General features: G+C 41.2%; 46 protein-coding genes (1 of these 46 running past the window's edge). 25 read left to right on the plus strand and 21 right to left on the minus strand.

Features of this window, described 5'->3' with window-relative positions; genetic code table 11:
• The 6 genes in view from L4D12_RS03920 to L4D12_RS03945 are tightly spaced (at most 39 nt apart) and all read left to right on the plus strand, a layout consistent with a single transcriptional unit that may run on beyond the window.
• A protein-coding gene (locus tag L4D12_RS03920; RefSeq protein WP_428446511.1) for an ABC transporter permease crosses the window boundary here: on the plus strand, nt 1-647 show its 3' portion. 340 nt of this gene lie to the left of the window's left edge; only the last 647 of its 987 coding nucleotides appear in the window; its start codon lies off the left edge, out of view; the stop codon is at nt 645-647.
• Nucleotide 648: 1 nt separating this feature from the next.
• Nucleotides 649-1,683: an ABC transporter permease gene (locus L4D12_RS03925; protein ID WP_428446512.1), complete on the plus strand. Its 1,035-nt coding sequence runs from the start codon at nt 649-651 to the stop codon at nt 1,681-1,683.
• Nucleotides 1,683-2,669: an ABC transporter ATP-binding protein gene (locus L4D12_RS03930; protein WP_428446513.1), complete on the plus strand. Its 987-nt coding sequence runs from the start codon at nt 1,683-1,685 to the stop codon at nt 2,667-2,669. The genes L4D12_RS03925 and L4D12_RS03930 overlap by 1 nt, the downstream gene beginning before the upstream one ends.
• Complete coding sequence (locus L4D12_RS03935; protein WP_428446514.1) at nt 2,666-3,661, plus strand: ABC transporter ATP-binding protein; 996 nt, start codon at nt 2,666-2,668, stop codon at nt 3,659-3,661. Before L4D12_RS03930 ends, L4D12_RS03935 begins: the two co-directional genes overlap by 4 nt.
• Before the next feature lie 39 nt (nt 3,662-3,700).
• Complete coding sequence (locus tag L4D12_RS03940) at nt 3,701-5,137, plus strand: M17 family metallopeptidase (protein WP_428446515.1); 1,437 nt, start codon at nt 3,701-3,703, stop codon at nt 5,135-5,137.
• Nucleotides 5,138-5,156: 19 nt separating this feature from the next.
• Nucleotides 5,157-6,083 carry a glycosylasparaginase gene (locus tag L4D12_RS03945; protein ID WP_428446516.1) on the plus strand — a complete coding sequence of 309 codons (927 nt, stop codon included), beginning with the start codon at nt 5,157-5,159 and terminating at the stop codon, nt 6,081-6,083.
• 172 nt (nt 6,084-6,255) lie between these two features.
• Here L4D12_RS03945 and bioD read toward each other — a convergent pair whose 3' ends face one another.
• The 4 genes from bioD to bioB are packed head-to-tail and all read right to left on the minus strand — an operon-like array spanning nt 6,256 to nt 9,993.
• Nucleotides 6,256-6,936 carry a dethiobiotin synthase gene (gene bioD / locus L4D12_RS03950; protein WP_428446517.1) on the minus strand — a complete coding sequence of 227 codons (681 nt, stop codon included), beginning with the start codon at nt 6,934-6,936 and terminating at the stop codon, nt 6,256-6,258.
• Entirely contained in the window at nt 6,929-7,783 is an 855-nt protein-coding gene (bioC, locus tag L4D12_RS03955; RefSeq protein WP_428446573.1) for a malonyl-ACP O-methyltransferase BioC, read from the minus strand. The genes bioD and bioC overlap by 8 nt, the downstream gene beginning before the upstream one ends.
• A gap of 13 nt (nt 7,784-7,796) precedes the next feature.
• Nucleotides 7,797-8,954 (minus strand): 8-amino-7-oxononanoate synthase, encoded by a 1,158-nt coding sequence (gene bioF / locus L4D12_RS03960; RefSeq protein ID WP_428446518.1) that lies wholly within the window; start codon nt 8,952-8,954, stop codon nt 7,797-7,799.
• Nucleotides 8,941-9,993, minus strand: coding sequence for a biotin synthase BioB (bioB, locus tag L4D12_RS03965; RefSeq protein ID WP_428446519.1), 1,053 nt, complete (start codon nt 9,991-9,993; stop codon nt 8,941-8,943). The genes bioF and bioB overlap by 14 nt, the downstream gene beginning before the upstream one ends.
• A 145-nt stretch (nt 9,994-10,138) precedes the next feature.
• Here bioB and bioA point away from each other — a divergent pair, with 145 nt between their 5' ends.
• The 4 genes from bioA to L4D12_RS03985 all read left to right on the plus strand — a co-directional run bounded on the left by bioA (nt 10,139) and on the right by L4D12_RS03985 (nt 15,919).
• Nucleotides 10,139-11,419, plus strand: coding sequence for an adenosylmethionine--8-amino-7-oxononanoate transaminase (gene bioA / locus L4D12_RS03970; RefSeq protein ID WP_428446520.1), 1,281 nt, complete (start codon nt 10,139-10,141; stop codon nt 11,417-11,419).
• Nucleotides 11,420-11,533: 114 nt separating this feature from the next.
• A complete protein-coding gene (locus L4D12_RS03975) occupies nt 11,534-12,097 on the plus strand; it encodes an LON peptidase substrate-binding domain-containing protein (RefSeq protein WP_428446521.1) in 564 nt (187 codons plus the stop codon).
• 386 nt (nt 12,098-12,483) lie between these two features.
• Nucleotides 12,484-14,547: an XrtA/PEP-CTERM system histidine kinase PrsK gene (gene prsK / locus L4D12_RS03980; protein WP_428446522.1), complete on the plus strand. Its 2,064-nt coding sequence runs from the start codon at nt 12,484-12,486 to the stop codon at nt 14,545-14,547.
• Nucleotide 14,548: 1 nt separating this feature from the next.
• The gene (locus L4D12_RS03985; protein WP_428446523.1) at nt 14,549-15,919 is read left to right on the plus strand and encodes a sigma 54-interacting transcriptional regulator; all 1,371 of its coding nucleotides are present in this window, start codon (nt 14,549-14,551) and stop codon (nt 15,917-15,919) included.
• 99 nt (nt 15,920-16,018) lie between these two features.
• Here L4D12_RS03985 and L4D12_RS03990 read toward each other — a convergent pair whose 3' ends face one another.
• From L4D12_RS03990 to L4D12_RS04010, 5 genes are read right to left on the minus strand one after another with little or no spacing between them, the layout of a single operon-like run.
• On the minus strand, nt 16,019-17,299 hold the full coding sequence (locus L4D12_RS03990; protein WP_428446524.1) for an ExeA family protein: 1,281 nt from the start codon (nt 17,297-17,299) through the stop codon (nt 16,019-16,021).
• Between the two features lie 3 nt (nt 17,300-17,302).
• Entirely contained in the window at nt 17,303-18,754 is a 1,452-nt protein-coding gene (locus L4D12_RS03995; protein ID WP_428446525.1) for a porin family protein, read from the minus strand.
• Complete coding sequence (locus L4D12_RS04000; RefSeq protein ID WP_428446526.1) at nt 18,738-19,823, minus strand: AAA family ATPase; 1,086 nt, start codon at nt 19,821-19,823, stop codon at nt 18,738-18,740. Before L4D12_RS04000 ends, L4D12_RS03995 begins: the two co-directional genes overlap by 17 nt.
• Nucleotides 19,820-21,364 (minus strand): XrtA system polysaccharide chain length determinant, encoded by a 1,545-nt coding sequence (locus L4D12_RS04005; RefSeq protein ID WP_428446527.1) that lies wholly within the window; start codon nt 21,362-21,364, stop codon nt 19,820-19,822. Before L4D12_RS04005 ends, L4D12_RS04000 begins: the two co-directional genes overlap by 4 nt.
• 38 nt (nt 21,365-21,402) lie before the next feature.
• Entirely contained in the window at nt 21,403-22,050 is a 648-nt protein-coding gene (locus L4D12_RS04010) for an XrtA/PEP-CTERM system exopolysaccharide export protein (RefSeq protein WP_428446528.1), read from the minus strand.
• A gap of 169 nt (nt 22,051-22,219) precedes the next feature.
• Between L4D12_RS04010 and L4D12_RS04015 the strand changes: the two genes are divergently transcribed.
• The 9 genes from L4D12_RS04015 (at nt 22,220) to L4D12_RS04055 (ending at nt 33,716) form a co-directional block, all read left to right on the plus strand.
• Nucleotides 22,220-23,626, plus strand: coding sequence for a TIGR03013 family XrtA/PEP-CTERM system glycosyltransferase (locus L4D12_RS04015; RefSeq protein ID WP_428446529.1), 1,407 nt, complete (start codon nt 22,220-22,222; stop codon nt 23,624-23,626).
• 2 nt (nt 23,627-23,628) lie between these two features.
• Nucleotides 23,629-24,555: an XrtA system polysaccharide deacetylase gene (locus tag L4D12_RS04020; protein WP_428446530.1), complete on the plus strand. Its 927-nt coding sequence runs from the start codon at nt 23,629-23,631 to the stop codon at nt 24,553-24,555.
• Nucleotides 24,500-25,540 carry a FemAB family XrtA/PEP-CTERM system-associated protein gene (locus L4D12_RS04025; RefSeq protein ID WP_428446531.1) on the plus strand — a complete coding sequence of 347 codons (1,041 nt, stop codon included), beginning with the start codon at nt 24,500-24,502 and terminating at the stop codon, nt 25,538-25,540. The genes L4D12_RS04020 and L4D12_RS04025 overlap by 56 nt, the downstream gene beginning before the upstream one ends.
• Nucleotide 25,541: 1 nt before the next feature.
• The gene (locus L4D12_RS04030; protein ID WP_428446532.1) at nt 25,542-26,789 is read left to right on the plus strand and encodes a TIGR03087 family PEP-CTERM/XrtA system glycosyltransferase; all 1,248 of its coding nucleotides are present in this window, start codon (nt 25,542-25,544) and stop codon (nt 26,787-26,789) included.
• The gene (gene xrtA, locus L4D12_RS04035; RefSeq protein ID WP_428446533.1) at nt 26,776-28,194 is read left to right on the plus strand and encodes an exosortase A; all 1,419 of its coding nucleotides are present in this window, start codon (nt 26,776-26,778) and stop codon (nt 28,192-28,194) included. Before L4D12_RS04030 ends, xrtA begins: the two co-directional genes overlap by 14 nt.
• Nucleotides 28,195-28,253: 59 nt before the next feature.
• Nucleotides 28,254-30,134 carry an XrtA/PEP-CTERM system amidotransferase gene (locus L4D12_RS04040; protein ID WP_428446534.1) on the plus strand — a complete coding sequence of 627 codons (1,881 nt, stop codon included), beginning with the start codon at nt 28,254-28,256 and terminating at the stop codon, nt 30,132-30,134.
• A gap of 2 nt (nt 30,135-30,136) precedes the next feature.
• Nucleotides 30,137-31,384: a glycosyltransferase family 4 protein gene (locus L4D12_RS04045; RefSeq protein WP_428446535.1), complete on the plus strand. Its 1,248-nt coding sequence runs from the start codon at nt 30,137-30,139 to the stop codon at nt 31,382-31,384.
• Nucleotides 31,381-32,547, plus strand: a complete 1,167-nt coding sequence (locus tag L4D12_RS04050; RefSeq protein ID WP_428446536.1) for a glycosyltransferase family 4 protein — start codon at nt 31,381-31,383, stop codon at nt 32,545-32,547. Before L4D12_RS04045 ends, L4D12_RS04050 begins: the two co-directional genes overlap by 4 nt.
• A 68-nt stretch (nt 32,548-32,615) precedes the next feature.
• Complete coding sequence (locus L4D12_RS04055; protein ID WP_428446537.1) at nt 32,616-33,716, plus strand: glycosyltransferase; 1,101 nt, start codon at nt 32,616-32,618, stop codon at nt 33,714-33,716.
• Between the two features lie 71 nt (nt 33,717-33,787).
• Here L4D12_RS04055 and L4D12_RS04060 read toward each other — a convergent pair whose 3' ends face one another.
• The 6 genes from L4D12_RS04060 to L4D12_RS04085 form a co-directional block, all read right to left on the minus strand.
• Nucleotides 33,788-34,513 carry a nucleotidyltransferase family protein gene (locus L4D12_RS04060; RefSeq protein ID WP_428446538.1) on the minus strand — a complete coding sequence of 242 codons (726 nt, stop codon included), beginning with the start codon at nt 34,511-34,513 and terminating at the stop codon, nt 33,788-33,790.
• Nucleotides 34,500-35,075, minus strand: coding sequence for a D-sedoheptulose-7-phosphate isomerase (locus L4D12_RS04065; protein WP_428446539.1), 576 nt, complete (start codon nt 35,073-35,075; stop codon nt 34,500-34,502). Before L4D12_RS04065 ends, L4D12_RS04060 begins: the two co-directional genes overlap by 14 nt.
• Nucleotides 35,075-36,010, minus strand: a complete 936-nt coding sequence (locus L4D12_RS04070) for a GHMP family kinase ATP-binding protein (protein ID WP_428446540.1) — start codon at nt 36,008-36,010, stop codon at nt 35,075-35,077. Before L4D12_RS04070 ends, L4D12_RS04065 begins: the two co-directional genes overlap by 1 nt.
• Before the next feature lie 155 nt (nt 36,011-36,165).
• Entirely contained in the window at nt 36,166-37,503 is a 1,338-nt protein-coding gene (locus L4D12_RS04075) for a putative O-glycosylation ligase, exosortase A system-associated (RefSeq protein WP_428446541.1), read from the minus strand.
• Between the two features lie 85 nt (nt 37,504-37,588).
• Nucleotides 37,589-39,067 carry an oligosaccharide flippase family protein gene (locus L4D12_RS04080; protein WP_428446542.1) on the minus strand — a complete coding sequence of 493 codons (1,479 nt, stop codon included), beginning with the start codon at nt 39,065-39,067 and terminating at the stop codon, nt 37,589-37,591.
• 10 nt (nt 39,068-39,077) lie between these two features.
• Complete coding sequence (locus tag L4D12_RS04085) at nt 39,078-39,998, minus strand: glycosyltransferase family protein (protein WP_428446543.1); 921 nt, start codon at nt 39,996-39,998, stop codon at nt 39,078-39,080.
• Nucleotides 39,999-40,211: 213 nt separating this feature from the next.
• Here L4D12_RS04085 and L4D12_RS04090 point away from each other — a divergent pair, with 213 nt between their 5' ends.
• Nucleotides 40,212-41,663 (plus strand): polysaccharide lyase domain-containing protein, encoded by a 1,452-nt coding sequence (locus L4D12_RS04090; protein ID WP_428446544.1) that lies wholly within the window; start codon nt 40,212-40,214, stop codon nt 41,661-41,663.
• Nucleotides 41,664-41,725: 62 nt separating this feature from the next.
• On the opposite strand, the gene L4D12_RS04095 is transcribed toward L4D12_RS04090, so the two are convergent.
• From L4D12_RS04095 to L4D12_RS04115, 5 genes are read right to left on the minus strand one after another with little or no spacing between them, the layout of a single operon-like run.
• Entirely contained in the window at nt 41,726-42,508 is a 783-nt protein-coding gene (locus tag L4D12_RS04095) for a hypothetical protein (RefSeq protein ID WP_428446545.1), read from the minus strand.
• Nucleotide 42,509: 1 nt separating this feature from the next.
• Complete coding sequence (locus L4D12_RS04100; protein ID WP_428446546.1) at nt 42,510-43,532, minus strand: glycosyltransferase family 2 protein; 1,023 nt, start codon at nt 43,530-43,532, stop codon at nt 42,510-42,512.
• A complete protein-coding gene (locus L4D12_RS04105; RefSeq protein WP_428446547.1) occupies nt 43,525-44,508 on the minus strand; it encodes a polysaccharide deacetylase family protein in 984 nt (327 codons plus the stop codon). Before L4D12_RS04105 ends, L4D12_RS04100 begins: the two co-directional genes overlap by 8 nt.
• Nucleotides 44,498-46,237, minus strand: a complete 1,740-nt coding sequence (locus L4D12_RS04110; RefSeq protein ID WP_428446548.1) for an arsenate reductase/protein-tyrosine-phosphatase family protein — start codon at nt 46,235-46,237, stop codon at nt 44,498-44,500. Before L4D12_RS04110 ends, L4D12_RS04105 begins: the two co-directional genes overlap by 11 nt.
• A gap of 39 nt (nt 46,238-46,276) precedes the next feature.
• The gene (locus L4D12_RS04115; RefSeq protein WP_428446549.1) at nt 46,277-47,389 is read right to left on the minus strand and encodes a GNAT family N-acetyltransferase; all 1,113 of its coding nucleotides are present in this window, start codon (nt 47,387-47,389) and stop codon (nt 46,277-46,279) included.
• Nucleotides 47,390-47,555: 166 nt separating this feature from the next.
• Here L4D12_RS04115 and prsT point away from each other — a divergent pair, with 166 nt between their 5' ends.
• Both prsT and L4D12_RS04125 read left to right on the plus strand, forming a co-directional pair.
• On the plus strand, nt 47,556-50,312 hold the full coding sequence (gene prsT / locus L4D12_RS04120; protein WP_428446550.1) for an XrtA/PEP-CTERM system TPR-repeat protein PrsT: 2,757 nt from the start codon (nt 47,556-47,558) through the stop codon (nt 50,310-50,312).
• Between the two features lie 246 nt (nt 50,313-50,558).
• Nucleotides 50,559-50,837, plus strand: a complete 279-nt coding sequence (locus L4D12_RS04125) for a VanZ family protein (RefSeq protein ID WP_428446551.1) — start codon at nt 50,559-50,561, stop codon at nt 50,835-50,837.
• 9 nt (nt 50,838-50,846) lie between these two features.
• Here L4D12_RS04125 and mlc read toward each other — a convergent pair whose 3' ends face one another.
• Nucleotides 50,847-52,061 carry a sugar metabolism global transcriptional regulator Mlc gene (gene mlc / locus L4D12_RS04130; RefSeq protein WP_428446552.1) on the minus strand — a complete coding sequence of 405 codons (1,215 nt, stop codon included), beginning with the start codon at nt 52,059-52,061 and terminating at the stop codon, nt 50,847-50,849.
• Between the two features lie 270 nt (nt 52,062-52,331).
• Here mlc and queE point away from each other — a divergent pair, with 270 nt between their 5' ends.
• From queE to asnS, 3 genes are all read left to right on the plus strand, one after another.
• The gene (gene queE, locus L4D12_RS04135; protein WP_428446553.1) at nt 52,332-53,000 is read left to right on the plus strand and encodes a 7-carboxy-7-deazaguanine synthase QueE; all 669 of its coding nucleotides are present in this window, start codon (nt 52,332-52,334) and stop codon (nt 52,998-53,000) included.
• A 241-nt stretch (nt 53,001-53,241) separates the two neighbouring features.
• Complete coding sequence (locus tag L4D12_RS04140; RefSeq protein ID WP_428446554.1) at nt 53,242-56,034, plus strand: hydrogenase expression protein HypA; 2,793 nt, start codon at nt 53,242-53,244, stop codon at nt 56,032-56,034.
• Nucleotides 56,035-56,230: 196 nt separating this feature from the next.
• Nucleotides 56,231-57,631, plus strand: coding sequence for an asparagine--tRNA ligase (gene asnS, locus L4D12_RS04145; protein WP_428446555.1), 1,401 nt, complete (start codon nt 56,231-56,233; stop codon nt 57,629-57,631).
• The last annotated feature ends 40 nt before the right edge of the window (nt 57,632-57,671 follow it).

Here is a 57,671-nt window from a genome sequence, read left to right on the forward strand (position 1 = left end):
TTTGTATTGGTTCGGTTCTCGGTATTTTTGCGGCATGGCGTCGCGGTAGTACTTATGATGCCTTTATTTCACCAAGTATGTTAGTCATTCAATCTATTCCCTCTGTGGTTGTGGCCATGCTGGTAATGTTTACGTTTGCCATTGGCCTGGAATGGTTCCCAACCGGTAACGCATATACCTCTGGCACAACGCCAGACTGGTCAAGCTGGGCGTTCTACAAAGATGTGCTGTATCACGCGGCGCTACCGCTACTTTGTGCCACTCTGTCACAAATTGGCGGGTTCTTGATCAACATGCGTAACAACATGATCAACCTGCTCAATGAAGACTTCATCACCATGGCCAAGGCCAAAGGGCTAAGTGAGAACCGTGTCGTCTTTAATTACGCGGCACGTAACGCTATGTTGCCGAGCGTCACTGCCCTGTCAATGGCGTTAGGAACCGCGATCAGTGGCCAGCTTATTGTTGAGATGATTTTCAACTACCCCGGCCTTGGTACCGTGTTATTGAATGCGATTCATGCCCGTGACTATCAAGTATTACAAGGTCAGTTGTTGCTGATGACATTATTCATGCTGTTCTTCAACTTTATGGCCGATATCTTAATTGTCTTCTTAGACCCTCGCCTACGTAATGGAGACAAGTAATATGAACGCTTTAATGACCTTATTAACCCGTAACCACAAGGCATTGGCCGGACTGTGTATTCTGCTTGTTTTTGTTGTGATCGCACTTTTCGCCCCATTGTTAACTAAACACGCGCCGGATGTTGGTACTGGCAATCCCCACGAATACCCGGCTTTTGTTGTAAAAGCGGCGCAACAAGATCCTGATGGTTGGATCGCTACCCACTTAGCAACCAATAAACGTACCCTGCTGATGTCTAAAAAAGCCGATCACGTGTTAGGTACCTCGCGAATGGGCCGAGATATATGGTCACAATTAGTTTACGGCACGCGCACTTCGTTAGCAGTTGGCTTTGGCGCTGGCATTATGGTCTGTTTCTTGGCCACCTTTATTGGTGTTTCTGCTGGCTATTTTGGTGGCCGCGTTGATGAGGTACTGACGGCTGCAATGAATATCATGCTGGTTGTGCCTCAGCTTCCCTTACTGTTTATTATCGCCGCATTCATCGGTCAAGCCGGCCCTGCCACCATTGCGGTTGTGATTGCCATAACCTCCTGGGCTTGGGGGGCACGGGTTGTGCGAGCACAAACATTATCACTGCGTGAAAAAGAATTCATTCGTGCCGCCGAGCTACTGGGCGAGTCGCCGTGGCGCATTATCTCAACCGAAATTTTACCTAACCTGATCTCCATTGTCGGGGCCAGTTTCATTGGCTGTGTCCTGTTAGCCATCATGACAGAAGCGAGTCTTTCCTTTCTGGGGCTGGGCGATCCCAACGCAATCAGCTGGGGGGTTATGCTCTATAACGTACAGACATCATCTTCAATGCTAGTCGGCGCATGGTGGGAAATTCTCACTCCGTGTTTTGCGCTGACCTTCATTGCGCTGGGCCTGTCACTACTCAATTTTGCAGTAGATGAAATTGCCAACCCTCAATTGCGATCTCATAAAGGCATGCGCCGCTGGCAACATGCCACTAAACAATCACAGAAACCAGCGGCTATCACCACACCAGCAGCTCAAGCCATTGTGCTACCTCAAGGAGGGGAGAAATAATGCCTAATCCTCAACTATCGATCCGCAATCTTTGCGTCGATTACATCACCGATGCGGGAGACATTCGCGCTGTCAACAATGTCAGCTTTGACATTGGTAAAGGCGAAATATTTGGCCTTGCCGGTGAATCCGGGTGTGGAAAATCAACCGTCGCCTTCTCGCTTATGCGCCTTCATAAGCCGCCAGCCTTCATTACGGGGGGGGAAATCATGTTCGATAATCATGGCGATCTACTCAACAAAAGCGAAGCTGAGATGTCCGCTTTTCGCTGGCATGAAATGTCGATGGTATTTCAAAGTGCGATGAACGCATTGAACCCAGTATTAACACTGGAAGAGCAATTCTGCGACGTCATCATGCGCCATACGTCATTCACCCGTCAGCAAGCCATCCGCCGGGCTGAAGGATTACTGGAAATTGTCGATATTCATCCAAGCCGCTTACATGATTATCCCCACCAGTTTTCGGGGGGCATGCGCCAACGTTTGGTGATCGCCATTGCGCTGGCACTGAACCCAAAGATGATCATCATGGATGAGCCCACAACAGCATTAGATGTGGTGGTTCAGCGTGAAATATTGCAAAAGATCTATGCCTTGAAAGCTGAGTTCGGTTTTTCGATTTTATTTATCACCCATGACTTATCCCTGATGGTCGAGTTCTCCGATCGGATCGGCATCATGTATTCCGGTGAGTTAATTGAAGTGGCCCCTTCTAGGGAAATCTTGACCAAGCCTTTCCATCCTTATACCGAAGGGCTCGGCAGCTCCTTCCCACCGTTAACAGGCCCTAAAACTCGCTTAACGGGCATACCGGGGAATCCATTAAATTTATTAGAGATTCCGCAGGGATGCCGATTTCAGGCCCGATGTAACAAGACACATGATGCCTGTTTTCATCAAACAACGACACTTTGCGAAATTGAACCCGGACGGCTATCAAACTGCCATCTTTACACCCCTCGCACTATTTCGGAGGCGCTATGACACATTCTCTTGGACTTCCGATTGTTGAAGGTAAGCATCTGATCAAAGACTTTGCCGTTAGTAGTAACAGCTTAAAGAAACCTAAAATGCGAGCCATTAACGATGTTTCTTTCAAAATGTACAAAAGCAGGGGCTTGGCGGTTGTCGGCGAATCAGGTTCAGGCAAATCCACTACCGCCAAAATGATTGCCAAAATGTATCCGGCAACGGCGGGAACCATCGAGTATTTTGGACGCGACATCAACACTATCACCAAAGGCGAGGATCTGATGCGCTACCGCCAGGGCGTGCAAATGGTCTGGCAAGACCCTTTTGGCTCACTCAATCCAACCCATACTATTTTCCATCATATTGCCAGACCGCTACTGATCCACAATAAGGTCACAAAAGGCAATACCAAAGAACTGGAAGAAAAGGTTTATTACTTACTGGAGCAAGTGGGACTGATCCCGCCACAGGCAACAGCGGCAAAATACCCCCACCAGCTATCCGGCGGCCAACGTCAGCGGGTGAACTTAGCCCGTAATATCGCGGTCGGAGCAGAAGTGGTACTGGCGGATGAGCCCACCTCAATGCTCGACGTATCAATCCGGGCCGGGGTACTCAATCTGATGGAGCAGATGAAGTTCGAGCGGGGTATGGCGTTGCTTTACATCACGCATGATATCGCTACTGCCCGCTATATTGCCGAAGATCTGGCCGTCATGTACGTCGGCCACATGGTTGAATGGGGAGATACCGAAACCATCATTCATGATCCTCAGCATCCCTATACCCAATTACTGGTTTCTGCCGTACCTGATCCTAAGAAGTCGATTCACGAAAAGCTCAAAGGCAATAAAGGCGAAATCCCCTTGTGGACCCCAGACAGTCTGGGTTGTCCTTTTGCGGGGCGCTGTACCCATACGACGGACAACTGCCGCGAACAATTACCGCCGACCACTCAGCTATCAGACAATCACTTTGTACGTTGCTATTTGTACGAGCGTTAAAGGCAACATGAAAATGACAACAATGAAAAGGACCGCATAATGTTACATCTTGAATTCACTCGCAATCATGTGTCCGATAACCCGGTACAGAAAACCCTTCGGCTGGCAGTTGGGACGGCACAGGTTCTTGAAATAAACCGCGATTGCCTCGATTTTGATGGCGAAATCAACCAGCCAACATATAGCATTGCAGATATTCAGGATATTGGTCATCTCATGGCCACAACCTTCAAAAACGCTGACGGTTTGGCACTGCATATTGATGATGACGTCGCTCATCGCTTCACCACCGAGGTATGGGTTCAGTGGCTGTCGTTTGGTCTCGCGTTATCCCGCTATAAATACCACCACACTCCCAGCGCATTATTGCAACCCGTTGTTGCACAGTTTCAACTGAAATCAGTCGATTCAGCGGCAAGTCACTCAGAACTCCCCCTCCTCCGCGACGCTTTTACTCGGGGGCAAATACTGGCTCACAGCCAACTGATTGCGCGTGAACTCATGAATAAGCCTGGGAATGTTCTTTACCCGGAAACGTTTGTGCATGCAGTTGAAGCGCTTGCCATTAACGGCGTTAGCCTATCCTACCTCTCCGATGAAGCAATGCTTGAACAAGGCTTTGGAGGATTGATGGGTATCGCGCAAGGCAGTGATCGAGAAGCGCGCCTGTTGTGTCTGGATTATTGCCCGGCCAATGCACAGACAACCATCACCCTTGTCGGCAAAGGCGTCACTTTCGATTCAGGTGGTATCAGCATTAAACAACCGCGCTATATGAGCACAATGAAGGTTGACATGAGCGGTGCAGCAGCCGTCGTGGGGGCAGTCAATGCGATTGCTACGCTAAAACTACCTATTCGCGTCATAGGATTGTGCGGGTTAGTTGAAAACATGCCATCAGGCAAAGCCGTTAAGCCTGGTGACGTTGTCACTATGCTATCCAATACCAGTGTGGAAATTATCACTACGGACGCAGAAGGCCGTATGGTGTTAGCGGATGTATTGCATTATGCCCAGCAAACCTATCAACCCGATTACCTAATCGATATCGCCACGTTAACTGGCGGAACTGGCATTGCTCTGGGTAAAGCCTATGCATCGTTAATGGGTAACGATCCATCACTAATGACTATTGCCCAGCAAGCGGGTACCGATTGTGCCGAAGCGGTGTGGCCGATGCCATCTGATAACGCGATGTTTAAGTCGGCCCTAAAAAGTGATTTTGCCGAGCTGCGCCACGGTAGCGAAGAACCCGACGGCAGCCCTTGCGTGGCCGCGACATTTTTACAGCACTTTGTCGCGCCAGAGCAAAAGTGGATTCATATTGATTCCGCAGCCATGTCGCTGGGGATGAACCATCGCCATATTCATCACCACGCCGCCAGTGGCTTTGGGGCACTCCTGCTGACACAAATTTGCCAGCAGATCGCCGACCAAGCATCAATGTCGCATCAAAAAATGACTCATAACGAATAATAACAAGGTAGTAGACACTATGATTTTGCTCGCTAACTCAGAAGCCTATCCAGGTATTGAAGAATCTGCACGTCGCCTCCAAGCGGGAGAAGATAGCCTGCTCTCTCTGATTGAAGGGATTAAATTGGTCGAACTCGATCCTCGTGTTCGTACTGTAGGGTACGGTGGCTGGCCCAATGTGCTGGGCGAGATGGAGCTCGACGCGTCGGTCATGGATGGAGACAGCCTCAGAACTGGTGCCGTAGGCGCATTGCAGGGGTACCTGCATCCTGTCGATGTTGCGTATCAAATCATGAAAAAGCTCAATCATGAGATTCTGGTCGGCGAAGGCGCTGCGATCTTTGCCAATGAAGTCAATGCGCTTGCCGGTAACAACCTGATTGAAGACTCCAAGCAAGTCTGGTGGGACAAATTAGCATTAGCTATGACCCCAGAAGAGCAACTTGCCTTTCCCAATATACCGCTTGCGCCATTATCAAACAATGCCACCGATCCAGAGCGGGTGCGTGATACCACGGTATTCTTAGGCGCAGATACAAACCAAAAAATCAGTGCGGCGACCTCTACGTCCGGCTGGGCATGGAAATATCCAGGCCGATTAGGTGATAGTCCAATCATTGGCGCAGGATCGTATGCCGACAGCCGTTATGGTGCCTGTGCCTGTACCCATACTGGCGAGATGAGTATTCGCTGTGCGACGGCTCATTCGGTGGTGCTTTACATGAAAATGGGTATGTCGTTAGATGAAGCGGTTTATGAAGCCATTAATGACCTTACCTATCTCAAAGACGGCTACACCGAAGGCGTAACAATTCATGCGATTGATGCCAAAGGCAATCATAAAGTGGTTAGCCTTAACTGCCCGGGAAACATTACCTATTGGCTGTGGCAGCCTGGCATGGATAAGCCAGAAGAACGTCAGGCTGAAGTGATCATGACGAAATAATTGTCTAATTGCTGGCAACCACAAATAAAAATCCCCCACTATTGCTTAGCATAATGGGGGATGTTTCAATCTACATACAATGTATCCGATCTGTACTGTGTTATACCAATCGAGATAAGTCAGTGGTCAGATAATTGCACAAGAATGTTTAAAGACACATTTAGATTGGCGCTTATAATCCAAGCGCAGACAAATCAATAAACGCCGACAAATCCCGCTTTTTAATACCCGGCATGTAAGGGATTTCACCCAATTTTTTTCCTGGTAGATTTGCTTCTAACATCCGGATAATTTCTGCATAGTTTTCGGTCCCCGGATTAATACGGTTCGCTACCCAACCAACAAGTTCCAGACCATCATGCTGAATCGCTTCGGCCGTTAAAATCGCATGGCTTAAACAACCCAGCTTGACACCAACAACCAGAATCACGGGTAGCTTTTCACGTTTTACCCAGCTAGACAAAAAATCAGTACGCGTTACTGGCACCCGCCAGCCACCCGCACCTTCAACCAGTACCATTTCTGATTTCTGCTTAAGGTGATCAAGGCCCTGTGACAATACATCGAACTCTATCACTCGATTTTCTTGCTCAGCGGCTAAGTGGGGTGACACAGGCGCTTCAAACGCATAAGGATTGACTTCATCGTAAGCAAGCTCAACCACTGAAGCGTCCTGAATATACAGCGCATCAGAATTGCGCATACCCTCTGCCGTCATTGCGCTGCCAGACGCAACTGGCTTATAACCCGCCATCTTGATATTCGCGCTGGCTGCAGCATGAAGAATGGCGCGAGTGGCAACAGTTTTGCCGACTTCAGTATCGGTTCCTGCTACAAAGAAAGCGTTAGTCATTAATTATTACTCCAAAACAAACTTGGTATGTCGCTGGCAGTTGATTGTTGTTATCGCGAAACGTATTGTAAGCGTCCTCTAAGGCCAGAATGGTTTTTCGGCCAGCCAAGCCTGCTTTTCGCCCCTGCTGTCCTTGTACTTGCGGTCCTTGCACTGGTTGTAGGTGGGTTGCCCCTATTCCTTTAAGATCCTTCATGAGTTCAACTGCCGAGTTGTAAAACATGGTGATAGGCTTGAATTCTAGGTTAACAGCTGTGCAACCTGATTGCGCCAGCGCAAGTTTTATCGCCTTTGGCGATAAAAACGTATTCACATGTTGATATTGATCAATCTGCTGCCAAGCTTGCGCTAGCTCACGCAATGAGCCTTCGACTAAGGTACTAAAAACAATATACCCCCCCGGCTTTACCACTCGACGAAGCTCACGCAAAGGGACAGAAAGATCATCACACCATTGCAATGCCAAGCTGCTAAAAGCGATATCAAATTGGTTATCAGACAACGGTAGATTTTCCGCATCTGCTTCCAAATAGCGGATATTCTCACCACAACGTACGTAAGCTTGTTGTAACATTTCGGGAGATAAGTCAGCAGCACATACTCTTAATCCTTGGTGGAACAGTAATTCACTGAAATAGCCAGTCCCGCACCCCAGATCTAAGACTTGGCAATTATCCTCTCGCACCATCGGTAACTTTGCTAACAGCTGATGCCCGACATCCCGTTGAAATGCTGCCGCCTTATCATAATGCTTTGCTGCTTTACCAAAAGCATCGGCTATCGCTTGCTTATCTTGCCTCGTTATCGGATGAGTATTCTGCTGAGGATCGGCTCTGTGCCGCTGTATTGCCGTATTAACTTCATTCACGATAAAACACCTCGTTAATTGCCTCTGCTAACTGCTTAATCTCATCCTGCTGATGTGATGCCGTCAGGGTAATACGCAGACGGGCCGAATGAACCGGCACAGTCGGTGGTCTGATAGCACTGACCCATAGACCTTTCTCTCGTAACGCCGCTGAGATCTGAAGCGCTCGATCACTCTCTCCGACCAACAACGGTTTTATTGGCGTTGACGTTGCCATTAAACGAATAGCAGGATCAAGTCGGTCTATCAGTAACTCATCCAGTTCGGCTAATTTATCCCGTCGCCACTGCTGTTGCTGGATCAGCTGACACGCTTTACTCAAGGCATAAGCCTGCGCAGGAGGAATTGATGTTGAATATATATAGTGGCGGGCAAACTGGACCAGATATTCCGCTACATCGTGATCACATAGAATCGCTGCCCCCTGTAAGCCGAAGGCTTTACCAAAAGTGACGACAATAATATCAGGGACAATACCGGCATTCGCACTACTGCCTCGCCCCGCTTCGCCAAGCACACCGCAACCATGCGCATCATCGACAACCAGCATGCTGCCTGAGCGCTGACACAATGATTGAAGATCCTCTAGCGGCGCGAGATCGCCATCCATACTGAAGACTCCTTCCGTCACCACCAGCTTATGGGCATCCGATGGGAGCTTATCGAGCAACGCAGAAAGGGAATGGGAATCATTGTGGGCAAACCGACGCATGGTCGCCCCGGATAACATACCCGCTTCCATCAGCGAGGCATGGTTAAGCTTATCCTGCAGTAAATAGTCCCCTTTTTGTAACAGACTAAACAGCAGCGCCTGATTCGCACTAAAACCGCTACTGAACAACAATGCGCGTTCATAGCCCAGCCATTGGGCCAGCATGGTCTCAAATTCACGATGCACAGCATGATAACCCGTGACTAAAGGCGAAGCACCACTGCCTGTTCCAAATCTGGCAAGGCCTTGTTGCCAAGCTTCAATCAATTCCGGCGATTGAGCTAGCCCCAGATAGTCGTTACTGGAAAAATTCAGATAGGCGTTGTTATCACTAACAATATGCCTCTGCTCACGCTCGAGACAAGTACGCTGACGATAAAGCCCTTGCGATAAACGCTCATCAAGGGCGTCAGTGATCCGTTGCTTAAAGGGAGGCATCGTAGAACAAATCATCTTTTGTTGGACGAGCGGCAACTCGTTCAGCCACTTGGCCCAAAAGTTCCTCAGCCTGGATCTCATCAGGCTTAGCCGCTTGTTCCGTTCGGTTAATACCCAGTTTCACAAACAACTGCATATCTTTATCTTCGCCCGGATTCGGCGTTGTCAGCAATTTACAGCCATAAAAAACTGAATTTGCTCCAGCCATAAAACAAAGCGTCTGCATTTGCTCGTTCATGTCTTCTCGTCCTGCTGAAAGACGAACGGCAGAATTTGGCATAATAATACGCGCAACGGCAATAATGCGGACAAAGTCAAAGGGGTCAACATCTTCTGCCGTTTCAAGCGGGGTCCCTTTCACTTTCACCAGCATATTGATTGGGACACTTTCCGGGTGTGTGGGTAAGTTCGCGAGTTCGACCAGCAATCCGGCACGATCACGGCTACTTTCACCCATGCCGATGATCCCACCCGAACAAATCTTCATCCCCGCGTCACGCACATGGCTCAAGGTATCTAAGCGATCCTGATAAGTCCGCGTGGTAATAATATTGCCGTAGAACTCTGGTGAGGTATCGAGATTATGGTTGTAATAGTCCAGTCCGGCACTCGCCAGTTCGGTTGCTTGATCGCCCGTGATCATCCCGAGGGTCATACAGGTTTCCAATCCCATCGACTTCACGCCACGTACCATCTCAAGTAAGTAAGGCATGTCGCGGGTTTTCGGGTTTTTCCAAGCGGCTCCCATACAAAAGCGGGTCGCTCCGGATGTTTTAGCTTTCTCTGCCGCATCGAGTACCCGTTCCACTTCCAGCAAACGTTCACGATCCACATCAGTACGATAGTGAGCACTCTGCGGACAGTATTTACAGTCTTCAGGACAAGCACCTGTTTTAATCGACAATAAGGTACTTACCTGTACCTTATTCGGCTCATGATGATGGCGGTGAACTTGCTGCGCCTCAAAGATCAAATCCATAAATGGCTTGTCAAATAAGGCGTGAACCTCTTCGACGGTCCAGTCGTGACGTACTTCCACGTGTAATAACCTCTTATTATTGTTATCAGCTCGCAGGTTTTACCCCCCCTCCAAGCCTAAATACATTATATGCTTCTTGTGACTTGGCTAGTCTACGTAGAGTGAGTAAACTGTCAACCTCCAACAATAGCAACGGTTTACATTTGTGCAAAATACATACGATAGAGTAGATCTAGAATATGACCAGCAACATGTCTGGCATCCTTACACATCAACGTTAAATCCGCTCCCTTGCTACCCCGTTGACAGTGCCAGCGGCGTATATCTTCACTTAGAAGACGGCAGAAAAATCATTGATGGCATGTCATCTTGGTGGTCTACAGTGCATGGCTACAATCACCCTGCGCTCAATGAAGCAGCAAAAACACAGATAGATAAAATGTCACACGTAATGTTTGGCGGTATCACTCACCAGCCCGCCGTAGAACTCTCCAGGAAGCTGGTTAATATCACCCCCGAACCATTACAACATGTCTTTCTTGCCGATTCAGGTTCCGTGGCGGTTGAGGTTGCTCTCAAAATGGCTCTGCAATACTGGCATGCCAAGGGGGAGCCTCGTTCAAAATTCCTAACCGTAAAGCATGGCTATCATGGCGATACATTCGCGGCAATGTCAGTCACTGATCCCAACAACTCCATGCATAGTCTGTATAAAGGTTTCTTGCCTGAGCATATTTTTGCCGATTCTCCGCAATGTGGCTTTTTCGACCAATGGCAAGAGTCAGATCTCGATGACTTTCGTCAACAACTAGACACTCACACTAACGATATAGCGGCAGTGATTATTGAGCCCATCGTTCAAGGCGCGGGGGGAATGCGGATTTACCATCCTATGTACCTAAAGCGAGTTCGTGAGTTATGTGATCAACACGAAATACTATTAATTGCGGATGAAATTGCGACCGGGTTTGGTCGCACTGGAAAATTATTTGCCTGCGAGCACGCAGGTATCAGTCCTGATATTTTATGTGTCGGAAAAGCGCTGACTGGTGGATATATGACACTCTCAGCCACATTAGCGACAACCCATGTCGCAAATACAGTATGTAGCGGCACTGCGGGGTGCTTCATGCATGGGCCGACATTTATGGGTAATCCATTAGCTTGTGCTGTTGCCAATGCCAGCCTTGATCTATTGGCTAGCGGTAACTGGCAACATCAAGTAAATAGCATTGAAAAACAACTGGCTGCATCCCTTCCTGAGATTGAAAAATTAGAAAAAGTGAAACATGTCCGCTGGCTGGGTGCCATTGGCGTCGTAGAATTGCATGAGCCCGTTAACATGATAGAGATACAGAAGTCTTTTGTTGACAGCGGTGTCTGGATTCGCCCTTTTGGCACACTTGTCTATATAATGCCTCCTTTTATTATTAATCAACAAGAACTTAGCCAACTTATATCAGCTATCAAGCTTGCACTTAACTAGTATCGAAAAGCAGACAACGTCTAGAAATTGTCTGCTTATACTTTTCCTGAACGTTAACAAACCCATCATGCAGTTGGGCCATATATAATGAATAACGTCAGTAAGGCTAGTACTATGCAACTACCATTATTTCCATTAGATATATACCTACTTCCCGGTGGGATCAGTAAACTAAAGATATTCGAACCACGCTATACCCGATTGGTAAAACTCGCAATGGCCGCGGGAGATGGCTTTGGGATCTGTATGAAAGATGAAAAAACACTTTGCCATTTTGGCACTCGTGTCATCATTACTGATTTTGAACAGCTCCCCGATGGCCTGTTGGGCATAACTATCAAAGGCGTCGAAAAATTTCTTATCAACAAACATTGGAAAGAAGACGACGGTTTACGCTTTGGTGATGTGACACCAATGTCCAACTGGTCTCCCACCTGCATCAAGTTTGCTGACCGAGATATTTCAAACAGCCTCAGGGCCTTGTTTGATGAATACCCAGAGCATGCATCCCAATACGCGATGCCTGATTATAATGACATGACATGGGTCTGTCAGCGCTGGCTTGAATTATTACCACTCGAAATCAATCAAAAACAATGGTTTATGAGTCGCAATGACCACCGCGCTGCGCTGTCTTTCCTGCATAATGTCATTGATGAGCAGCTTAGACATGACTAATTTTTATAATCAATAATTGTGCCTGTGGACGTTTCTTTTAACAAAGGCATACCATAGCGTTTCGTAAATTTGTTCATAGCTCATATAACATGGAAGGGATATTGCTATGGGGAATTTTAAGGGGTAATAATGGCAAGATTATGTCTAATTTTTATGCTTAACCTTTGTATAATTCTGATCCTCTCTTGCATAATGTCAGTCAATACATCCAGCCTCTTACACGATCACTTTACTGATGACTCGACCTGTATCCATAACGAAAAAGTGCAATAGGCATAATGGCAACCTCAATGCAGAGCGGCTAAATTCCCATTTATAATCGCTTTCTTATAGCCATATGGTTTGATATTCAACTACGCTCTATATAGATAAATATAGGGGGTGACATGCTAGAACAGCTCAGTTCTATTGGCTATTGGATTGCCACAGCTGGTTTTGCTTGTCTATTCCTTTTATTAATACCCACTTACAACTCAAATAGCTCTCGAAAGAAACTGTTACTTTTAACCTGCTTAAGTGGTTGTATTTGGGCCGTAATCAGTAGCTCAAAAATATTTTACAACTATTCGGTACTTCCTTCTTTAATGGCTGAAAGCCTGTTCAACTTTGTGATAACACTCCTTCTCATCACTATGATTACGGGTAGTGCTGGTCTAGCAAATCTATTCAAACACCGTTTGTATTGGCTATCAGGGGTTATCTCTATAATCGGCGCTCTTGAACTTTCACATTTTTTATATCCTCTTCTGGATCAAACAACCTTTTTCTTTCTCCACCTAATACAGGCAACCATTGGTTTATGGCTGATTGAAAGCCTTTACCGTCATAATCATCCAGAAAATACATATGAAGCCATTAGACCTCTCTGTCTCGGCCTCGGCCTAATTTTTGGTTATAATTTCGCTTTTTATGCTGATGCCTTTTTGACTAATACGCTAGCCTCTCCATACTGGCAAGCACGCGGATGGTTAATTACAATATCTATTCCTTTTATTGCTCTCGCAACACGTCGAATTCAAAGCGGGGGAAGCAACGTCTATATATCCAGAGATGTGGTATTTCATAGTACCCTATCTCTCGCTGCAGGGTTTTATCTGCTCATCATGGCGATGACGAGCTATTACATTAAATCCATCGGTTCTGAGTGGGCAGACATTGCCCAAATGCTCTTTTTCTCGTTCAGTGGTCTCATACTCGTCGGGTTATTTTTTTCTGAACCGCTACGAAAACAACTTAAGGTTTTTATTACAAAGCATTTTTATGCCAATAAATATGAATACCGAAAAGAATGGATGAGCTTTTATTCCACGATGGAAAATAACAAGTGCTCCCCCTATGAGCGAGCCTTAACCGCGATGCTCGAGCCTTTTGGTTGTAATCACGGCGTACTTATTCTTCGGCAACATGGCGTGCTGGTTACTGTAGCTAACATTAATTGTCCTGCTGAACATGCACATATCACAGTACTGATCGATTTACTGGCTGAACCCTCAATGGATAAATTATGGATTTCAGAAATAAATAAATTAGCGACCGGAGAAGAATCCCCGCCTTATTTAATCAATCATAAGAAAATACCGAATCCCTGTCATTTTTCATTAATGGTTCCTCTCACATCCAGTGATGATTTGCAGGGGCTTTTTCTCCTCGCTAAACCGACCTCTACTGATCAAGTTAACTGGGAAGATCGAGATTTAATGAAAGCGATCAGTAGCCAAATTAGCGTTTATCTCGCAATGCATGAAACAAATAAGAAACTGGCGATCACTCAACAGTTCGACACCTTTAATAAAATGTCATCGTTTCTCGTCCATGATCTGAAAAATGTACTGACACAATTACAATTGCTCAATCAAAATGCTCTTCAACACAAACATAACCCTGAGTTTATTGACGATGCCTTTGAAACCGTCGACTTTGCCTCTCAACGTCTTGAGTCAGTATTAAGCCAACTGAAAAATAAACGCATTGAACACGAAAATATCCACTGGTTTGAACTAACATCTGTCATCACAGAAGCCTGTACCTTAAGGGCTGCACAGCAACCAAAACCAAATTTTACCCCAAATGACTTACTCTACCTAAAAGCCAATAAAGAGCGCGTAAAAAACGTTTTCAACCATTTACTACAAAATGCACAAGATGCAACCCCACCTGATGGTAAAGTCCATATTTCGCTGCAAATTGAAGGAAAACATTGTTCAATAACTATCTCAGATACAGGTCACGGCATGAGTAACGCGTTTATTAATACCCGATTATTTCAACCATTCGATAGTACTAAAGGCAATGCCGGAATGGGGCTCGGTGCTTACGATGCAAAGCTCTTATTTGAACAACTTAATGGTTCCATCCAGGTTCAGTCTACGATAAACAAAGGAACTCGCTTTATCATTTCATTCCCCCTTAGCCAACTGAATATTCAGAATTGTTCAGCAAATGAGTACTAACATGACAATATCCAAAGAAGAGGAATCCATGGATACATTACTAGTGATCGAAGATGATCTTGGAATACAAAAACAATTGAAGTGGCATTTAGCCGGATATAACCTGATTTTTGCCGAAAACCGCCAAGATGCCATTGCGGCAGTTCGACGCTATGAGCCAAAAGTCGTCACCTTAGACTTAGGGCTCCCCCCCGATCAAACCAATGCTGCTGAAGGATTAAAAACTCTTCAAGAGATCATTGCACTTACCCCCCATACAAAAGTCATTGTAATAACAGGCAATGATGAGAAAAAACACGCATTAAACGCTATCGAAATTGGGGCTCATGATTTTTATCATAAGCCGATTGATGCCAACATACTCAAAGTGATCATTGAAAGGGCCTATAATGTCATCAATCTAGAAATGGAAAGTCTGAAAAAACAGCAATCAAATTACAGTGAATACTTTCTAATAGGATCTCAAATACACGATATTACTCCGACGATAAAACGCATCGCACAAGCAGATATATCAACATTAATCACTGGAGAACCAGGTACAGGAAAAAAAACAGTTGCCCGCGAAATTCACCGCCAAAGTGAACGCTCGAACAATCCTCTTGTAGAATTAAACTGCAGCCTAATATCAGAAGATTCAATAGAATCTGAGTTGTTTGGCTATAACTTCAATGTACAAGATTCTCATCAAGTAACAAAAGCTGGACTACTAGAAAAGGCGCATGGCGGAATATTATTTATAAAAGAAATCAGCCTATTACCATTAACTGCTCAAGTTCGATTATTAGAATATCTTCGTACAAAAAAAATCATTCATCACAAGGATGAAAGAGTTGTTAATGTTAATGTAATTTGTACCAGCAGTTATCCACTTCAATCTAAAGTAAAAGAGTGTACTTTTCTTGCAGAACTCTATGTACGGCTCAGTTGCAACCAAATTAATATTGCGCCCCTACGCGATCGAGCGAGTGACATTCTATTGTTTGCTAATCATTTTTTACAACGAGAAAAATTAACAAATAAATATAAAATTAATGGTTTCACTAATGATGCAATAACGTCGATGTACAACTATGATTGGCCCGGAAATCTATCCGAGCTTGATGCGACCATTAAGTCAGCAATCTTAAAAGCTCGCGGTAAATTCATTAAAAAAGAAGATTTATCATGTGTTTGTAATATATTCAGTGATAATTTAACACTCGAATTGAATCTACGTACGGCTCGAGAAAGTGTTGAGAAAAAAGCAATACTACAAGCAATAAGCATTAGCGCTGGAAATATATCAAAAGCTGCCGCACTACTGGGTATTACACGACCAACACTCTACGCACTATTAGAAAAGTATGATTTAAACGCAAACAATGCATAAGGAGGTTATATACGTAACCTCCTATGCATCATATATTATAAACCTCAAAAAACAAATAATTTCAAATGATGTTAATACTAAAGTGATTAGAATAAAAGCTTATACCTTTCTAACTTTATCTTCATTAAGAATACTTTCATCTGATTTATCTGCAGTGTATGACATGGAAGATTGGCGGCGTTTTTTTATTATCATCTTATCGAAGTACTGAATTGTTGCTAACTTTCTCACTATCATCTTATCCAGCGCATCACTGACTAGTTCAAGGATTTTAATGACTTTCTCAACTTCAGCATTACTATTCTTTTCAACAATAATTTTAGGATCGGCTTGCAACTCAAGATCGATATTTTCTTGATGCGTTTCCTCATAATCCGTCTGAGATTCGACTACAATTTTTGGAGAAGGTTGATCACATTTGTCAAATTCAGCATATGTATCAACTCTATGCTGAGAGGTTGAACCCACTGTCAGGGTTACATCTGCATCATCATCGAATACATTTATTGATTCTTCGTTTTGCGTTATCTCTGTCATATGTTGATTCACTATTGGCTCTTCAATAGAAAATGAGAGATCATCTGACATATCGACCAGCACTTCTTTAAGAATATTCACATTGATGAACTTTACTTCACTCAAATATGCAAAAAGAAATACCCTATCCATCAATAAATTAATTTTTCGTGGTATACCTAATGTTTGTTGTTTAATAAGAGAATAGACACTGCGATCTAGCATCGGTGTTCCCTCCCACCCACTAGTCCTCAAGCGGTCTTCAATATAGGCATGTGTATCTTTTAAATCAAAAGCATTAAGCTGGCATGATGCTATAATTCTCTGTCGAAACTGTTCCATTCCAGGGGCTCGAATCATTTTTTCAAGTTCAATTGAACCAAATAAGAATGTCTGAACGGGTGGTCTATTATCAAATTGAAAATTAGATAACATACGCAACTCTTCAAGTTGCTCAGGCAATAAATGATGAGCCTCATCAATAACAATAAGAACTCGTTTATCTTTTTGATGAACAAGATGAAAATATTGCTCCAATTCCATTAATATCTCTGCTTTAGATAACCCACTTACAGGTAAATCACAATTCAATGCTATCATTTTAATAATATCATAGGAGGATAGTGATGCAGTGTTAATTTTTATAATAATGGTTCTACTATCCAATGAATTCGTCAAATTACATGCAACTGTTGTTTTTCCCATACCAGATGTTCCGGTAATCACAACAAAACCATCACCGCGTTCAAAACCATAATGTAAATATGACATTGCTTTATTATGATTCTCACTCGCATAGAAAAAACGTGGATCTGGAGTGAGTTTAAACGGTTTATCATTAAAACCAAAATATGATTCGTACATAGGTTACCACTCCATCTTAAAGTCTAGATATATTCTATTTTCAGAATATTTTCGATTGAAAATATTAGAACTACGTTTATTAAAATCATATGCTATTTTAGTTGAGACATTACGATATACTTTATAATTACCGTTGAGTGTAAAATCAAAATACGCATCTTTTTGAATTAATGAAGATGACCGATCAAATTTATACCGAGTATATGTTATTTCTGATTTTATTTCTACTCGTCGCGATAAAATGTATGTTCCTATAAGTGATATTCCAACACCTTCTTCCTCTTCAATTGAGGAGTTATCATTAATGGGATCTTTTTCATGATAAAATATTTTTAATGCATGGCGATTTAATCGTCCAGATAATTCTGTTAACCATTCCAATCGACGATTTAATGTAAACACCTCAATATCATCATCAGTACTGTAAAAATCCCTATCAAAATTATTCGTATCTTCCGTATAACTAACTGTATTAATTAATCTACGAGACTTATTCCTCAACATAAAGTAATAAGCATCACCAAAATAACGCTTATCATAATTAAAATTCAAAAGTAACCTCGGTGATGGTGCAAGGTTAAATCCTCCACCAAAGAAATTAGAAACGCTTTCTTTTTCAGAAAAATTATAACTTAGCTCAAAATATGAATACTTAGTTATAAAATAGCGTATACCAGGACCCCAGCTAAACATTTCCTCACTATCTAAATCACTAACTCCATCATAATTCTCGTAGTTAACTCGAACCAGTGGTGATACTCTATACTGATTTTGATAGCCTAATGTTCCGGTAAAGTAGCTACGATTAGTTGTTGAACTATCATTGCGATCTCTTTTTTCGTCATAGAAGCCACTACTTTTCCAGAAAAAAGTTTTTTGATTTAATCCATTATTAAAATCAACCGTTGCACCATATCCATCGTAATTTCCCACATTATCTTCATTATCAGTGACAATGCCGTAAGCTCTAACATTGAAATCAATATTAGATCTTGGATTGGTTAAAAAACTCACCCCAATCTCAGCGTTTTTACTTTCTATTGTATTTTTAGAGTAAATATCAGCATTGGGATTATTATTGATTGATTCTGAAATATTATAAATTGTCGCAATTGTATCTATCTTTAAACCAGACTGATGAATTTTTTTATCCGCAGTAAAAAATAATTTTTGATATGTGTCTTTTTCTTCTGAGTCATGACTATAAAATAATTGTTTTACATTATACTTAAGAATAAAATTTTGCTCATCACTGAGTACTCTACTGTATAATCCAGCTTCAATTGACGTGATAAAACTTGACTGTTCATCGTTTGCTGACTGATACACATTGTTGCTGTATATAATCCCTGGTTCAATATAAGGGGTAAACTCACGTATTTCTGCTAGACATTGCGTTGATAATAAAGTCGTAAAAACAAAAAATTTATTAACTATCTTAAATCTTTTTTTCATAGCCATATCCATATCGACTATATGAACCGCCTATTGCTTTATTAACAATAAACCCAATTTTTAATTCATCACTAAGCTCTGCTATACCTTTTTCTATATCTGATAACTTAGTATAAGAATGTTCCGCAACAACAATAACCTGCCCAACAATTCTTGACATCGTTACCGTCTCAACAATGCCAAGTAAAGATGGGCAGTCAAAGATAACAACCCTATCCGGATAGCGATGAGAGAGTTCTTTGGCTAACTCTTGCATCTTAATACTGGATAGCAATTCATTACTTGAGTGATGAGCAATTCCTACAGGTAGGATATTGAAATTTTTAATGGTCGTGTTATATATCACTTTTCCAATATCATCTATATCGCCCAACAAATAATCAATTAATCCTTGATGCTCTTTTATATCTAATGTCTTACAAATACTCGGATTATGAGTATTGGCATCAACTAATAAGATTGTATTATCTTTTTCAGAAGCAATTGACAGGGCTAAATTAATAGCAGAAAATGTTTTTCCTTCAGAAGGGTTAATGCTTGTTACCATTAACATATTAAAATTAGGTGATTCAGCTAATGACAATTGCTTAATATTATGTAGCACCTTATGTTTTATTAAACGATATTCATTTGTTATTTCAGGGTTAGCAAGATCATTGCCATGAGATACCATCCCCTTTTCTTTTATCAAATTGTCATCAATAATAAGGGTATCACTCGATAACTGTTTTTTTCCTTTAATACTATCAATCGCTGGAACATAACAAGTGCTACCACGACCTTGATCTTTAAAGGCTGCATCTCTATTTGTAATTTTCTTTTTTTTGAAAAAAAAATTAAAAAACTTAATAACTGTAGATAATTGGCTTGTTTTTTTTTGATGTACTTCAGTTTTGATATTCCGTTTTGTCTCATCATTACCACTGTTTAAGACATCTTGATCATCGACTCCACATTCTGAATATAACTCAATATCTTTCTCACTACGACTAGCATCATCGTTTTTCAAATTAGCCTTGGATTTTGAGTAAGATATGTTTTTGCTGACTGCATTCTCAATTATACTCATAATAATCCTTGCATTTTTAATGTTGCTAGCTGTACAAGAGATAGACTGTTAATAATGAAAAACATAATGAAACCGACTAATATTAAAAAAAGATGAAAAGTACTATTCATGACTTGGTTTCGAATATAATTATCCTTACTATCAATCCCACCAGATGATACTTCTCCGTATACTGAAATTTGAGTTTGTTGATATAGCTGATTTGATGAATAAACAACCGGTAACGACTGGCTAATAGCGAAAACAATCGATAATGCAGCCCCTGCAGATAATATTAATACTGCTGATAGAAGCAGAGGTCGATTAGGGCCAGATGGAATTCTTGGTAACAATGGTGGATCAATAATCTTAAATGATATTTGATCAGATTTTGCGTCAACGTCTTGTGAAATCATTGCTGATTCACGTCTTTCAAGTAACTGATGATATTGATCTTTTGTCACTTTATAATTACGCATTAAACTTGTCAGCTGAGCTTCTATTTTGGGTAAATTTAAAAGTTTACCCTCTACCTCATTCAATTTTTCAATCAGTACTGATTCTCTTGCTGTCAGAGAAGCAATTGAATTTTCTATATTGCTAATATTTAGTTTCATCTCTTGGAGCATCGGCGTATCAGGTCTGATTACCTGCCCGCCACGAATTAGCGTCGAACGCTGTTGATGCAACGTATCGATTTGTCTTCGTGTTTCTTTTACATCCGGATGCTTTTCTGTGTATCTAAATAACAGCTGATCCAACCTAGCCTGCAATGTCTCTAGCCTGATATCAAACTCTGTTTTTATTGTTGACTGCTGGCTATAAGTACCAACGGTTTCATTTTTAACTTGCCTACGCGCAGATGCTAGGGCTGAAAGTGCTTCCTTTCGTTTCAATCGTGTTTCTTCTATCTCGTATTTCAGACTTTCTGATCTCAGAGCATAGCCATTATCAGATCCAATGACATATGCTGAGTTCAGTCGTTTGAATTCAGCAAGTTCTCGCTCTGATTCTAAAAGGCGATCTTCATACAAGGCTAATTGTGAGACTAAAAATTCATTTGCTTGTTTAGAATCTTGCTTCTTATGCCCTACCGCATTTTCTACAAATACATCAAGTGCAGCTTGTACAACATCTTTAACATATTTTGGATCCGTACCAAAATAACTAATTGTGAATAAATTTTCTTTCCCTGCTGAACGAATTTTAATGTTGTTTTTTAAATCATCTAATAGTTCATCATAATCATTCGTCGTATCAACCATTAAATCAGCTTCTGTATATCTTGCTATCGTCTCAAGATTTCTCCTACTCAATAGCGTTTTAACCATTAACTGTAATTCTTTCGTTGGATCATTATCGATGGCAATACCTCTTAATAATGGCTTCAATATTGTTCGTGTATCAGCGTATACGCGTGCTTCCGATGTATACTCGTTGGGTAATATCGTAATCACCGTCCAACCACTCAAACATAGTGTCCAAATAATTATTATTGCCAACCGTCTTTTGAGCCATACCCCATAAAAATATTGCTGCAATAATTCAAGTTGTTCTTTCATAATACACCTATGTTAGAACCTAAAATTAAATATTAGGGTTAGAACCAAGATTCAGGAATTATAATTATATCACCGGGGAGAATATCGACATTAGCTCTAATATCACCATCTTTTACTAAATCACCCATTCTCAATGAATATTGCTTCTGTTGGTTATTTACAACTCTAATCAGCCTTGCATCATTCCCATCTGCGTATTCTGTTAATCCCCCAACTTCAACCATTACATCTAATAATGTCATATTTTCTCGATAGTTTATTGCCTTTGGTTGCGATGCTTCGCCGATAATCCTCACCTGCTCACTATATGGACCGACGAAATCAGCTACCATAACCGTCACAATGGGATCTCGTATATACTCAGCCAAATGAGCCTCAATGCTTCGAGCTAAATCTGTTGGTGTCCGCCCTGATGCTTGAATATCTTCAACAAGGGAAGTTGAAATCATTCCATCCGGACGCACAATATAACTACCTGTTATTTCAGCGCTTCCCCAAACAAAAACTGTAAGATTATCACCTGGCCCTATTAAATAGTTATAATCATTAATATTTTTGGTTAATGACGCATGTGGTGTTGCGGGAGGTAATGCAAAAATATTGCTTGATGAGCATCCACTCATACTTCCTGCGAGTAATGTTCCAATAACTAAATAATATGATGTCACCAATCCACATTTAATCATAGCCAGTATCCTTTCCGCTCTTACCAATTGATGCCTCTGATGCACCACATAACTTGTACTTACTTAACTATATACCATTTTTTTGTTTAGCATTTTTTTTTCATATTAAAATTTTCAGCTACAATCAAATGATAAAAATCAACATAACCGCTGTGGAAGATAACGTGTAATGATTATAAAAAAATCAGGGTTCCATGATCTCAATATCAGCAATGCAATATTAATATTTTTAGATTTTATAACATTAAGTTTTGTTTTTTATTTTTCAATTAAAAACAACGAGTTAGGACAAGAAGTAGTTCAGATATCGGTTGAATCTCTGATTGTCACTGTCCATTTTTTGTTATTTACACTGCCTATACAATTAGCCATCCTTGCTGTTGGTTTATACAATGAGAAAATAAGAGAAAATTTTAATGGTATTATTATTCGTTTGGTTGTAGCAATCCTCTTAGCTTATTTATTCATGGTAACACTGTCACTTATCTCTCCTCATTATTATTTATCATCTCATACACATGAATTAATCTACATTTCCGCACTATCAGCCCTGGTTTTCAGTCGTTTTATCGCTATTAATTGTCATTATGAACGTCTTGGAAAACGTCGTGTACTGTTAATTGGATACGGACAAAGAGCACAATTAATCCATAGCACAATGCGACGTAAGACTGATCGTGTGAATTTTGATATTATTGGCTATGTCAAAATTAATGGTGATAAAACTTATGATGATAATTATATCAAACCTATTGAATTAACTATGCCTCTTGAAAAATTTATTATTGATAATAATATTAATGAAGTTGTAGTTGCATTAGATGAGCGTCGAAACAATTTACCCTATAATAGCCTTTTCCATTGCAAACTGCATGATATACAAGTTCTAGATATAATAGACTTTGTTGAACGTGAAACTGGGCAAATAGCAATCAACCACATACATCCTTCTTTTGTTCTATTCAACAGCAAAAGCGATGTAAATCAATTATTTGAAATTTTTAATTGGATTTTCAACACATTTGTCACTTTACTTGTTATATCTATTACATGGCCATTAATCTTTTTAACTATAATTTTAATTAAAATAGAAGATGGGATATTTTCACCTATTTTTTACACACAAAAAAGAGTGGGCATAAAAGGGAAAGTTTTCACCATCTATAAATTCAGAAGTATGATTGAAGATGCTGAATTAAATGGTGAAATGATGTCATCAAAAAGTGATAATAGAATTACCAATGTGGGCTATTTTATTCGAAAATATCGCATCGATGAGCTACCTCAATTATTCAACATTCTTATTGGAGACATGTGTTTTGTTGGTCCACGTCCTGAAAGGCCTCAGTTTTCGAAACAATTTGAACATGACATACCCTTCTATACCCACCGCTATTTAGTAAAACCAGGCCTAACTGGATGGGCTCAGCTGAAATATCCCTATGGTGACAACATTAACGACGCCAAAGAAAAGCTTAAATTCGACCTGTATTACATTAAACATCGTAGTTTTATTTTAGATCTATTGATTCTTATAAGGACATCAGAAATTGTAATCTTTGGGAAAGGACGATAATTATGAATATTTTGTCAGATATTCCAGACAATCGCATTACCAATGCCATGACCATTGATCTCGAAGATTATTTTCATGCTGCAGCACTCTCATCGGTAATTACACCGAATGACTGGGGCAATAAATACCCTGTTCGTGTCGAGGCCTGTACACATCGCATCCTACAACTTCTTGATAATAATGATGTAAAAGCGACTTTCTTTGTTTTAGGTTGGGTAGCTCAAGCATGCCCTAAACTCATTGAGCTTATTGCAGCCGAAGGTCATGAAATTGCAAGTCATGGTTTTGCACATCTGCATGTCAATCAACACTCACAAGCTAAGTTTTATGCTGATCTTGCTCGCTCTAAGCACACTATCGAATCACTGATTAATAAACCAATCTACGGCTACCGTGCCCCCAGCTTTTCTATTGACCATTCAACTCCATGGGCATTTGAGGTATTGCAAAAATTAGGGTTTACGTATTCAAGTAGTACCTATCCCATCAAGCATGATCTATATGGGGTGCCTGACTGGCCAAGATTCAAGTATCAGCGTCCAGAAGGGATCATCGAAGTGCCTATTCCGACCCTCACCAAATTTGGCCGAAATATTCCTATCGGTGGAGGAGGATATTTCCGATTTTATCCCTATCGCTTAAGCCATTATTTAATACGTTCATTTCATCAACAAACGGGCCAGCCATACAGTTTCTATTTTCACCCTTGGGAAATAGACCCTGCACAACCTCATGTTAACGATATTTCACTAAAATCGCAGTTTCGGCATTACCTTAATCTCAGTCGAATGGAGCAACGGCTTAATCGTTTATTGATCGATTTTAAATGGGACACAATGAAGACTGTTTATCAACTACATAGGCTAGAGCACAATGCAAAACCTCTCTATACGGAAATTAGCCCCAAGCGAACACCCACAATGGGATAAGTACGTTGATCAGCACCCAGAGGGGAGTTTCTTTCATCTTTCTGGCTGGCTAAACGTAATTCATTCTGTTTTTGGTCATAAACATCATTACCTTCTGGCAGAGCAAAATACAGAACTGGTTGGAGTACTGCCATTATTTGAACAAAAAAGCTGGCTGTTTGGCCATGCTCTTATCTCCACCCCTTTTTGTGTCTACGGCGGTGTGTTATCCGATAATCAATCAGTGAGAGAAAAATTGGAGAGTGCCGCCTATGAGCTGGGCTGTCAACTCAACGTCGACTATATTGAACTGAGAGATAAGCACCCAGTTGAAACTCAGCCCCCTTGGATGAAACATAATCATCATACTTCGTTTCAATGCCCTATCCCTAAAGATCCTGATTTGATTCTTGCAACGATTAAACGCAAGCAACGTGCTGTCATACGTCATTCACAGAAAAATCAGCTGCAATGGGATAACAGTGCTCAACCCCAGCAATGTTTTAACCTTTATGCAGAAAGTGTCCGCAACTTGGGTACACCGGTTTTTCCTGCTCGATTATTTACGGCACTGCAACAAACATTCAATGAGCGCTGCGAAACATTAATCATACAAGACAAACAACAGCAACCCGTTTCAGGAGTATTAAGTTTTTACTACAAAAATCAAGTATTACCCTACTATGGAGGCGGAAAATATGAAGCAAGAGAACTGAAGAGTAATGATTTCATGTATTTTCAACTGATGCATATTGCGCATAATAAAGGAATGACGCATTTTGATTTTGGCCGGAGCAAACTGCATTCAGGATCCTATAAATATAAAAAACATTGGGGTATGAATGAAGTGCCACTGCACTATCGTATTGCTTTAGTGAGATCTACATCGCCTCCGAACCTTTCTCCCAATAATCCTAAATACAATTTTTTTATCAAAATATGGCAAAAACTCCCGTTGGGTATCAGTCAACAATTAGGTCCTTATCTTTCAAAATATTTAGGATGACATGATGAAAGCACCACTATTATTCTTATGCCACAGAATCCCATTCCCTCCGAATAAAGGGGATAAGATAACGACATTCAATATTTTGAAATTTCTCAGCCAGCATTATGAGATTCACCTTGGCTGCTTTATTGATGATACATTCGACACGCAATATGAGCAGCAAGTCGCCCATTTTTGTACGCGATCTATATTCATACCAATCTCTCTTACCTACAGTAAACTCAAAGGGTTAACCTCGTTATTAAACGGTAATCCTATTACGCTACCCTTCTATCATCGTCAGTCGATGCAGCAATGGGTAGACTCAACAATCCACCGCTATCACATTGATAAAGCCTTCGTTTATTCAGGATGTATGGCGCAATATGTAATTAACCCACCGCGAAAGTTACACACCGTGATGCATTTTGCTGACATCGACTCTGATAAATGGCGACAATATGCAGATAAAACACACGGGATCATGAAATTTATTTATTCCCGTGAATATAAGAAGCTCAGTGAATATGAAAAAACAGTCGCTGACCTGTTGTCTATTAGTTGTTTTGTCACCGAAACGGAAACGAATGCCTTTAAAGCAATGTTACCGCTATCGTTACAAGATAAAATTCATCCTCTCGAAAATGGATTAAACTATAGTTATTTTTCTCCTGATGCCCACTTTATGCTCAATGAAGCATATTCACTAGCTTCCGAGAACTACATTGTTTTTTCCGGCGCGATGGATTACTGGGCTAACGAGGATGCTGTTCTTTGGTTCAGTGAACATGTATGGCCGGCGATCCACCGTTCTCAGCCCGATGCGAAACTGTATCTTGTCGGCAGCTCACCCAGCTCAACCGTTCAAGCGCTTTCTCTTTACCCTGGCATTACAGTCACCGGACGGGTGAAGGATATTCGCCCCTATTTACACTATGCAAAAGCGGCCATTGCCCCAATGCAAATTGCGCGTGGTGTTCAAAATAAAATGCTAGAGGCAATGGCGATGGCTACGCCCATTATCGTTTCATCATTGACCATTGAGGGCATGGACCCGTGTCCTTCTGAAAACCTTATTGTTTCAGATGAGCCCAGTGATATTGCCGATTGGCTTATCGATAAATTAATACAGCAACCGATCAAGGCAATAGAATTGCGTCAATGGATTGAGCAACACTTTTGCTGGGAAGCCAAACTTAACCCACTACTCGCTTACCTTGAACCCTCTGATGTTGACACACAAAGGATCGATAATGGGACAATATAGAAACGCACTTATCTTACTACCGATCATTTGCTGGCTCTTGCTCTATCAATACGCCTTACTAGATATAATATCAGTTTGGCGTTCATCAAAAACCTATGCACATGGTTTTCTTATCATTCCGATCTGCCTGTGGATTGCTTGGCAGCAACGGCAACTTTTTTTACAACAACCGCGCGCCATTGCATGGCAACCTGTCTGCCTGCTACCACTCGTTAACCTATTCTGGCTCATTGGCTATGTGGCTAATATAGCTTTATTTGAACATCTCGCAGCGATTATCAGTTTGCAACTGCTGTTATGGGCATTATTAGGGGCACCTCGTGCTAAAGTGATGTGGTTCCCAATCTGCTATCTCGTTTTTTGTGTACCATTCGGTGAGCAGCTCATCGCCCCCTTGCAAACCGTCACGGCAACATTGGCTATCTTCTTTTTGCATCTATTCAATATTCCTGTTTTTCATGATGGCTTATCTATCACAATTCCTAATGGGCACTTTTTTGTAGCAGAAGCTTGTTCAGGGATCCGGTTTCTCATTTCTAGTATTGCATTAGGTTGCTTATTTGCTTATCTGCAATTTTCTATACCGTGGAAGCGTGTTGCCTTTATTGGCTTTTCGTTTGTATTCCCAATCATTGCAAATGGTATTCGCGTAGCTGGTATTATTCTAACCGGACACCTAACAGACATGACGCATGCAACGGGGGCTGACCATCTCATTTATGGCTGGGCTTTCTTTAGTATGATTATTGTTTGTATTTTTTGGGTGGCAAACTATTTTGCCGATCCTTTATCGCGCCAAGCGGATCTCTCAGTAGCCCGTTCCTCAAGGAATGTTCCGATTACCAAAGCGATTAGCCTGATCTGCATTATTCTACTTAGCTTTGCGGTATGGGGGGGAAATATCACTCGGTACGTTGAGGTGATCCATCATACATCACCGATGGTCAGTGACAGTCACCCCGCAGATAATACTGCGTGGGGAATCACTTTCCCTTACGCATCAAAAACACAATTGGCCATAGAGCCAGAAAGTAACACCTATTTCTATACTGCACGTTATGCATTATGGCAAAAAAACGGCGAACTCATCAGCAGCGAAAACACTCTGTTCGATAAAGAGACTTGGTCAATAAAGCACAATAACTCTCTGGCATTAGATGCAACAACCCAAGCCAGTAGCCTTTCATTAGCCAGTAAAAACGGAACAACAATCCAGCTTTTATACTGGTACTGCATTAATTCATTTTGCAGTAATGATCCTGTGGCGATCAAATTGTTCAAAGCGGGGGTACTGATCCGAGGGGGGCAAGGCTATGCCGATGTCTTCGCCATTACAAGCCCCAGCCCAAAACTCGCCGAGCAAAATGCACGAAAATGGCTGGCTGAAAATACAGCAGGCCAATAGATCATGGTGCCTTATTCTCATCAAATACCATAAAAACCGCTAAAACAGGGAGTTGCAAAATGTGTGGAATATCTGGCGTGTTTAACCTAGACCGGCCTCATACTATTGAGCCTGCGTTGATTCGGAGAATAAACCGCCGACAAAGCCATCGCGGGCCCGATGATGAAGGTTATTACTTCGATACCTATGCAGCTCTTGCTCACCGCCGATTATCAATTATCGATTTATCCGGTGGCCACCAGCCATTGTTCAACGAGGACAAGAGCATTGTCGTGGTATTTAATGGAGAGATCTATAACTACCGAGAAATTGCGGCAGAGCTAACCGCATTGGGTCACCAGTTTCGTACTCTTAGTGATACCGAAGTCATTGTTCATGCTTGGGAGTCATGGGGGGAAGAGTGCGTTAAACGCTTTCGGGGGATGTTCGCTTTTGCTCTTTGGGATACTAATACCCGGACGATGTTTATCTGTCGTGACCGACTGGGTAAAAAACCGTTGTTTTACACCGTGACCCATCACGGGCAGTTCTTATTTGCATCAGAGCTCAAAGTGTTACTCGAGCATCCTGATGTTAACAAGCAACTACGTCCGGAGATGGCTGAAGAATTCTTTATGTACGGTTATATCCCTGATCCCTACAGCGCCTATCAGCACATCTTCAAACTTCAACCAGGGTTCTCTCTCACACTCAAGCCAGGCAGTTGCGTTAACCCTCGTCAGTACTGGGACTTGCAGGTACCAGAACAAGCGCTGAACTGGGAGCAGACGCAACAAACCTTGGTCGAGAAACTCAAAGAAGCGGTGGATATCCGACTGATCGCTGATGTACCACTTGGAGCATTTCTCTCTGGAGGCGTCGATTCCAGTGCCATCGTCTCTCTCATGGCAGAACTGCAAAACGGGCCGGTTAATACCTGTGCTATTGGATTTGATGAGCAAGACTTTGATGAAAGTAGCTATGCTAGGCAAATTGCTGAACGCTACCATACTCAACATTCCCAACATATTGTTAGCCCCAATGACATCAGTTTGATTGATCAGCTTGCTGATATTTACGATGAACCCTTCGCGGACAGCTCTGCTCTTCCCACCTTTAAAGTTTGCCAATTAGCCAGCCAACAAGTGAAAGTCGCGCTTTCTGGCGATGGCGGTGATGAAATTTTTGGCGGATACCGGCGCCATCGTATGCACCTTGCCGAGCAAAAATTACGAGATGCGATTCCTCGCCAAATTCGCAGACCACTGTTTGGTTCACTTGGCCGACTCTACCCGAAGGCTGACTGGGCTCCCCGCCCCTTCAGGGCAAAAACAACCTTTCAGTCATTAGCATTGGATATGGTTGAAGGCTACGCCAATTCAATCTCAAAACTGCGTCAAGATGAACGAAAGCAGTTATTCAGCACCCAATACAGCCAACAGCTTAATGGCTATAACGCTATTGAAATACTTCATCAACATGCCAACCATTTACCCTCAGAGGATCCACTTAAGCAAATCCAGTATCTGGATATCAAGACATGGTTATCTGGTGACATTCTCACCAAAGTAGACCGCGCGAGTATGGCTAACTCACTCGAGGTAAGATCTCCATTGCTTGATCATGAATTTGTTGAATGGGCGTTTCGTATTGATAGCAGGGATAATATCAAGCGAAATGAAGGGAAATACGCCTTTAAAAAGTCTCTCGAATTCCACGTCAGCAATGACATTCTATACCGCCCCAAAATGGGGTTTAGCATGCCTATTTCACACTGGTTTCGCACCAGCTTACAGCCAAGTCTGCACAAACATATTCTGTCTGAATCAATGTGTGATAGCGGTTTTTTCAATGTCGATTGGCTAAAACGCATGGTGCACGATCATCAGCACGGCTACCGTGATCATGGCGCATCTCTCTGGTGTCTATTGATGTTTTCCCAATTTATGGTGAGGCAATAAGCATGAAACTACTAACCATCACCACCCTGTATCCCAATACCACAGATCTCAAGCATGGGGTCTTTATCGAGAACAGATTGCGCCAACTGCAACTACACTACCCAGACGTTGAGTGTACAGTTATTGCCCCTGTACCTTGGTTTCCATTTAACCATTCCATCTTTGGCCACTACAGCCAATACGCATCGGTACCAAGAGTAGAACAACGATACGGGATCACGGCTTACCACCCGCGCTACATTGTCATACCCAAAATCGGGATGCAATTGACCCCTTATACTTTACAACATTGCCTGTACCGCCAAATTCAGACACTGCAACAAGATGGGCTCGAATTTGATTTAATTGATGGCCATTATTTTTTCCCCGATGGTATCGCTATCGCCAAAGTGGCCAAGCAACTAGGGAAACCATTTACAGTAACCGCACGGGGAACAGACATTAATCTGATCCCGCAATATACTCACCCATTGCGCCAAATTCAGCACGTTTTCCAACACAGCAACCATAATCTGGCGGTCTGTGAAGCCCTGCGCCAAGCAATGATCATGCACGGAGCCAACCCAAGCAAGACCACCACGGCGCGTAACGGGGTGGATTTGGACTTATTCCATTTTACCGATGAGGCACGTAAGCTGACTCTCAGAAAGCAGCTAGGCCTACCCAGCCAGGGGCCTATTTTTCTTTCTGTCGGCCTGCTGGTAGAACGTAAAGGCCATCATCTGGTAATAGAAGCCATGAAACACCACCCGGATGCCCACTTACTCATTGCCGGGACCGGACCGGAAGACCACCATCTCAAGCAGCTTGCACATACATTGCACCTCAGCAGACAGATAACGTTTCTTGGCGGACTCAGCCAGCCAGAACTAGCTGATTATTTCGGCGCGAGCGATCTCTCAATTTTAGCCTCTAACCGTGAAGGCTGGGCAAACGTACTGCTTGAATCGATGGCCTGTGGCACTCCGGTTATTGCCACTAATATCTGGGGAACGCCGGAAGTGGTTAGAACCCCAGAAGCAGGTCAATTAGTAGAAAGGAATAGTCAAAGCATTGCTGATGGTATTACCCAACTCCTTGGCAATTTACCCAGCCGACAGGCAACTCGACACTACGCTGAGCAATTTTCATGGGAGGACACATCACATTTGCTCTATCGCCTCTTCTCCCAATTAATTTCCCCACCGAATCATAATGCAAACATGCAGCAGTCGGTCACCGGTAACGACCACAAGGAAAAGCAGCTATGAAAATCCTCTATCATCATCGTGTTGCTTCGCGGGACGGCCAGTACGTCCATATTGAGGCCATCATCAATGCGTTGAAGGCGCAAGGGCACGAGATCATCGTGGTCGCACCAGAAATCAGTAAACAACCTGAATTTGGGGATAATGGCGGGTGGGTATCGACATTACGCCGTTGCTTGCCTGGGGCTATTACCGAATTGATGGAGTTTGGCTACAGCTTTTATGATTTTATCTTGCTGTGTCGAGCAATCAAGAAACACCGTCCAGATGTCATTTACGAGCGCTACAACCTTTTTTTACCGTCCGGGATCTGGGTAAAAATGCTTTACGATTTACCATTAATTCTTGAGGTTAATTCGCCTCTTTACCAAGAGCGCCACGACTACACTGGTATCCACTTCCCCATGTTGGCACGCTGGTCAGAATATTACACGTGGCGTAACGCCGATCATGTGTTGCCTGTCAGCCATGTTTTGGCTGGGTATATTTACGATGCTGGCGTTAACATAGAGCAAGTCACCATTATCCCTAATGGTATCGACACTGGCCATTTCAATCCCCACCAAGACACTAAACGCATGGTGCAATTTCAGGATAAAATAGTGGTCGGTTTCGTGGGTTTTTGCCGAGAATGGCACCGCCTAGATGCCGTTATGGCGAGAATCGCCAACCTGAACAACCCCAATATTCATTTGCTGATCATTGGTGATGGTCCCGTGCTTGATGATCTGAGAGCGACAGCCAAATTACTCCACATAGAAGCACAAACACATATCACCGGGCTGATCCCTCGCGATCAAATGCCAAATTGGCTAGCGCAAATTGATATCGCTCTACAACCCGCCGTTACCCCTTGGTGCTCGCCACTTAAATTAATTGAATACTTAGCCTCGGGGAAAGCCATTGTGGCCCCCGACGCACCAAACGTTAAAGAACTGATCAGCGATAATCACAATGCTTTGCTGTTCAAAAATGGGGATATGGACAGCATGCTCAATACCATTGAACGGCTTATTCATAACGAGGCACTACGAGAACAACTTCAGCATGCCGCCAGTGAAACCATCCATGAGAAACAGTTAACCTGGGAAAGTAATGGCCTAAAAATCATTCAACTCTTCGAGCAGATAAATGGAGATAAACAACTGACTGTAGAACAGAGGTAAGTCATCGTCATGCGTTACTTATATCTCTCACCATACACAACATTTTCGTAATCAGTGCGGAGCAAAGAATGACCCAGTCAATTGTTCATATTGTTCATGGTTTCCACATTGGTGGTTTAGAAAATCTGATTGTTAATTGTATAAACCAAATGGGGAATGGTTATCACCACACCATTATCAGTCTCACCACTGTCGGGGACATCATTGAGCAAATCATCCCCGAAATTACAACGATTTCTCTCAATAAACCACCAGGTAACAGCCTGCGCCTCTACTTCAGCCTGTTTAAGCAACTGCGCCGGTTAAAACCTGACGTGGTTCAAACCTACAACCTCGCCACTATCGAATACCAATGTGTCGCGGCACTGGCTCGCGTCCCTGTCCGTATTCATGCTGAACATGGCCGAGATAGCTACGATCCTGCTGGCACAGTCAAAAAATACCGTTACTTACGTAAGATCAGCGCTATCTGGATACATCAGGTAATAGCAGTATCTGACGATCTATATCAGTGGCTTGCCCAAAATGTAGGGATCCCTCAAGATAAACTTAAATTAATCCGTAATGGGATCAACACCCAGCATTTTCATCCTATAAATAAAACTCTCACATCTGCTGTCTTTACATTTGGCCATGTCGCTCGGCTGCAGAGTATTAAGAATCAGCAACTGCTAATCACTGCCTATCAAGAAGCATGCACCCGCAGTCCATCATTTTTAGAAAACACGCAATTAATACTTGTGGGTGATGGGGATCAACGACCAACATTGGAAAAACTGGCTGCAAAATCTGCTACGTCGAACCATATTCATTTTGCAGGATGTCAGGAAAATATGCGCCAGCAATATGCAACTTTCGATGCTTTTGTGCTGTCATCCATTGCGGAAGGTATCCCTCTCACCTTACTCGAATCGATGTCAATGGGCATTCCCCACATCGTGACCACAGTGGGAGGAGTTAACGAAGTGATCATAGAAGGCCATACTGGCGTAGGGATCCCATCTCAAGATCACCAGGCACTGGCAGATGCCTTACTGCGTTTTTATCAACAAAGAAGTGAATTACCGACCATGGGACAAGCAGCCCGTTCACGCATTGAGCAACACTTTAGTGAAAGTGTAATGGTTAATGAGTATAAAAAAGTCTATGCATATGAGTTGAATACATAAATGTATATCCTCAAAAAAGCCGACTTCATGTCGGCTTTCTTACGTTATTCTTATCACGTTATAATCACAGATTAATGCTCAATAATGTCATGCTGTTTAAAGTATTCGTTGGCCAACATGTAGTCATCAACAATTCCAATATCAATAAAATAGCTGTCTGATATTTGCGCAATAATTTGAATCTGTCGATTTACCGCCTCTTCAAGAAACGCCATTTCAAATGAAAACTTCTCTAAGCTACATGCAGCAAGCATTGTTGCGTCAAGGAGGTAAATGCCAGCATTGATGTACCCCGACTGATTACTGGTTTTTTCTACAAACCCAGTAATATATCCCTCTTTATCAATATGGGCGTTACCATAGCGGCCAGTATCATGAAGATACTTTGTTACCATTACAATATCGGCATCTGGTAGCTGTCTCAGCATGCCATTCAAGTCAAATTCACAATAACTGTCACCATTTACAACCAGTAACGTGCTTTGTTCTAGACCCAGCTGCCTGACTGCATTAACAATCGCTCCCCCCGTCCCCAACGGCATATCTTCAACACTGTACTCAATGGGTATACCGCGATAAGACGAACCAAAATAGCGTTGGATCACCTCTCGCAAATAAGAAACTGCCAATACAATCTTAGAGACCTTTTGCTCTACCAAATTATCCAATACACGCTCTATAAATGGTCGTCCCGCAACATCCATCATAGGTTTAGGCTGATCCTGAGTCATTGCACCAAGCCGGCTACCCAATCCACCACAAAGTACAATAGCTACGACCTCATCATCGGTGATCATGAAAATACTCCTTCTCAACATAACCACAAATCATGTGGCCAATCAGAATATGAGATTCTTGAATTCGAGGGGTATCCGTTGACGGTACGGCAATACAGAGATCACTACAGGTTTGTATATCGCCGCCTTCGCCAGCTAAGCCCACAGCGGTAATACCGTTCTCGCGGGCATAGGCCATTGCATTGATAATATTGGCCGAATTACCTGAGGTCGTAATACCAATGAAAATATCCCCAGGGTTGCCATTAGCCTGCAATTGGCGCTCAAACAGCTTATCAAATCCATAATCATTCCCGATAGCAGTGAGGATTGAGGTATCAGTAGTCAGCGCTATCGACGGCAGGCCCGGCCGATCAAAATGAAAACGGCTAACAAACTCGGCTGCGATATGTTGTGCATCCGCAGCACTACCCCCATTACCCGCTAAAATGATCTTATGCCCGCGCTTGTAAGCAGCTAAACATAGATCAGCGACTTCCGTAATCGTTGCCATGACGTCAGGTGAATCAAGTAAACGCTGCTTCACCGCTATCGATTGAGTAACGCTATTATTAAAATACATTACACCTTCCATGATTGCGTGCCTTCTTGAGTGAATTTGAATGGGTGAATTTCTCCATCGAGATCATCGAGTGCCGCTTCCACAGCAAGGCGTTTAAGAGGATCAACGAATAACATCATGAAGCCACCGCCACCGGCGCCCGAAATCTTGAGTGATTTTGCACCAGCACTCATTGCGCGATCTTCAATTTGTTCAATCAACGGTGTCGAAATTGACGGTGACGTTGCTTTTTTGGCTATCCACGAATCATGAAACAACTGCGACATACCCGGAATATCAGAGTGAAGTAACCGCTCTTTCATCTCAAAAGCCAGCTGCTTAACGTCATGCATCGCCTGAAGGGGTTTCTCAGTATTACCACTGGTGGTTTTAACCTGATCATCAATTATCTTGGCAGATGATCGTGACACCCCCGTAAAATAAAGAAGAAGTTGAGACTCTAATTCATTAAGGATTGAGCGACGTATACGCAGCGGATTAACCAAAACCCTATTCTCATCATAAAACTCCATGAAATTGAAACCGCCAAATGTCGTCGCGTATTGATCCTGTTTACCTCCGGATAACTGACAATCCACCCTCTCTATGTCATAAGCTAGACGTGCGATGTCATATTCACCCAATGGTAGATTCAATAATTTTTGATAAGCACTTATCATCGTCACAACCATCGTTGAAGATGAACCTAACCCACTTCCAGGTGGTGCATCACAATGGGTATAGACTTTCACTGATAATGGTTCACCATTGTTATATTCAGCTATCACTCGGTTATAGACTGCTTTATGAAGACATAAGCTTCCTTCCAACGGCAGCAAGCCAGTCAAGCTTGAATGATACTCTTCATCTAAATCCTGAGCATAAAAAGTAACACCGGATGTTGAGGGCGTCATTTCAATTGTACAGTGTGCATACATATCAATAGTAGCATTCAATATACACCCGCCATATCTATCGCAATATGGTGAAATATCTGTTCCCCCACCTGCTAATCCTAATCGAAGTGGTGATCGCGCTCTCACTATCATCGTAAGTCCCTAATCAACATAATGATTTACCATAAAAAAATCTGTCAGATAAATATACCCTTCTAGACTAACCCTTTATTAATAAATTCCCGTTTGCGTCTCAACGTTCGTCCTCTTTTAATCTCTGCAATATTTTCTCTTACTGATAAATCTAGTGATATAATAATAGCAATTAGAGCCCAAAATATTTCCGCATAAGGTAATGAAAGCGCCGCACCGGCCACAGAAAATACGATCAATGATAGCTTCAACATTCTCGCCAATTGGTATTGCCAATCAAGGCGTTCTATATCTTTTACCTTTCGCATTATATTCATCAACATTAAATATGATGAAACAAGAATTAATAGAAATATCGAAAAACCTATAAATCCATGGTCTCCCAACACTTGAAAATAAATACTATGTGCAGCCCAGCCTTTTTCTCCAGGCTCAGGCGAATCAATAAACGATAGCTTATAAAAATTTTGAGAAACAGAACGCCAAACATACCCAACTTCAACCATCCTAAATCCAGCACCAACAATAGGATGTTCCATTGCCATTAATGTATACATTTTCCAGGATTTAACCCTTATCATAAATGAACTATCTTTATTCGCTGAATCAATGGTTTCCATCCTTTTATACCATTTATCAGTCAAAAATAATGATGAGATCGCTGTGATAATGAGAACACTAATAATAACAATAGTTTTCCGTTTACTCGATATGAAAAAGAAAAATGCAACACAAACCAAACCAATAAATCCACCACGAGAAGCTGTACCCAATATAGCTAAAATACTTAATATAAAAGTAATTATCAGTAATGGTTTGAATTTCGAATTTCGATATTGACATAATAGATATATTATCAAAGGAAGAATCATATCCAAAGCCAAAGCAAAATGATTATTGTCTGATAAAATATTATCATCTGGACCTTTAATATGATGAGAGCCTGCAGATGCAATAAACTTTAACCCCTCAATTGCGCCCATTGCACCTAGAGAGAGTACAAATGTCATCAGAATATAATTAAAATGATTTTTCTTCCTAACTATCAATACAATAAACAACATCAGTAACATTGTTTTAGAAAATTTAAACCATTCAAGCCAAACAACTTCATCAATACCTATTGTATAAATTGACGTGATAGTAAAATGTATATATAAAAGCATTACCATAATGAGAAGAAAATTAACATGAACTTTATTTTTCTTATATATTAAATATGAGAAAAAAGTCACAATCGCAAGGATAGTCTGAAAACTAATGCTGCTTGCAAAACCATACAACCAAGATGCAGGAACAAATAATCCAACCCACAACCACAATGAAACAGAGACATAAGGTCGTTTAAATGCGTAAACAATTAATATTGCAAATGATATAACAAAGACAATATCTCTCATTGAGAATCCTTGTTATCCTCATTTACGGATATTTTTGTATATATAACCAAAGCCACAAGAACGAATAAGAACAATAATGACTCCATCAACCTCTTCCTTCTTTTATTAGTTTTAAGCGATATTTGTCAAAGACAAATACACAACAACTCCAATGATATGGGTAACGTTTCCTACATTGATAAGAAATTAATACAAATGAAAATATGTAGCTAACAGCGCCAATAACTACACCTATAACTAATTGAGCCGTTGTCAAATAAAATAAAGATATTGAATATTCAACAATGTGGTACATAACAAAGCTAGATAATAAAGGTGGTATAAAGATCATAACAATATCATTGTATTTTATTCTAACAACCCATAGCAATAGAGCTATTAACCAAAAAAAATAAATTAACCCTATCCATACTCGGCCATGAGCCAAAAAAAACATATTACTATCATGGTAAGAAATAAAAAACACAATGATGCCAAATAAAAAAATCAAATCCGATAATATTAATAATTTCATTTTTTTCTGTATTGTCATAATCGTATTCAGTAGACCATATACTGACATAACTATCATTAGAGGTGATAATACATAAATCAATTCACTCGCATCATGCCATTCATCACCTAATATCACGTCCGTAAACGGTATTGCGATACTCATCATCCCCAACGAACAAGGAAAAACTATCAACATATTGATACTGAATTGCTGAACGACCTTCTGATAATACTCCGCACTATCATTTTTCACTCTTGATAAAACTGAAAAAAAACCTCGATTAATTGGAATAATTAATTCATTAAACGGTAACCACGAAAACTCAGTTGATACACTATATAAGCCGACATCCCGAGTGTTGACTATATTTCCAAGTAACAGAACATCAATTCGTGATCGTAAATAACCAAAAACAGAACTTACATATAACCATTTCGAAAAACACCATTGTTTATGCCAGTATTGATATGATAATCTTGGACGTCTAGGAAACAAAATATAACCGACAATAGTTTCAACGAAAACAGAGACTATCACTCCAATGATCAATGCCCAATAAGATACTAACATTATAGCAAGTACAATAGATACAACTGCACCTGCGGTTCTTGCTACCATTGTTGTGGCGATAACGCGCTTAAATTTATAATCTTTCTCTGCTTTATCTAAAGCTACATTTCTTAACCCAGATAAAAATGGAATAATAGCAACAGCCTGAATAATATAAACCATCGACATATTATTCACATATATCGCTATCCACTCAGCAGAGAAGTATAAACAAAAAGTCGTCACTGTTTTTATCACTAAACCAAGAGTCCAAATGCTATCAAGCTCGTCTTCAGACATATCATCAGAAGAAATAACAAAATGTGCCACGCCAACATGTGAAAAAGCGACAAACATTGAAACAAAGAATGTTGATAATGCAGCTAAACCAAAATCATCAGGAGAAAGTAATTTGAGCAAGACCAGAGTATTCACAATGCCAATCAGGCGTGAATACCAATTAGCAATAAACGCCCATTTTGCACTATGAAATAAACCTTCATTATTGGTAACAGGCATAACCAAGCACCTACATCATATTCGATATAACTAAGTGAGCAATTTTTTTATACTTCTGATTGTGATACCGATATGTACCCATAAAATGAATCAATGATGCCTCTTCTACAGGTAATTTTGAATGCGGGAAAAGGTATGTCTGATACTTTGGCCACGATAGCATCGTCATACCAGGTGAGAGAGAACACATTACATTCGATGAAACTTGTTCACTCCCCCAAAGATGCCACTTATTACCAATTGCCTTCTCCATCTGCATAGAAAACTGTCGCAATATCGGTAAATAACTTTCAGATGCAGGGAGACCAATAAAAGCCGCACAACCGCGAAAATAATGACTATTCATATCTTTAAATAAAGGCAGACGATCAAAATGCTGCTCTGAAAAACCTTGTATATGGCATGATTTCCATTCCTTCGCTATCTCTGCCATTTCCTGCATTGTAACTGGATTACGCCATTTATCATTACCAAGAATAAAACCATGCTCTTCGACTATAGCTTGTGACACCTCAGACATCTCACCATTAATAACAATATCAGCATCAAGTTGAATGACATAACTCTCTTTTGCTAAACTAAGTAACATCACTAACCGTTCCCAACAGTTACCTTTTGGGAGGTTAGTCATATCTAATTCATCTTTGTAGTGAATAATAATATCAGGTACATGCTGACGTATAATAGCTTCATCTTTATCATCCAAACTACCATCGCTCAGCACATGAACTTCTTTAACATCAACATATAATAAAAATGACTTCACAGCGACAAGATAATCATAAACCACCCGTTTACCGACCATAGATAAAACGACTACATTATGATTTGATGAATAGACAACAGGAGCAGTAAAAGCTACTTTTCTTAAGGTTTTAACACAAGAAAATTGATTAAACTTTGTTATGATCCGCTGCGAAAAAGCATTCATTCTATCTTCCTCAGTCAACACCCTTACCATGGTAATAATAAGACAAATAATTACAATAAAATAATCATGGCACATAATATTAAAATCATCCACCAAGATGTGAAAAAATCACAAGTAATGCCTATACTACTATTTTCTACTTCTTCATAGAAAACACTTCTTATTCATAATTTTGCATCTCTATGAATTAGAAAGAAAAGGATGATGACTTCAATGAAAAAGATACTCTCGTTATACTTACTTATATGTGGATTGGTTGTTAATATATTAATAATGGTAGTGTTTTATTTATTTAATGACCAACTAACTCTACAATCAACTAAAGTAAACCATGCAGTATCAATCATTACTGATAAATTGAACTCCTCTTCAAGAGCATCTCTAGACGAGCTTGACGTATACAGCAAACAACATCACCATGACGAATTCTATAATGGTATATTCCACCCTAAAAACTGGCCGACGGTAGGACCAAGAAAACACTATCAAGCTTTTAATACTGATCGGTATATTTTTGTCGATAATGAAAGCAGCCTTATTCACGCTATAAAAAATGCACAGTCAGGTGATGAAATCATCATTAAAGATGGCTATTATTTACTTGACGGTAAGCGCTTCATAATAAGCGATGCTAAAACGTCATCACTACAGCCTATCGTTATCCGAGCTGAAAACATAGGCGGCGTGAATATCTATCTAGATGCTGTTGAAGGTTTTCTTATTGATCAACCAAACTGGCGAATTGAAGGTATTAACTTTATTGGTCAATGTGATCACCACTCTAGATGTGAGCACGCATTACACATTGTTGGTTATGCCAATAACACAGTAATCCGCAATAATACATTCTATGATTTCAATGCCGCTATAAAAATCAATAAGTTAAAAATGAAATATCCTGATAATGGTATCATTGAGAATAATATCTTTGGTATGAATGCCCCTCGCGATACTAACCATTCAGTCACTCCAATTAACTTAGACCATGGTAGCAATTGGAAGATCCGTAAAAATATAATTCACGATTTCATCAAATTAGGTGGCAATAAAGTCAGTTATGGTGCCTTTATGAAAGGTGGTACTCATGGTGGGATAATGGAACAAAACCTCATTATCTGTAACACTAATCGCGAACGATATCCAGGTAGCCAAGTTGGATTATCATTTGGTGGCGGTGGAATAGATAAAAATCAAAGGCGAGGAAGATCAGACTTTGAAGTTAAAAACTCTGTCATCAGAAATAATATTATTCTACATTGTAATGATGTCGGCATTTATAGTCAGCGTTCATCAAATATAACCATAAACAATAATATAATTTATAATACCCTTGGTGTTGATGTTAGATTTAAAAATTCCACTGCCAATATTTTTAATAATATCATCAATGGCAGAATAAAAGACAGGGATAACGCTAAATCCATAAAATATAATAACTATGTGTCTAATGAGTCATTATTTTCCACTGAATTACCATTATATGAGATTTTTGAAAAACCCAATATTGGTGTATTTCGGATAAAAAAACCAGAAGCTCTGATCAATGTCACACAAGATGCGTCTGTTGTTACTGAACTCATTATCGATTTCTGCAATAACACTGTAAAACCAGGTCAATCATATATCGGAGCTATTTATAATGACAGAGGATGCTTCCACCAATAGTATTGAAACATCCATACAAGAATCTAAATTGGCTTGAACGATATAATGTAACGAGAATATTATTATGCACTTTTACTTATACGAAGATTGCAGGTGTACTTCCGTAAATAATTGCGGCATTCTCTATAAGCTTTCTCACATTCTTCCAACAGTGAAAAATCAATATCGATAGCAAGTGTTTCGCTCTGTTTTTTCACAATAACACCTGAATGTATAAATTCAGAAGAGTCACCATAATAGCGCTCACCTGTTTTATCAAACTTTCTATATGTAGTTGAAAATGGTGTCTGCAAACCGATAAATGATTGAATTTCCGCTAATACTGAATGAGGTTCATCAATGATATCCCTTGCATCATAGTAATAGTAACTTTGTTTATTGCTAACCAAATCTTTTACTATCTCAAAGATGCTATTAACCCGTTCAATATAGTATTTTGCCGCAATTTCTGGTTGCGTAAAATCATCACCTGGATGTTTCAGTTGATATAGTTTTACTATGCTATTAATTGTTTGAAGAGGCTCTCGTAAGCACACCAACGGGATAACATTGTCACGGGCTAGTACGTCAATACTAGTATAATGTTCACTGTGTAGAATTTTATCAAAGTAATACTTAGTTACAGGCTCATCAGGATCACCTTCATGAAAATGTAACTTTTGATTAATCAGACTCTTCCAGCTGTAATAACCAATATGCATTTCATAATAACCAGATATATCGTTATGTGAACCGATTAGGTGGCCGATTAATGTACTATTTGCACGCATATGGCTAAGCAGTAAAATATGTTGACTTGGTGCGATAAGTCGAGTCTTTAAAATAACGTCCTTAACAGATTCCACACTATACTCCTTCTTTTCTTACTATCAATTTTGCTCTTCGGACAAATAGACAACGAAAGCTCAGATACAGCGAGTAAAGTAACCATTTTATGTTAAACCTCACCACTAATCCTTGCCAGGCATATGATGCTGCCTCATAGTATTTACCACGCATGGCAAAATCTTCTGCTATAAATTTCAATTGGTTACTTTTGCCATACCTGCATACTTTCGCTAGCTCTTCATGCTGGCTATAAAGTATCCCCTTTTCATAGAGTCTGAGCTGGTACACTCTTTTCTGCAAAGGATCAGACATCGTTGACAAGTTATTACACTCATTCTGAATTGGAATATTATGATGTGACATCACAATAGGATCATAAAGTATATATTGAGCGCGATCGATTGAACGATAATAAACATCTCGGTCATCCTCATAACGTAGATTTTCATCCATACCATCGATAGTTATAAAATACTCTTTTCTAAATACAAGACAATTTAAATGCGCAAAACCATCACTTCTCAGCAACTGTGACAAACTAATCGGGTAAGCTCTTTGTGAGAGTCTTGGCATAAAATCTAATTTATCAACCAAATCTTCGACCCAGATAACGTCAGAGCATTTTGTCCCATCAGAATAGTAAGCATTTTGGTTAGAAATATAGAGATCTACTGGGTTTTCTTCTTGTCGAATATTTTCATACAAGCGACTTAAATATCCCATGTCTATCCAATAGTCGTCATCATCTAAAAAACAGAGATATTGTCCTTTCGCTATCGATGCACCATGATTCATCGCGTAGCTATGGCCATGTCCTCGGCTTCGCTGGATCAAAGCACTATAACAAACCCTGTTACTGTAATTAGCCATTAGATCTTGATATGCTTGTTGATACTCTGATGTACTACCATCATTAACAACAATGACTTCAAATGCGTTAAAGTCTTGGCCTAGTACCGATTCTAACGCTTTTTTAAATAAAACAGGACGATTACGAGTCGTAATAATAATACTAAAAAAAACCTCAGATAAATTAGACATGCTTATCTCCTAGACTCACAGTATAGGAACTTGATAGCCGCCCTGGTGTATACATTTCCACACTAGGTTGACGCATAAACCATGCTATAAAATCGAGTGTAACGGAATCAAACTGCTGTTTTTGTTCATCAGTCTGTACATAGGGGGTCTTACCTTGTTTTGCTGACGGTGAATGGAAGGACAGAATCATATGCTCATGCCCCACCGCCATCTGATGGCTAGCAGCACAAATCAGCTCATTGAGGTTTGCCCCTTCCGGGGACAAACGATATGTAACGATACCGAATAGCTTCCTGAGAACACGGCTTGCAATATCACAGCCTGAAAAATATGAGGGATTATCTTGTAACCAACGGCTTAACCAGCCCAATCGCGCTATACGACAGCATGTATGCGGTAGGTAAGTGATCCCATCCTCTAAAAATAACGCATTATTATACTGACTAAAATTTGGTCCATCTTGATGAGTAAAATCACTAAATGCACTAATACTGAGATCAACCTTATACCCCAAGACACTCAACACATCACGGGTATTCTCACCAATTCCATATCGCCCCGCTAAATACGTGACAGGCCGGCAACCCGTTACGGCTTCAATTTTATCTGTCAGTACCTTCAATTTTTTGTATTCAAGCGCAGAAGAAAGATTACCAGGATAGGAATATTGGTCAGCAACTTGGTTAAGCAATGCTGGTTCCTCAAAAGGTGGGTTTACCCAAGGATGAAGATGTGCAGCAAACTCTATTTTATCTTTTGCCTGTTTCTTGCAATACCTGATAACCTCTTCCCCACCTTTACTGGTAACAAAAGGGTAATCCATCGCCAGCGTAACATGCGCACCCAAAGCAAGCATGGAGTCAATAAGGCTTATTAATTCCCGATGGTGAGTTACATCTGTATTACTACGAAAAAATCCACCATCCCAATCAAATTCCTCTTCTGCATGTATAACAACCGCAAGTTTACCGCCCATACAGACTGTCCTCACAATAATGAATTAACTGTTGAACTGACATTTCTATTTCTTCGTAACAGAGCTTTACACCTTCAACATCTAAACCATAAGGATCAGTAACCTCATATTTCATTGCCTTATTGACAGGAAGTAAATCGTTAATAAAAAATGCATTTTTTGCATTATAATAAGAAGCTAAACCGGATTTATTTCGTTTATCAAAGAAGAATAGAATATCACTATTACACAGATCGCTCTGTCGAAGGCACCGCGACCTATGCTGCTCAAGACTGTAATTTAATTGTTGTGCCGCTTCGCGTGCAGATGCTGGACTTTCACGATTTTCTGGCGCATGAAAACCATATGACTCTGTTATCATTTTTTGTGATTTATCGTACAGCTGGTTCCTAAGTACCTGCTCTGCAAATGGACTTCTCATAATATTGCCATAGCAAATAAAGATAAAACGCCGGTTTGGATTATCCTTCATCAACGTCTTAAGACGATACCGGGTTATCAAGCTACGTACACGAAACAATACGGGAATTTTTTTGCTGATCGCAACGACAAACTGCCCCATAATCAGCATAACTTCATGCAGAAAGGGCTTAAAATCTGAACGGGAAAAACTATCAATCACTTCCCTTCCACTGATTATACGTCTGTATTGTATAAGCCTCCGTATTATTCTTCGCCATCCACCAGAAACTAGGCGCTCACGACGAATATCATATAAATCAGCGGTTAAGGCACGGGCATAATGATTAACCGGATAATGATGATATATCTCTTTGGGGCATTCTTGAGTTACTAAGTAATCGACATAATATTTGGGGAAATCTATCCCACAGAACAAAGCCAATGGCAACGATCCCCATAAACGGGCATTCACCTCCACCAAAATCCAAGCATTGGATTGCAAATTACGGCGAAATTCAAACATAGCAATACCGGTATATCGCACTTTCTTACATATTCGTTTCACGGCTGCCAATTGTTCTGGATCGGTGGTAATACTATATCGGTAAGAACTTCCCCCACCATTAGACTCGTTATCTCTGCGATGTGAAAATACAGCTTTAATCTCACCGTCTACCGCAAATATAGAGACGCCTTCTCCAACACCTGAAAAATAACGCTCCACCATAATAATACCATCCCCAAACTTACCGTCATCAAAATCAGCGGACTGACGTACGATGGTGACATTCTGACGGCTGTTGAGCTGCTTATGATCAAATGACTGTAGTGGTTTAATTACAAAAATTGCCCCAAACTGGCTCGCGATTTCATCATATGTAACCGTTTTCAAGTTAATTAAGCGCCCTTCAGCGACAGGGATATCACATGATATTGCTAACGTTTTCGTTTTCCACTTATCAAACAAGATGTCCAATGCTTCGTCATTTGCAACGGCAAGCCTCGTATGCTCTGGCAAACGTTGTTTCTCCACCCAAAGCGGATAGATCGCTCGCTCATCACATGGAATAATAACGTCAAACTGATAGCGTTCTATTAATTTAAAAACGGCGTCTTGCCAGCCATCTTGCGTGTAAGCTTGATAATTGTAGAACTTTGCCGTTTTGATATAGCGGCTATACCTCGCTGGACTGTTCCTGTCGTAACAAATAACATGCACTTCGTAGCCAGCACCACCTAAAGAACGAATTGTAGTTAGAAAACTGCGTGTATCCTCACCAATGATTAGTACTCTGGGTTGCGCTCTATTTATGCCCTTGTTCTTCATCAACTTCCCTTGTACATTTCCTCTGCAACATGCATTCTCTTACCAATAACTAAAAAATTGCTGTTTTACATATCGCAATTTATTTTTTAATGCCAGTAATTCTTTTGACTTACGCATTTCATAAACACTAAGTGATGATTTTAAGTTTGCGAAGGTTTCTTTATAACGGGCAATCCCCCCCATAAAATCATAGCTATTAAAACCTTCTTCCATCGCCCTATTGATGAGCAGGAAATGTGAAACCATACCCGGTTTTAAGTGATCACCTGATATCTCGTAATTTAGAGCACTCAGATAAAATGTAATATTACCTTGCCAATGAAAGTTATACATAATGGCAATCAGCTCATTACCAGCCATAACTTTATGCAAATGGATATGCCCCTGTGGTACTCCAGTGCGAATCAGTGCCTCATGAAATTGAATGAAATGGGGATTTCTAAAGCCGCTCTGCCCAAGTTGATCACCCCATCGCTTAACATGCAATGGCGCTGCCAGCGCAAAATAAACCAAAGCTTCCTCTACAGACTCCGCAGTTGAAATTGTCACTTCACCGTACTCCTCATACCGGCGAATACTCCGATTAATTTGATATCTAGCACTCCGAGAGATCATCTGGCACAACATTTTATCTTGGTTTCTTAATTGCTCTAAATCAACCTGATAGGTTAATGTTTCCCATGTTGATTCAACAGCATACTGGTCTGCTGATAGTTGAAGAATATCACTGTGACTTGCACCAATGACAAACTTTCCGTTACCCACAATTTCCGTCATTACCATTGATATCATTTCGTGGCGAATCTCTTGCTCTTGTCCCTCAACCATAAGAAAGTCGTTAAATTCAATCCACGCTTGATCGAGCAATTCATCTCCTACCCGGTGCAGATAGCAAGGTGTCCCTTTCAGATACTGATAATAAGTATCTGTTCTAGGGACAATAATTCCCAAACCGATCACTTCATTTTCTCGTCGCGCTTCAATAACATAAAACTCATCCACAAAGCACTCAAACCAACTTCCTATCCATAGCCATGAGAGAAAAAAATTGGGTTCTGAACGCGCTTCCAATTCAATCCAAGCTCGTTGCAACCAACCAGAGTCTGGGCATAAATACAACTCACATTCTATTGCATTCTTTTGTCTATTCACTAGCACACCAACGAATGTTTCAGATAGGCCACATCAGCACTAACAATAAGCATAGCTGCTATCATATTAAGGTGACAAAGAATAGATAAATTTATACAAAAATCATGAATTATGACTATGCTTTTTATGATGTGTTTTTTGACTCATGCGGAAGGTCTCATACTATATGTTCAACAAAATAATACTTGTAAAAGCAGCTGCAGTGTTTCTCTCTTTTACGTTGCTAGCTTGCAATAGCGAATCGCCTGAGTTTCATATTACTAATGCCAAAAATCACATCGAGAATAAAGACTATAATACTGCCGTTATTGAATTGAAAAATGCGATTAAAAAAGATAAAACAGATCCGGAACCTAGAACTATTTTGGGTGAAATTTATCTCATGCGTGGCGAATATTCTGCTGCAAGAAAAGAACTTTCAATGGCATTAAAATATAGCTCAAACAACATCCAAACAGAGCTCTATTTAGCAAGAGCCCTTTTAGGTGATAATGATATTAAAGCGATTGAAGAATTAGTACATCACTCAGAGACTAAAAGCTTAAATGTTAAATCAGAGCTTTTATCAATTAATGCACTAGCGTTGATAAGGAATAACAAGTTAAATAGAGCGAGATCTATTTTACACGATGCAGAAATGATGGGGTTTAGTGGTGTATATTTTAATTTAGCCCAAGCCCAATTACTTGCGCAAAATAGTAAGTACGATAACGCAGTAGCAATACTAAAAAAAACGCTTACCGTCCACCCGAATAATATTGAAACCTTGCTACTCACTGCACATGTACTTTCAGCACAGTCAGAGCATGAAGAAACAGCAGAAATATACCGTAAAATTCTAGCATCAGCACCTGACAACCCAAACTATCAGCTCTATTTTGCTCAGTCATTAGTTAAGAGCGAAAAATATTCAGAAGCTGAACCGTATGTTAATGATATTCTAAAATTAGTCCCATCACATCTTGTTGCTAACAATCTTAAAGCTTCAATAGAATACTCAAAATCGAATTTTAAAGATGCCAGAAGGCATGCTAATGCAGCAATACGTGAAGGCTCTAATAACATCGGCACATACGTCATAGCTGGAATATGTGCTTATCTCCAGAATGACTATGAGGATGCCTATCTTCATCTTAAAGAAATTGCCCCGTATCTAAAAGAAGATCATTTTCTACAACAGCTTTTTGTTGCATCTCAATTTAAAATCGGAAAAATCAATGAAGCGATAGAAAGTATTAATGATTTTGATTTATCTAACAAAGAATACAATAATTTTGCCACTAGAATGAGTTTAGAGTTTTCATCTATCGGAAGAAGTAGCGATGCTCTAGCGATTGCAAAGAAAGCTGAGCAATTTTCTACACAATCAGGTCAATTACGTATCGGATTATTACGTGCGGCAAATAATGAACAAGATGGCATTAAGCAACTAGAATCTATTTTAAAAGTAAAACCTGATCAGCTAGAGGCAAATATTGGATTGGCTTATTACCACCTATCAAATGGTAATATTAAAAAAGGTGAAGATGTCATAGACAAATGGTTAGAAAGTAACAATAAAGATATTACAGCATTATTACTTAAAGGATACCTATCTCTAAAAAAAGAAAAGTATAACATTGCAGAGTCAATGTTTAATAGAGCATTATCCCTAGATAAGGATAATATCAAAGCAAAGTTATCTTTATTGCAGTTACAATCATTGAATGGTGATACAAAAACCGCATTTGATGAAACATTTCTTCTTGCCAAACAGTATCCTGACAATTTCACTGTCGCGATGTTTCTATATCGATTTGCAGCTCAAACGGATAGAATTGATGATATCATCAGCTTCTATACGACGTTAATAGACGCAGATACAAATAGTATCAAGTACCGTCTGCTCTTAGCTCGAATCTATGCCAGCATTCAACAATCAGATAAAGGTATTGCACTGCTGGAAGAATTACCAAGTATTCAACATTCTGCTGATGTTTGGAGCATTAAAACCTTGCTGTACTTTCAAGCTCTTGACTATCGTAAAGCATTTCAAGCAGCAGAAGAATGGGTTAAATTAGACCGGAGTAATCCAGAAGCTTACTTAAGAGTTATTCAACTAAGCGAATCAACAAAGAATTATAATAAAGGTATTCAATATGCGCTAGATGCAGAGAAATTATTCATCGAACACCCTCACTTTACATTAATGCGCGCGACGTTATTACAGCTAGATCAACAACCAACTCGCAGCCAAGCAGTTCTCGATGCACTACCTGAAAAAGTAAAGCAATCCAGTTACTTCTTAAAGCTGCAGAGTGAAGTCTATCGCGATAGAAAAGACTATAATAAAAGTGTCTTATTCGCTCATCAACGCTATGAAAAATACCCGACATCTATAACTGCGAAAGATCTTGCTTTGGCCTATATTGCAGACGATCAATATCGAAAAGCAACTAATTTATTGAAACAGAGGATAAGTAAAAATCCTGAATCAGAAGGTGCATTACATCTACTTCTCGCTCAAATTCAATATAATGTCGAACCTAATGCTGCAATTGAAACCTATATATCCATTTTAGAAAGAGAACCCCAAAATGTTATCGTTTTAAATAACGTTGCATGGCTGTATATCAATAGCAATGATTTGAGAAATGCCTGCCAATATGCAACAAAAGCTTATAATAACGCACCTAACAATCCAGAAATTCAAGATACGTATGGTTACTGTTTATTAAAATCAGGAAAACATAAAGAGTCAATGATCCCGCTAAAAATGGCTTATGATGGTAGAAATAACAATATCGAAATCAGTTTTCATTATGCAGAAAGCCTTATTCTTAATAATCATTTAGAAAAAGCAAGACGGATTCTAGATAGAGTAAAACCAGAAAATAATGAACATTATAAGCAACACAGACAACTGTACAAACAAACTAAATAAAAGTGAACGAGGTTATTTAGTTCCATTTATTGTTACATTCAGCCTTCGACTACTACGGCTTAACACACAATTACATATATGTGTGCTAATTTTTGTATATAACTACATTTTATCCAACTAATGAATAACTTAATACATCGTATATTCGACAGTCTTTCATTCTATCGAATATTATTTATTTGCTATTTTATCTTAATCTCAATTCTATCACTAAAAACAGGGGCAGAAAAAAACAGTCCATTAGACATGAACAGCTATGGTATTTTATTCCTAGATAAAATGGCTCATACGCTTGCCTATGCTATTTTTGCAGTTCAAGGCTTTATTCAATTGAAAAATAGAAGGCGATACATGATGTTATGTATCGCCATTGCGCTATATGGCATGCTATTGGAACTCATTCAACATGTATTCATACCACAAAGAATGGGGGCAATAGACGATGCTCTTGCCAATATAATCGGTGTCTTTATCGGATATACAGTCTGTATGCACTGGATAAAAAAACACACTAATCAAGATTAACCGTTGAAACTACCCTTCTATCAACTTCATTAACAAATGGCCATCATACATAGCCTGTTTAATCATCGCAGCCCCAGGCATAGTCGCTTGAGTGTAGAAACAACTTTCATCAATAACCAAATCTTGATTATAAACGGGTAGTGATTGTGTGCGGATACAATCCATAATCGCTGGATATAAGATATCTTTTGCGCGATTAAATTCACCACCTATCAGTATTTTTTCTGGATTAAATAAATTAACCATAATGGCAATAGCCTGGCCTAAATTATGACCTAACTCCACAATCACCTGTTTAGCGAGTGTGTCACTGGCCACCGCAGCATCACAAATTTTCTCAATAGTGAGTTCTTGGCCTGTGAGTACCGATGGATGACCCTCTTGTAAACGCTGTTCAACCTGCTCAATGATCGACTTAAGGCTTGCCACTGTTTCTAAACAGCCATGGTTGCCACAAAAGCAGCGCTTACCATAAGGCTTAATTTGAATATGCCCCAACTCACCCACATTGCCGATCCGCCCCTGCAAAACAACATTATCAAGTACGATACCAGCCCCAACCCCATGATGTATTGACACCAAAATAGAATTGGAAACATCTTGAGAGTTACCAAAAAGCTTCTCTGCCAGTGCCCATGAACGCGTATCATTACCTACAAAAACAGACAACCCCGTTGCCTCACTGATCGCAGGGCCTAACTCAAGATGATGCACATCATAATGTGGCATTTGTAGTACCACTCCCGTTTTGGCATTAACCAGTCCCGGCAGCGACACGGCAATCGCGGTAATACGATCTAATTCACCAACATGATTAGCAAAAAAGGTCTGAATCTCCCCAATCAGTTTTCGTAACACCTCTTCTTGCTGTAACACATCAATATCTTGTCGCTCTTCAACAACGATATCTCCCCCTAGCTCATGCAATGCAATTGTCATGTAACCACGACCTAATCGGATAGACATAAACTGCCACCCTTCATTGGCGGGGACTAAGCCAACAGCGGGTCTTCCACGGCTAGATGTCTCTTGGATATCCGTTTCTTTTATGATGTGTGCGTCGATGAGTTCTCGGGTGATTTTAGTGATACTGGCAGGGGCCAGTTGGCTACGCCTAGATAATTCAATACGTGATATTGGGCCATATAAATCAATTAGCTTGTAGACGCTGCCGGCATTGTTTCTTTTGATATGGTCGATATGACCAGGCTGAGCGACATACATGCCTATACTCCCGTTAATTTAGCCAATAAAAATTGCATTTTTAATTTTTTTACTTTGCGAAGTAATTGTGAAGTTGATTATTCGTAGGACGTGACAGGCATCACGAGGTTTCATGTAATTTTGAAGAAAAGCAGCTCCAACTCTCATTTTTCGGTTTCTTTTCTGGCCGTTTTTTTATTCATAAAATTTATCGTTTGCAAGACACCATGATGCATTTTTGCGATAATGTTTGGCTGCAAAAATCATGTTCAACTCACCACGAGGTTAGCGGTGTACAAAATCAATGAAGTCTTTGAAACAATCCAAGGGGAAGGTACTTTCACAGGAGTACCGGCTATTTTTGTCCGGCTTCAAGTATGCCCGGTGGGCTGTTCATGGTGTGATACCAAGCAAACCTGGAATGCTGAGCCACAAGATCACGTGTCGATTAACGACGTGATGGCAAAAACAGCCGACTCTCCGCAATGGGCTGAGCTTGACAGTCAAGGCGTTGTCGATCTACTGATTACCCAGCAATATACCGCCAAACACGTCGTTATCACAGGCGGTGAGCCTTGTATCTATGATTTACGCCCACTCACATCAGCCTTAGAAATTGCAGGTTTTCAGTGTCAAATAGAGACCAGTGGTACCTCTGAGGTTCTTGCAACAGAGCAAACATGGGTTACCGTGTCACCAAAAATCAACATGAAAGCGAAATTACCCGTACTGGCTAGTGCGTTAGAAAGAGCTGATGAAATTAAACACCCAGTGGGTACCCAGAAAGACATTGAGCAATTGGATGCCTTGCTAGCGGGTAAACACCTCAAACCCAATGTATGTATTGCACTTCAGCCGATAAGCCAGAAACCACGGGCGACTGAACTTTGTATTACAACCTGCATTCAACGTAATTGGCGTCTGTCTATTCAGACCCACAAATACCTTGCGATTGCTTAAATACTTCAATTCGATCCTCGCTGCACATCCACTCAAGCGGCTGTCTTATTTATAACACAGCCGCCTAATATCCAAGACGCTTCTCCCTTATTAGCATTGAACATTTTTGCTCTATCTATACTCAGCAGTAAAACAAGATCCTCAAGTTAACGCATGATGCTTAATCGATGTATTACATCTGGCAGCGATAACTTGCAGAGACAAATTGTTCAATCCACGTCGTACTCTTTGGGGAAAGTTTATGCGCCGTTATCTGGGATGTTACCTCTTGGCTGCCTGCAGCCTGATCCTTACTGCTTGCGGTGGAGGCAGTGAAGAAGCTACCGCAATTGCTGGACCAGCCGCACCGACATCAACAACATTTACTGTTTCAGTTGATTTACCCGCCACGATGAGATTGGCTCATAAGCCATCTTTTTCACTCATCAGCAAAGCCTATGCTGATGCTCAAAAAAATCTTTCCGAGCATAATTTTGCTGCTGTATGGCTTGATGATAAAGGGAAAATATTCCAATCTATCGATATTACCCGTTGGGAGTCACTGGGTGACGGCAACTATGTCATTGATGCCGGGACCAAAACCAGAATCAATGCGGTACTACTGGTTGATACCTCCGGCGTACCGGAATTTACCCTTGGTGAACCTCTTCCCGAAGGGTTATATATGACCCCGCTGGCTAATGAACGTTTAGCGATCACACTCGAATCATCACTAACCTACTACGCTTTGGCACAACGCATCGTAAAAAATGAAAATTGGGGGGTATTCACTGAAGTATTCGAAAAAGCCCCACGCGGACGCGTTTTGTTTGCTTGGCAAGATATCAACAACATGGCCATTGATATCCGAGATACCCTCTTCCCCAAACTAGGGTTAGAAGGGCTCACGCTAAAAGATCTCATGACTCTGTCTATTGTCCAGTCGATGACAAATGGCCGGGTCGAGCGTTATTTTACTGAAGAATCGGCTGCCATTGCCGACATTCAGGCAATCCTTAACGACGGGTACTGGCAAGTTGGTAGTTACGAGGGAAATAACGGCAACGGCATATTGGCAGACAGTACTCAGTTTGATGGTTCACAAACTCAGGTGACCGAATACCGCTGGGAAAAATCAGACGATGCCGACATCAACCTCAACGAGTTTTTCACTTACCTCAGTAATTCCACAGCCTTTGGCACCGACGATATCACAGTGCAGATACTGACTAACGATGGCTGGACTGGGCTGTTTAGTTACCTGAAAGTCTTACTTGCGACCCCAAAAACGGCACTGTTAACCGATGCGGCACTGATTAAAGAAGATGAAGCTGGCATTACGCTCAACGCTAACGTTTATTCATTGGCAGGCAAGCGAATGCACGATTTCCTTTCCAGCAAGGAAAATCACTATCTCACCCGTTATCTGCAAGATGATGCCAGCTTCACCGAAGGCGCGTCAGGCTTTTATTTCACCTGGCGTCCGGAAAATGAGGCCTATCTATTGTGTGATAACACCAATGATAAAGACACCTGCCGTATTTATCCCATTCTGACACCGGAGGCGGGTTACACAACCTTGGATGAGGTCATCACCCCACTCATTGACGTAGGCCCGGGTATCGAGAGTGTGAACGGTTTCAAGCTCAGTAATAATATTGTGGTTGAACTGATCGACGATGGGCGTTTCACCATTCGCTTCTGGGGCAATATTGCAGATGATGAATGGGTGATCCAAGACTATGGTGTCTGGGCACCAACCAACGTGGCTGGAAAACCAATATTACGATTTGATGTCCCCGATATTATCAAGCAATTAGCTGACGATTACCGGTTCAATAGCCTTAACCTGTTTTTGGTCGAAGACCGTGGTTTCGTCAATATTGGCGAGTCATTACTCGATAACACCGAATATCACTATTCAGGCTTTGATAATGATGCCAAAGAACAGATATTCTCAGCGACCACCCGGGATAACCTTCCTCCATTTGGTGACTGTATTTTCGGCAATACTGATTTTGCCAATGAAAGCCTATTCCTTAATGCAGTCACAGAGTGCGGGGGGGATGAACGTTTATCGAACCAATCTGTTGATGATTTGGTAGACAAAACTCTGGTCCAGATCACGCCAGCAGGTGAAATAACTGCCCATGTTCTCCGTAGTGATAATAGCTGGGACCACTTCCGTCATACTGATGCAGAACCCGGTTCACGAAGCTGGAGCATCACTGATGATGGTTACTTGAAGCTCTTGCCTGACAACACAAACGAAACTGAATTTGATTACTGGGCGCTGGCTAACCGAGATTATGCGCAGCGACTACTGGCCTTTAAACGCTACAGTAATACCAGTGGCGGCGCTGAAATATCAAATATCATGACACGCGAATACGCCAGTAATACCCTCAGTGCTTGCATTGATAATGACTCGGGCTGGAATCAATCGACAACGCGTCCAGTAACCAAAAAAACGTTATCGGCCTATCAAGATCAAACTCAGCAGTGTAAGCAAATTTGGTTTGGACGTGACCCTATTTTTACCGAGACCTTGCTGATCGGGCAGACCGGCAACCTTTCCGATGACAAAGCTCTCACCTTCGCCAACGATTCATCACGCTACCTTAAGCTTAGTGATAACTTTTCTGGCGAGTATTTTCTGGGTCATTATGTCGACTCCGATGGCTGTGGCTTTAATATTGAGATCCGCTGGAAACTCGAAGACGATGGCACACTCTACTACGAAGCCCTTGATGGCAGCATGAATGAGCGGATCCAGCTAACCGATACCGATGGCCGCAAGCTTGCGATAAAGGCATTTAATCAGCAATCACGCTGGGTTACCGATGAAACAGCCCCCTTTGCCAGTGACGAAGGAGAAATGAGGAGTGATATCGTTACTCTCATCCGTGCCAGTGAGGTACCGAATGTTATTCCTGTTGAACCTCCAGCGCCGACACCACCAGACGAAGGTGAAACCCCACCCGCAGAGGAAGAGCCAGCAGGCCCGCCTGCGGGGACCGTCCTTAACGACGGTCAAATCTGTGCCTTCTTGTAAAGGCTACCACGTTAGGATGATTATTGACCATTAGCCATACAATTTACGTAAATAGTGCATCAATTTCGCCATTCAGGTAATAACAAGGCTTGATGCTGGACGTAAGAAAGGTAATATGGGTCTTTGGACTGTGTCTAAGGGTATTTAGCCCCCATTGAACACAAATGAAAGTGCCTTTACGGAGAATAATTTACACATGACTTACGCGCCTGTAACAGACGTACTTAGCGGTAAGCTAGCGGTTGACAGTGAAGTTACTGTTCGCGGCTGGATTCGCTCACGTCGTGATTCCAAAGCTGGGATCTCTTTCCTTGCCATTTATGACGGCTCTTGTTTCGACCCGATTCAGGCCGTGGTCCCTAATGAGTTAAATAATTACCAGGAAGAAGTACTAAAACTGACCACTGGTTGCTCTGTTGAGGTAACTGGCAAAATCGTCGCGTCACCAGCGAAAGGCCAAGACTTTGAACTGGCGGCAACTGACGTTAAAGTTGTTGGTTGGGTTGAAGATCCTGATACGTACCCAATGGCAAAAACTCGCCACTCAATTGAGTACCTTCGTGAAGTTGCACACCTACGACCTCGTACCAATGTGATTGGTGCTGTTGCTCGCGTTCGTAACTGCCTGTCTCAAGCTATTCACCGCTTCTACCACGAGCAGGGCTTCTTCTGGATGTCAGCGCCACTGATCACAGCATCTGACTGTGAAGGTGCAGGTGAAATGTTCCGCGTATCAACACTTGATATGGTGAACACACCAATGACTGACGCGGGTGAAGTTGACTTCGATAAAGACTTCTTCGGTAAAGAAACCTTCCTGACGGTTTCTGGCCAGTTAAACGCTGAAGCCTATGCCTGTGCACTGAGCAAAGTATACACATTCGGCCCAACATTCCGTGCTGAAAACTCGAACACCAGCCGTCACTTGGCTGAATTCTGGATGGTTGAACCTGAAGTTGCTTTTGCTGAACTTGATGATGTTGCTAAGCTTGCTGAAGATATGCTGAAGTACGTCTTCAAAGCGGTACTTGAAGAGCGTCGTGATGATCTTGAATTCTTTGCTGAGCGTATCAACAAAGATGCCATTACACGTCTAGAGCAGTTTGTAACCTCTGACTTTGCACAAGTTGACTATACCGATGCTATTCAGATCCTAAAAGATTCTGGCCGTGAGTTTGAGTTTGATGTTGAGTGGGGCATTGATATGTCTTCTGAGCACGAGCGCTACCTTGCAGAAGAGCACTTTAAAGCACCGGTTGTTGTTAAAAACTACCCGAAAGACATCAAAGCGTTCTACATGCGTATGAACGAAGACGGTAAGACTGTTGCTGCGATGGATGTTCTTGCACCGGGCATTGGTGAAATCATCGGTGGTTCACAGCGTGAAGAGCGTCTGGACCTACTAGACAAGCGTATGGTAGAAATGGGTATCAACCCTGAGCACATGAACTGGTACCGCGATCTTCGTCGCTACGGTTCTGTTCCACACGCAGGTTTTGGCCTGGGCTTTGAGCGTCTAGTGACTTACGTAACAGGTATGGCCAACATCCGTGATGTGATCCCATTCCCACGTGCACCACGTTCAGCTAACTTCTAATTAGCAGTATCGTACCCAACAAAAAGGCTACCCAAGGGTA

The sequence above is a fragment of the Photobacterium nomapromontoriensis genome, from assembly GCF_050336815.1.
In the GTDB taxonomy this organism is placed as follows: domain Bacteria; phylum Pseudomonadota; class Gammaproteobacteria; order Enterobacterales; family Vibrionaceae; genus Photobacterium; species Photobacterium nomapromontoriensis.

Coding starts and splice junctions, on each gene's coding strand:
- L4D12_RS04140 (WP_428446554.1), top strand. CDS start 53,242: ATGCGCCGTTATCTGGGATGTTACCTCTTGGCTGCCTGCAGCCTGATC.
- L4D12_RS04080 (WP_428446542.1), bottom strand. CDS start 39,067: ATGCCTGTTACCAATAATGAAGGTTTATTTCATAGTGCAAAATGGGCG.
- L4D12_RS04125 (WP_428446551.1), top strand. CDS start 50,559: ATGAACAGCTATGGTATTTTATTCCTAGATAAAATGGCTCATACGCTT.
- L4D12_RS03975 (WP_428446521.1), top strand. CDS start 11,534: ATGCAACTACCATTATTTCCATTAGATATATACCTACTTCCCGGTGGG.
- L4D12_RS03935 (WP_428446514.1), top strand. CDS start 2,666: ATGACACATTCTCTTGGACTTCCGATTGTTGAAGGTAAGCATCTGATC.
- L4D12_RS04000 (WP_428446526.1), bottom strand. CDS start 19,823: ATGAGTATAATTGAGAATGCAGTCAGCAAAAACATATCTTACTCAAAA.
- L4D12_RS04060 (WP_428446538.1), bottom strand. CDS start 34,513: ATGATCACCGATGATGAGGTCGTAGCTATTGTACTTTGTGGTGGATTG.
- L4D12_RS03945 (WP_428446516.1), top strand. CDS start 5,157: ATGATTTTGCTCGCTAACTCAGAAGCCTATCCAGGTATTGAAGAATCT.
- L4D12_RS04010 (WP_428446528.1), bottom strand. CDS start 22,050: ATGATTAAATGTGGATTGGTGACATCATATTATTTAGTTATTGGAACA.
- xrtA (WP_428446533.1), top strand. CDS start 26,776: ATGGGACAATATAGAAACGCACTTATCTTACTACCGATCATTTGCTGG.
- L4D12_RS04005 (WP_428446527.1), bottom strand. CDS start 21,364: ATGAAAGAACAACTTGAATTATTGCAGCAATATTTTTATGGGGTATGG.
- bioF (WP_428446518.1), bottom strand. CDS start 8,954: ATGCCTCCCTTTAAGCAACGGATCACTGACGCCCTTGATGAGCGTTTA.
- asnS (WP_428446555.1), top strand. CDS start 56,231: ATGACTTACGCGCCTGTAACAGACGTACTTAGCGGTAAGCTAGCGGTT.
- L4D12_RS04045 (WP_428446535.1), top strand. CDS start 30,137: ATGAAACTACTAACCATCACCACCCTGTATCCCAATACCACAGATCTC.
- L4D12_RS04015 (WP_428446529.1), top strand. CDS start 22,220: ATGATTATAAAAAAATCAGGGTTCCATGATCTCAATATCAGCAATGCA.
- L4D12_RS04055 (WP_428446537.1), top strand. CDS start 32,616: ATGACCCAGTCAATTGTTCATATTGTTCATGGTTTCCACATTGGTGGT.
- L4D12_RS03990 (WP_428446524.1), bottom strand. CDS start 17,299: ATGTACGAATCATATTTTGGTTTTAATGATAAACCGTTTAAACTCACT.
- L4D12_RS03985 (WP_428446523.1), top strand. CDS start 14,549: ATGACAATATCCAAAGAAGAGGAATCCATGGATACATTACTAGTGATC.
- bioD (WP_428446517.1), bottom strand. CDS start 6,936: ATGACTAACGCTTTCTTTGTAGCAGGAACCGATACTGAAGTCGGCAAA.
- L4D12_RS03995 (WP_428446525.1), bottom strand. CDS start 18,754: ATGAAAAAAAGATTTAAGATAGTTAATAAATTTTTTGTTTTTACGACT.
- L4D12_RS04030 (WP_428446532.1), top strand. CDS start 25,542: ATGATGAAAGCACCACTATTATTCTTATGCCACAGAATCCCATTCCCT.
- L4D12_RS04050 (WP_428446536.1), top strand. CDS start 31,381: ATGAAAATCCTCTATCATCATCGTGTTGCTTCGCGGGACGGCCAGTAC.
- mlc (WP_428446552.1), bottom strand. CDS start 52,061: ATGTATGTCGCTCAGCCTGGTCATATCGACCATATCAAAAGAAACAAT.
- prsK (WP_428446522.1), top strand. CDS start 12,484: ATGCTAGAACAGCTCAGTTCTATTGGCTATTGGATTGCCACAGCTGGT.
- L4D12_RS03940 (WP_428446515.1), top strand. CDS start 3,701: ATGTTACATCTTGAATTCACTCGCAATCATGTGTCCGATAACCCGGTA.
- L4D12_RS04110 (WP_428446548.1), bottom strand. CDS start 46,237: ATGAAGAACAAGGGCATAAATAGAGCGCAACCCAGAGTACTAATCATT.
- L4D12_RS03925 (WP_428446512.1), top strand. CDS start 649: ATGAACGCTTTAATGACCTTATTAACCCGTAACCACAAGGCATTGGCC.
- L4D12_RS04100 (WP_428446546.1), bottom strand. CDS start 43,532: ATGTCTAATTTATCTGAGGTTTTTTTTAGTATTATTATTACGACTCGT.
- L4D12_RS03930 (WP_428446513.1), top strand. CDS start 1,683: ATGCCTAATCCTCAACTATCGATCCGCAATCTTTGCGTCGATTACATC.
- prsT (WP_428446550.1), top strand. CDS start 47,556: ATGTTCAACAAAATAATACTTGTAAAAGCAGCTGCAGTGTTTCTCTCT.
- L4D12_RS04085 (WP_428446543.1), bottom strand. CDS start 39,998: ATGAATGCTTTTTCGCAGCGGATCATAACAAAGTTTAATCAATTTTCT.
- L4D12_RS04040 (WP_428446534.1), top strand. CDS start 28,254: ATGTGTGGAATATCTGGCGTGTTTAACCTAGACCGGCCTCATACTATT.
- L4D12_RS04090 (WP_428446544.1), top strand. CDS start 40,212: ATGAAAAAGATACTCTCGTTATACTTACTTATATGTGGATTGGTTGTT.
- L4D12_RS04025 (WP_428446531.1), top strand. CDS start 24,500: ATGCAAAACCTCTCTATACGGAAATTAGCCCCAAGCGAACACCCACAA.
- L4D12_RS04075 (WP_428446541.1), bottom strand. CDS start 37,503: ATGAGAGATATTGTCTTTGTTATATCATTTGCAATATTAATTGTTTAC.
- L4D12_RS04105 (WP_428446547.1), bottom strand. CDS start 44,508: ATGGGCGGTAAACTTGCGGTTGTTATACATGCAGAAGAGGAATTTGAT.
- L4D12_RS04020 (WP_428446530.1), top strand. CDS start 23,629: ATGAATATTTTGTCAGATATTCCAGACAATCGCATTACCAATGCCATG.
- L4D12_RS04065 (WP_428446539.1), bottom strand. CDS start 35,075: ATGTATTTTAATAATAGCGTTACTCAATCGATAGCGGTGAAGCAGCGT.